The 45701-nt window shown below is 53.7% G+C and carries 56 protein-coding genes, 1 tRNA gene and 1 pseudogene (1 of these 58 only partly in view); 2 read left to right on the plus strand and 56 right to left on the minus strand.

The genetic code is table 11. The features are described 5' to 3' along the window. The 39 genes from HGBM_RS17755 to HGBM_RS17955 all read right to left on the minus strand — a co-directional run. Nucleotides 1-236, minus strand: partial view of a Rieske (2Fe-2S) protein gene (locus HGBM_RS17755; RefSeq protein WP_019122429.1) — the start only. The gene continues 283 nt to the left of window position 1, outside the view; the window shows 236 of its 519 coding nt (coding positions 1-236); it begins with the start codon at nt 234-236; its stop codon lies beyond the left edge, outside the window. A 245-nt stretch (nt 237-481) separates the two neighbouring features. After that, nucleotides 482-901: a DUF2487 family protein gene (locus tag HGBM_RS17760; protein WP_019122430.1), complete on the minus strand. Its 420-nt coding sequence runs from the start codon at nt 899-901 to the stop codon at nt 482-484. Nucleotides 902-965: 64 nt separating this feature from the next. Then, nucleotides 966-1172 (minus strand): IDEAL domain-containing protein, encoded by a 207-nt coding sequence (locus tag HGBM_RS17765; protein ID WP_019122431.1) that lies wholly within the window; start codon nt 1170-1172, stop codon nt 966-968. Between the two features lie 9 nt (nt 1173-1181). Further along, on the minus strand, nt 1182-2294 hold the full coding sequence (locus HGBM_RS17770; protein WP_019122432.1) for a hypothetical protein: 1113 nt from the start codon (nt 2292-2294) through the stop codon (nt 1182-1184). 117 nt (nt 2295-2411) lie between these two features. Continuing rightward, the gene (locus HGBM_RS17775; RefSeq protein ID WP_019122433.1) at nt 2412-3353 is read right to left on the minus strand and encodes a tetratricopeptide repeat protein; all 942 of its coding nucleotides are present in this window, start codon (nt 3351-3353) and stop codon (nt 2412-2414) included. An 82-nt stretch (nt 3354-3435) separates the two neighbouring features. Next, a complete protein-coding gene (locus HGBM_RS17780) occupies nt 3436-4047 on the minus strand; it encodes a zf-HC2 domain-containing protein (RefSeq protein ID WP_019122434.1) in 612 nt (203 codons plus the stop codon). Further along, nucleotides 4044-4637, minus strand: a complete 594-nt coding sequence (locus HGBM_RS17785) for an RNA polymerase sigma factor (protein WP_019122435.1) — start codon at nt 4635-4637, stop codon at nt 4044-4046. Before HGBM_RS17785 ends, HGBM_RS17780 begins: the two co-directional genes overlap by 4 nt. 153 nt (nt 4638-4790) lie before the next feature. After that, a complete protein-coding gene (locus tag HGBM_RS17795) occupies nt 4791-5909 on the minus strand; it encodes an amidohydrolase family protein (RefSeq protein ID WP_019122437.1) in 1119 nt (372 codons plus the stop codon). Between the two features lie 350 nt (nt 5910-6259). After that, nucleotides 6260-7552 (minus strand): 3-phosphoshikimate 1-carboxyvinyltransferase, encoded by a 1293-nt coding sequence (aroA, locus tag HGBM_RS17800; RefSeq protein WP_019122438.1) that lies wholly within the window; start codon nt 7550-7552, stop codon nt 6260-6262. A gap of 38 nt (nt 7553-7590) precedes the next feature. Beyond that, complete coding sequence (locus tag HGBM_RS17805; RefSeq protein ID WP_019122439.1) at nt 7591-8691, minus strand: prephenate dehydrogenase; 1101 nt, start codon at nt 8689-8691, stop codon at nt 7591-7593. A 71-nt stretch (nt 8692-8762) separates the two neighbouring features. Then, entirely contained in the window at nt 8763-9860 is a 1098-nt protein-coding gene (hisC, locus tag HGBM_RS17810) for a histidinol-phosphate transaminase (RefSeq protein ID WP_019122440.1), read from the minus strand. Nucleotides 9861-9890: 30 nt separating this feature from the next. Next, on the minus strand, nt 9891-10709 hold the full coding sequence (trpA, locus tag HGBM_RS17815; RefSeq protein ID WP_019122441.1) for a tryptophan synthase subunit alpha: 819 nt from the start codon (nt 10707-10709) through the stop codon (nt 9891-9893). Next, the gene (gene trpB / locus HGBM_RS17820) at nt 10706-11935 is read right to left on the minus strand and encodes a tryptophan synthase subunit beta (RefSeq protein WP_019122442.1); all 1230 of its coding nucleotides are present in this window, start codon (nt 11933-11935) and stop codon (nt 10706-10708) included. The genes trpA and trpB overlap by 4 nt, the downstream gene beginning before the upstream one ends. Then, entirely contained in the window at nt 11913-12566 is a 654-nt protein-coding gene (locus HGBM_RS17825) for a phosphoribosylanthranilate isomerase (protein WP_019122443.1), read from the minus strand. Before HGBM_RS17825 ends, trpB begins: the two co-directional genes overlap by 23 nt. Then, the gene (trpC, locus tag HGBM_RS17830; RefSeq protein ID WP_019122444.1) at nt 12563-13372 is read right to left on the minus strand and encodes an indole-3-glycerol phosphate synthase TrpC; all 810 of its coding nucleotides are present in this window, start codon (nt 13370-13372) and stop codon (nt 12563-12565) included. The genes HGBM_RS17825 and trpC overlap by 4 nt, the downstream gene beginning before the upstream one ends. Beyond that, nucleotides 13362-14387 carry an anthranilate phosphoribosyltransferase gene (trpD, locus tag HGBM_RS17835; protein WP_019122445.1) on the minus strand — a complete coding sequence of 342 codons (1026 nt, stop codon included), beginning with the start codon at nt 14385-14387 and terminating at the stop codon, nt 13362-13364. The genes trpC and trpD overlap by 11 nt, the downstream gene beginning before the upstream one ends. A gap of 385 nt (nt 14388-14772) precedes the next feature. Next, the gene (gene aroH, locus HGBM_RS17840; protein ID WP_019122446.1) at nt 14773-15144 is read right to left on the minus strand and encodes a chorismate mutase; all 372 of its coding nucleotides are present in this window, start codon (nt 15142-15144) and stop codon (nt 14773-14775) included. Nucleotides 15145-15148: 4 nt separating this feature from the next. Then, the gene (gene aroB, locus HGBM_RS17845) at nt 15149-16249 is read right to left on the minus strand and encodes a 3-dehydroquinate synthase (RefSeq protein ID WP_019122447.1); all 1101 of its coding nucleotides are present in this window, start codon (nt 16247-16249) and stop codon (nt 15149-15151) included. Then, the gene (gene aroC, locus HGBM_RS17850) at nt 16250-17410 is read right to left on the minus strand and encodes a chorismate synthase (RefSeq protein WP_019122448.1); all 1161 of its coding nucleotides are present in this window, start codon (nt 17408-17410) and stop codon (nt 16250-16252) included. 163 nt (nt 17411-17573) lie between these two features. After that, nucleotides 17574-17741 (minus strand): hypothetical protein, encoded by a 168-nt coding sequence (locus HGBM_RS31125; protein ID WP_019122449.1) that lies wholly within the window; start codon nt 17739-17741, stop codon nt 17574-17576. Nucleotides 17742-17813: 72 nt separating this feature from the next. Next, nucleotides 17814-18596: a CheR family methyltransferase gene (locus tag HGBM_RS17860; protein WP_019122450.1), complete on the minus strand. Its 783-nt coding sequence runs from the start codon at nt 18594-18596 to the stop codon at nt 17814-17816. 89 nt (nt 18597-18685) lie between these two features. After that, a complete protein-coding gene (gene ndk / locus HGBM_RS17865; RefSeq protein ID WP_019122451.1) occupies nt 18686-19129 on the minus strand; it encodes a nucleoside-diphosphate kinase in 444 nt (147 codons plus the stop codon). 88 nt (nt 19130-19217) lie between these two features. Beyond that, nucleotides 19218-20183 (minus strand): polyprenyl synthetase family protein, encoded by a 966-nt coding sequence (locus tag HGBM_RS17870; RefSeq protein ID WP_019122452.1) that lies wholly within the window; start codon nt 20181-20183, stop codon nt 19218-19220. Nucleotides 20184-20192: 9 nt separating this feature from the next. Next, nucleotides 20193-21059 carry a menaquinone biosynthetic enzyme MqnA/MqnD family protein gene (locus tag HGBM_RS17875; protein WP_019122453.1) on the minus strand — a complete coding sequence of 289 codons (867 nt, stop codon included), beginning with the start codon at nt 21057-21059 and terminating at the stop codon, nt 20193-20195. After that, on the minus strand, nt 21049-21657 hold the full coding sequence (locus tag HGBM_RS17880) for a UbiX family flavin prenyltransferase (protein WP_019122454.1): 609 nt from the start codon (nt 21655-21657) through the stop codon (nt 21049-21051). Before HGBM_RS17880 ends, HGBM_RS17875 begins: the two co-directional genes overlap by 11 nt. Next, nucleotides 21654-22523: a UbiA-like polyprenyltransferase gene (locus tag HGBM_RS17885; RefSeq protein ID WP_019122455.1), complete on the minus strand. Its 870-nt coding sequence runs from the start codon at nt 22521-22523 to the stop codon at nt 21654-21656. The genes HGBM_RS17880 and HGBM_RS17885 overlap by 4 nt, the downstream gene beginning before the upstream one ends. A 120-nt stretch (nt 22524-22643) precedes the next feature. Next, on the minus strand, nt 22644-23366 hold the full coding sequence (locus tag HGBM_RS17890) for a demethylmenaquinone methyltransferase (protein WP_019122456.1): 723 nt from the start codon (nt 23364-23366) through the stop codon (nt 22644-22646). 5 nt (nt 23367-23371) lie between these two features. Beyond that, nucleotides 23372-24202, minus strand: a complete 831-nt coding sequence (locus tag HGBM_RS17895) for a heptaprenyl diphosphate synthase component 1 (protein ID WP_019122457.1) — start codon at nt 24200-24202, stop codon at nt 23372-23374. 81 nt (nt 24203-24283) lie between these two features. Beyond that, the gene (locus HGBM_RS17900; protein WP_019122458.1) at nt 24284-24802 is read right to left on the minus strand and encodes a hypothetical protein; all 519 of its coding nucleotides are present in this window, start codon (nt 24800-24802) and stop codon (nt 24284-24286) included. 71 nt (nt 24803-24873) lie between these two features. Continuing rightward, nucleotides 24874-25104 (minus strand): trp RNA-binding attenuation protein MtrB, encoded by a 231-nt coding sequence (mtrB, locus tag HGBM_RS17905; protein ID WP_019122459.1) that lies wholly within the window; start codon nt 25102-25104, stop codon nt 24874-24876. 38 nt (nt 25105-25142) lie between these two features. After that, nucleotides 25143-25787 carry a lytic transglycosylase domain-containing protein gene (locus HGBM_RS17910; RefSeq protein ID WP_019122460.1) on the minus strand — a complete coding sequence of 215 codons (645 nt, stop codon included), beginning with the start codon at nt 25785-25787 and terminating at the stop codon, nt 25143-25145. Between the two features lie 135 nt (nt 25788-25922). After that, nucleotides 25923-25999, minus strand: a tRNA-Pro gene (locus HGBM_RS17915). Between the two features lie 100 nt (nt 26000-26099). After that, a complete protein-coding gene (gene folE, locus HGBM_RS17920) occupies nt 26100-26663 on the minus strand; it encodes a GTP cyclohydrolase I FolE (RefSeq protein WP_019122461.1) in 564 nt (187 codons plus the stop codon). Nucleotides 26664-26879: 216 nt separating this feature from the next. Further along, nucleotides 26880-27152, minus strand: coding sequence for an HU family DNA-binding protein (locus tag HGBM_RS17925; protein WP_019122462.1), 273 nt, complete (start codon nt 27150-27152; stop codon nt 26880-26882). A gap of 242 nt (nt 27153-27394) precedes the next feature. Further along, complete coding sequence (spoIVA, locus tag HGBM_RS17935; RefSeq protein ID WP_019122464.1) at nt 27395-28873, minus strand: stage IV sporulation protein A; 1479 nt, start codon at nt 28871-28873, stop codon at nt 27395-27397. Between the two features lie 187 nt (nt 28874-29060). Beyond that, nucleotides 29061-29798: a hypothetical protein gene (locus tag HGBM_RS17940; protein ID WP_019122465.1), complete on the minus strand. Its 738-nt coding sequence runs from the start codon at nt 29796-29798 to the stop codon at nt 29061-29063. Between the two features lie 14 nt (nt 29799-29812). After that, nucleotides 29813-30160 (minus strand): 2Fe-2S iron-sulfur cluster-binding protein, encoded by a 348-nt coding sequence (locus HGBM_RS17945; RefSeq protein WP_019122466.1) that lies wholly within the window; start codon nt 30158-30160, stop codon nt 29813-29815. Between the two features lie 12 nt (nt 30161-30172). Next, nucleotides 30173-30472, minus strand: coding sequence for a 2Fe-2S iron-sulfur cluster-binding protein (locus HGBM_RS17950; RefSeq protein WP_019122467.1), 300 nt, complete (start codon nt 30470-30472; stop codon nt 30173-30175). 17 nt (nt 30473-30489) lie between these two features. Then, entirely contained in the window at nt 30490-30660 is a 171-nt protein-coding gene (locus HGBM_RS17955) for a DUF2768 family protein (RefSeq protein WP_245553014.1), read from the minus strand. A 145-nt stretch (nt 30661-30805) separates the two neighbouring features. On the opposite strand from HGBM_RS17955, the gene HGBM_RS17960 reads away from it, so the two are divergent. Further along, entirely contained in the window at nt 30806-31255 is a 450-nt protein-coding gene (locus HGBM_RS17960; protein ID WP_019122469.1) for a hypothetical protein, read from the plus strand. 140 nt (nt 31256-31395) lie between these two features. On the opposite strand, the gene HGBM_RS17965 is transcribed toward HGBM_RS17960, so the two are convergent. The 17 genes and pseudogenes from HGBM_RS17965 to prsW form a co-directional block, all read right to left on the minus strand. Further along, the gene (locus HGBM_RS17965) at nt 31396-31665 is read right to left on the minus strand and encodes a stage VI sporulation protein F (protein WP_019122470.1); all 270 of its coding nucleotides are present in this window, start codon (nt 31663-31665) and stop codon (nt 31396-31398) included. 66 nt (nt 31666-31731) lie between these two features. Beyond that, nucleotides 31732-32760 carry an NAD(P)H-dependent glycerol-3-phosphate dehydrogenase gene (locus tag HGBM_RS17970; protein WP_019122471.1) on the minus strand — a complete coding sequence of 343 codons (1029 nt, stop codon included), beginning with the start codon at nt 32758-32760 and terminating at the stop codon, nt 31732-31734. A gap of 28 nt (nt 32761-32788) precedes the next feature. Continuing rightward, a complete protein-coding gene (gene plsY / locus HGBM_RS17975) occupies nt 32789-33385 on the minus strand; it encodes a glycerol-3-phosphate 1-O-acyltransferase PlsY (protein WP_019122472.1) in 597 nt (198 codons plus the stop codon). A gap of 13 nt (nt 33386-33398) precedes the next feature. Beyond that, the gene (gene der / locus HGBM_RS17980; protein WP_019122473.1) at nt 33399-34712 is read right to left on the minus strand and encodes a ribosome biogenesis GTPase Der; all 1314 of its coding nucleotides are present in this window, start codon (nt 34710-34712) and stop codon (nt 33399-33401) included. A gap of 51 nt (nt 34713-34763) precedes the next feature. Then, a complete protein-coding gene (locus HGBM_RS17985) occupies nt 34764-34946 on the minus strand; it encodes a capping complex subunit for YIEGIA (protein ID WP_019122474.1) in 183 nt (60 codons plus the stop codon). Nucleotides 34947-34967: 21 nt separating this feature from the next. After that, entirely contained in the window at nt 34968-35885 is a 918-nt protein-coding gene (locus HGBM_RS17990) for a YIEGIA family protein (RefSeq protein WP_019122475.1), read from the minus strand. Nucleotides 35886-35891: 6 nt separating this feature from the next. After that, entirely contained in the window at nt 35892-36548 is a 657-nt protein-coding gene (locus tag HGBM_RS17995) for a YphA family membrane protein (RefSeq protein WP_019122476.1), read from the minus strand. Between the two features lie 81 nt (nt 36549-36629). Further along, complete coding sequence (fni, locus tag HGBM_RS18000) at nt 36630-37703, minus strand: type 2 isopentenyl-diphosphate Delta-isomerase (RefSeq protein WP_019122477.1); 1074 nt, start codon at nt 37701-37703, stop codon at nt 36630-36632. Between the two features lie 90 nt (nt 37704-37793). Continuing rightward, the gene (gene rpsA / locus HGBM_RS18005; RefSeq protein WP_019122478.1) at nt 37794-38972 is read right to left on the minus strand and encodes a 30S ribosomal protein S1; all 1179 of its coding nucleotides are present in this window, start codon (nt 38970-38972) and stop codon (nt 37794-37796) included. 198 nt (nt 38973-39170) lie between these two features. Then, nucleotides 39171-39767 (minus strand): lysophospholipid acyltransferase family protein, encoded by a 597-nt coding sequence (locus tag HGBM_RS18010; protein ID WP_019122479.1) that lies wholly within the window; start codon nt 39765-39767, stop codon nt 39171-39173. Continuing rightward, complete coding sequence (cmk, locus tag HGBM_RS18015; RefSeq protein ID WP_019122480.1) at nt 39764-40435, minus strand: (d)CMP kinase; 672 nt, start codon at nt 40433-40435, stop codon at nt 39764-39766. Before cmk ends, HGBM_RS18010 begins: the two co-directional genes overlap by 4 nt. 230 nt (nt 40436-40665) lie before the next feature. Then, nucleotides 40666-40854, minus strand: coding sequence for a hypothetical protein (locus HGBM_RS18020; RefSeq protein WP_019122481.1), 189 nt, complete (start codon nt 40852-40854; stop codon nt 40666-40668). Nucleotides 40855-40889: 35 nt separating this feature from the next. After that, complete coding sequence (locus HGBM_RS18025; RefSeq protein ID WP_019122482.1) at nt 40890-41570, minus strand: flagellar brake protein; 681 nt, start codon at nt 41568-41570, stop codon at nt 40890-40892. 119 nt (nt 41571-41689) lie between these two features. After that, nucleotides 41690-43066: a germination protein YpeB gene (gene ypeB / locus HGBM_RS18030; RefSeq protein WP_019122483.1), complete on the minus strand. Its 1377-nt coding sequence runs from the start codon at nt 43064-43066 to the stop codon at nt 41690-41692. A 24-nt stretch (nt 43067-43090) separates the two neighbouring features. Next, nucleotides 43091-43447 (minus strand): annotated as a pseudogene (locus HGBM_RS27860) (cell wall hydrolase); the annotation flags it as partial. Nucleotides 43448-43733: 286 nt separating this feature from the next. Beyond that, nucleotides 43734-43895 (minus strand): hypothetical protein, encoded by a 162-nt coding sequence (locus tag HGBM_RS31130; protein WP_173391399.1) that lies wholly within the window; start codon nt 43893-43895, stop codon nt 43734-43736. A gap of 20 nt (nt 43896-43915) precedes the next feature. Next, the gene (gene prsW / locus HGBM_RS18040) at nt 43916-44590 is read right to left on the minus strand and encodes a glutamic-type intramembrane protease PrsW (RefSeq protein ID WP_019122485.1); all 675 of its coding nucleotides are present in this window, start codon (nt 44588-44590) and stop codon (nt 43916-43918) included. 86 nt (nt 44591-44676) lie between these two features. Between prsW and HGBM_RS18045 the strand changes: the two genes are divergently transcribed. Beyond that, nucleotides 44677-45648 (plus strand): asparaginase, encoded by a 972-nt coding sequence (locus HGBM_RS18045; protein WP_019122486.1) that lies wholly within the window; start codon nt 44677-44679, stop codon nt 45646-45648. The last annotated feature ends 53 nt before the right edge of the window (nt 45649-45701 follow it).

Genomic DNA, 45701 nt, shown 5'->3' on the forward strand with positions numbered 1-45701 from the left:
TCCGTTTCGTACCAGCCGTCCTTTGTATGCACCTTGAATGAAACGCTTTTTGGCTCAGGACCAAACTCATCTACGCTTCCTACCGCTACTTTATCTCCTCCACCAGCCGCTTTCAGCATCGGGTCAATCGCAAACCGGATCATAGGTGTGATCATACCAGCAGCAAGGAAACCGCCAGTGCCCATCAGAGCATAGTTTAAAAACGTACGTCTGGAAATTTCCTGTTTTTCGCTCATCCTTTTCCCTCCTTATCCTGTAGAATTACGCAACGAATGTTCCTACATACATATACATAGACTAGGTCAAACCCAATAATAGCTAACCACTTTTTAGATGTCAAGAATGTCCATTGGCAAGTCAAGGGCTTAAAGGGAAGCGAAAATGAGATTGTTGAGATTTTGTCAAAAATACACGTTTCCAGCATGTCTGTAGTATAACCAACAAAAGGGGCCTCTATCGCTTTTTTGGCGGAGAGGCTGTTCTATTTGCCCTGCCACGAATTCACAATCTCTTGATGCAGCACGTCAACGGTGATGTCAAATCGCAGTTCCGACTCAAGTTCGTCCGTGCCGATTTGAAACGTTCTCGCTTTCTGTCCCGCGGAATCGGCAGCAAGCTCCAGCTCATGACCCGCAAAGCGGAGCAAAAAGACGTAAGGAAATTCCGGCGGCAAAGCTGTACAGGCCTTCTCCCGGCCGATTTGATACGACAGCGGAAACAGCAGTACCCTGCCCCGCAGCCGCTGTTCCACGGCGATCGCCAAACGCGACAGGTACGACATGCGCTTGACGTGTTCAGGCAGTGAAACATTGCCTCCGTACAAATAAACAGGGAGCAGTGCAGTGTCCACATAAGGCTGCAACTCCTCCCAATTATGTAATTCTTCTGTTGACCACTGCATGTAGAACCGGCTCCTTCCCAGGGAATCTGTCGTTTAGCTTACCACGATTACCCCGGTCTGACAATCAGCCGATTCCCGCTTGTTCGTACGCCATAATCTCTTTCAGTTCGTTCGTCAGGCACAGAAACCGCTCTTTGTTTTTCAGTTCCAGCGCTTCGTCGATCTCGCGATAGAGCGTCCGCTTCCGAAACAGCCGGACTTGCTCGTCGATCACCATCTCCGACAACAGTTCGGCAACCATGTTTTGCTGCAGGTAGTTAGGCCTGTCCATTTCCATCCCTCATTTCAACAAAATCGTCGTTTCCGTAAAACCGTTATACTCTTTGAGCCAGGTCTGACACGCGTAAGTGGTGCTGTAATACCACTCGCCCCCCTCCGCCTGTCCCGCCTTCAACAATCCCAAATGAACCATCATCTTGAGCAGCCGGTTGGACAATATGCTGGCCGGGTCATCATAATAAAAAGGTTTCAGCCACTTGAGCAAAGACTGTTCGATTTCCGCGTGAGCGACCCACTCCGATCCGGCCATCAGGGGAATCAGTTGAACCAGCATGGGCAAGTTGGGGATGGCCCGCTTGTAGAGGCGAATCCAGAAGCGGATCAGCTCGTGATAAGTCTTGTCGGTGTACGGCTGTGCCAACATCTCCTGTCCCCGGTCGGTCAATTCCACCTGCATTTTTCCTTCTTCAATCCAGCGCTGGTAAAAGCAAAAGTCGTACAACAGGGAGAAGCGGTCAGGGTAAAGATCAAAGTGAAGTCCGTAGCCAAACCGCCACTTTTCCCCCGCCACCGGCTTTTCCTCCACGCTGAGAAATCGCAGCAGCTGCGTCTGATAACGCTTGTACATCCCCCCGTCTGACGTCAGCGGGACCGGTTCCTGGGCGAGGAAGCGCAGGAACTGATAGATATCGTCGCACAGAGCCGTTCCTTCATCGCGATAAACAGCCGGGGCCTCTTGCAGCCGCCTCAACTCCTGCTGTTCCAGCCAGGCTGAGAGATAGGGCTCACGGATGTCCCGGGGCACCTGGAACTGTCCGACGGTCTTTCCCTTGGCGGGAAACAGCCAGCCGCGCGTCAGCGCCAGGGCGACGTACTTCCGGGCCTTCTCTTCCGTCTTTTCCTCTGAACAGTCGAGGGCAATGCCGGCTTTCGCGAGCAAATCTTCCAGGGTGAACAAGCTCCGCTTGTCTAAAAACAGCAGCAGCAGAAAATGTTTTTCCACTTCCGTGAGCCGCTCCAGCTCCGTCCGGATCGTTTGCCTGTGGCGCAAATTGACCAGCAAAGTGGTGATCAGGTCATTCTTGGAGTTCAGGTTGCACTCGCATCTGTAGTACCCGGCGATTTGGTGAAGCTGCTTGATGTCGGTAAAGACGAGGATCTCTGCCAGATTCATCGCAAAATCCCTTTCTATCTTCGATACGTTACTCTCATTTTTGCCAAGATGAGGAAAACTAAAACAGACGGGGAGCTGCTTTGTGCAACTCCCCGTCCATTTTTACCTGATCAGCCGCTATTCTTCATCCTCGCCGTACCATTGCTCCAACAGCTTTTGATACTCTTTTGCCTGCTCCTGACGCCCTGTCTGCTGGAGCAGCGCGGTCAACCGGCGGACCTGGGACGTATCGAATCCCGACAGCTCCACATAGCGTTCCAACGCTTCAATCGCCCCGTCCGTCTTGCCCAGCGCCTGCAGAATATCGGCCAGCAGCGGATAGGCCGTCATATACTCCTCGTCAACAGCGAGCAGTGCCTCGACATACTCTTTTGCTTCCGTCAGCAGCCCGAGGTGAAAGGCCATCATCCCGCAGCCGAAGAGCGCTTCCGCCGCCGGCTCAATCGCCGCCGCATTCTGATAGGCCCCGTAGGCTTGTTCAAACTGCCCGTTTTGCGCATACAGCCGGGCAGTGACCAGCAAGTGTGACAAGTTGTGACGGTCAAGCCCGCCGAGCAGCTCCTTTGCCTCCTCAAACCTGGCGAGGCGGATGTACATGTCCCCCAGCGCTGCCTTCAGTTCCTGATTCTCTGGCTCCTGCTGCTGCGCCAAAGCCAGGTATTTGACCGCCACTTCATCCAGCCCCTGCAAGGAGAACAAATCGGCCAGCAGGACGTTCAACCGGCTCCCCTCATACCCTTCGTCTTTTACCTTGTACAAAAGCGTCTCCGCCTGTTCGTAGTCGCTCTCGTCAAGAGCCACTTCGGCCAAGAGGAGTTCGCACTCCTGCCTGGTTTCTACGTCCAGATCCGGATGCCGCCTCATGATCTCGTGCAGCAGTCCCGATGACTCGTTTAAGTGGCCCAACTGATACCAGACATCCGCCAGGTAGAGCATCACTTCCGGCAGCGCCCAGCCGTGCTCCTGCACTTTCCTCAGTGCAGCCAATCCCAATTCCACTTCCCCTTCTGTCACCTTTTTGACCGCTTCATCTATCACGTAAAACCACTGTTTTGTCATGTGCTCGCACCTCTTCTCCATTTGGTCCGCTCGTTTTGGGCAAAGCAGAAAAAAGACCGTCCCAAGACGGTCTTGCCTTTTCCTAAGCTCTCGTCATCCAGCTCAATCCGATAACGGTTATAAGTATACCAAAGATGCCTAGAATCAGTCCATAGTTTGGCCCCACACCCGTTTCAAAATCCGCGTTGTAGACAAACTTGTCGGTGGCGGCCACTTCTTGCTTGCTCGTAGTCTCCGCGCCTGAAGAGAACTTCACCAGGCCCTGTGTCGTCTCGTTGGCAGCTGCAATCACCTCAGGCTTGGACGGCACGAGCGAACCTGCCGCGATCGGTTTGTCCGAGGTGTTGTTATAGAGGGAAAACACGGATAACGTCAGCAAAAGTATGGCCACGCTGGCACCGATCCGCCGCATCCTCGCCGTCAGCGTAAACACTTTCCGGCCAATGGGAATGGCCCACTTTTCTTCGGACATGATCCGGGCCATGACGGCGTCGACGATCGACCTCGACGGCTTTACGTTGGCGTACTGCTGCTTGTCGGCCTGAATCCACCTTCCGCTTTCCGCCCAAACGCGGAATTCAGACCGGCAGGAGTCGCATTCGGCCAGGTGTTGATCGATTCGGCGCCGCGTCACCTCCGGCAGCAAATGATCCGTGTATTCCGTTAGCTTTTCACGGGCTTCTTGACATTTCATCGTTTATTCATCCCTTCGGCTTCTTCCAAATACGGTTCCATCATGTAGGACTCCAATTGGCTTTTAATACTTTGACGAGCTCGAAACAACAAGGATTTTACGGAACTGACGGTCAGGTCGAGTATCGTGGCAATCTCGCTGTAGTCCATCTGCTCGTACTCGCGCAAAATAAGTGCAGACCGCTGTTTTTCCGGGAGATTGTTGATTGCTCGACGCACCAGTAATTCCCGCTCCGTCCGCAAAAGCTGCTGTTCTGGCAGGCGCTCAAAAGAGGCAATCGGAACCTGCATGGTATCTTCCAGGTATACTTCTGCATTTCGGCTTTTACGCAGTTCACTCAATACAGTATTGCGGGCAATCGTGTAAAGCCATGTTGAAAATGTCGCCTCTTCGTCCCGGAAGGAATGGATACTCCGATACGCTTTATAGAAAGTCTCCTGACAAATGTCTTCGGACATATGTTCCAAGTTGGCTTGCCTTAGCATATGTAAAACGAATGCTAGTATTTTCTTTTCATAGCGTCGGATTAATTCTGCATAAAGTTCGAGGTTGCCTTCTTTAATTTCACGAATTAACTGGGAGTCGGTCATTAACAGGTTTACCCCCCTTAGCGATTCCGAAACCCCAGCGCCATTTCTATCATCTTAGACCGCTGAGGTTGCCAAAAGTTGCGCAGTAGTACAATCCCTTTTTTTCTCTTTTTTTCGACGAAATCCTCCATGAAAAAACCCCCAGAATCGGGGTCAAATGGAAAATTTATATAAGGACAATTTCTGCAAGTAGTTTCCTGTTCCAACCGCATCAGTGTATTTTCCGAGTTGGTACAACCATTTTCCTTTTGACATGACATATGTTGGAAAACAGTGTTCATCAAATTTTAGAATAGTTCCAGTTGAAAAATTTGTCAACCACTTATCTTTTTCGATCAGAATAAGATCCGCGTCAGCCCCGGCTGCAAGGCACCCTTTTTGCGGATAGCAGCCAAAGGCCTTGGCGATATTTGTCGACGACATTCGGACGAGCAAGCTTAAGAGCTCCGCCGGAGAACGCGCTCCTTTTCCAGTTGGGAAGCTCCAATCGTCCGCCGGACATATCGCCGGAAGGAATGAGTACCAGTCCTGAAGCAGACGGTCCAGCTCTCTCATCTCCTGCACGTTGGAGAGCTGTGCGATTCGATAGAACACATCCTGAAATTCATCCTGAAGCGGCTCGGCTCCCTTGATGCACGTCCTTACTTTCCCATATAAACAGGCAACTGTCCAGAGGCGTATGAGCTCGCTGCGCTCCCGAACGGACAGCGCCGCTTCTTCCGGTATGTGCAGGTGAACCGCAAGTCGGCTCTGGCTGATCGACGGATAGAGCGAATCCCAATTGATCTCGGCAGCTTCACGCACCGAGCGGAGCGTCACCTCATACAGAAAAAAGCCCCTGCTTCGCAGGCGACGCAGCGTGTCTGCTGTAAAAGCATCCGCCGTAAGCTGCAGGCGCACGGAATAATCGATCGGACTGTTGTAGTGGCGAGCAAGCTGGTACACGACCTGTGCTTCATCCATCCACGACTCAACGCGGATTGTATCGATAAAGCAGGTGGTTCCCCGCCTGATGAGAGAGGCGAGCTGCCGCCGGTATTCCTCCAGGGGCAAAAAGCGGCCGGCTCCCATTCTGGGAAGCGAGATGAACCCGGGCAGTACGTAGTAACCGGTCGCATCGAAGACCTCCGTCTTGCCATGGTCCGTCCGTTTTTTGAGCCTGTCCTTGGCGACGCGGCGAATCTGTCCTTGCTCGATCCAGATATCCGCTTCTTTCGTTCCAAATCCGGTAACAAGTGTTCCACCTCGAATGATCAGGGGTTTGGTACCCATGCTTGTCCCTCCCTTCTTCAGTAAAAACTTATGAAGACGGTGGGACAAAAAGACACGCAGAACGAAAAAAAAGCGTTTTCTCTCACGTCTGTGCTGTACTGCTTCCAGAATGAAAAAGACCGCCGAAACGCTTGAAAGCGCATTCAATCGGCGGTAGCACAACCGTGCTTTTGTAATATTTGGATAGGAGTGGAGAGAAACCATACTGTAATTTAAATTATATCCATCTTTCTACGCTTGTCAAACAATTTTTTCATTTTTGCCCGTATTTTTCTGCGGGCCAGTCTCAAAAACAAAAGAGTGAAAAACGGGCTGTTCCGCTTCTCACTCTTTTTGGTTTTTCACGACGACTACGAATGGGCAGGTTTGCTGATCGAAGCCAACAACTCGGCAAAGCCCGGAAAGGAGACGTTAATCGCTTCCGCATTGGCAACCGTCGTCTCTCCCTCGGCTGCCAACCCGGCAATGGCCATCGCCATGCCGATGCGGTGGTCTCCCATGCTGTCGATGGCCGCACCCGTCAATTTCGTGTTTCCTTCGATCACCATGCCGTCCTCTGTGGGCGTCACCTTCGCCCCAAACTTCGTCAACTGGCTTACAACCGTAGCGATGCGGTCCGTCTCTTTTACCTTCAGCTCGGCCGCGTCACGGATGATCGTCTGTCCGCTCGCCTGCGTCGCCATCACAGCGATGACGGGAATTTCGTCAATCAACCTGGGGATCAGATCTCCCTCGATCACGGTGCCGCTCAGCTGGGAGTGATACACATGCAAATCAGCCACCGGCTCTTCGTTCAAGACGCGTTCGCCTACGATCTCGATCCGGCCGCCCATCGCCTTCACCACATCGATGATCCCGGTGCGCGTCGGATTGATCCCTACCTGTTCGATCACCAGTGAACTGCCGGGAACCATCATCACAGCCGCAATCAGGAAAGCAGCGGAAGAAATGTCACCAGGTACGGTAATGGCCCGGCCCTTCAGGGTCTGCCCGCCGCTCACGGAAACCCGCGTGCCTTCTGTCTTGACCTCGACCCCAAAAGCCCGCAGCATCCGCTCTGTATGGTCCCTTGAGGTGTGGGGTTCTTCTACGGTGGTCGTTCCCTTTGCCTGCAGTCCCGCCAGCAGAATGGCCGACTTGATCTGGGCGCTAGCCACTGGAGACTGGTAGTGAATCCCCGTCAATTCTTGGCCGCGGATCGATAAAGGCGTGAACTCGCCATTCTTGCGGCCGTCGATTTTCGCCCCCATTTCGCGGAGCGGACCGACGACCCGGCGCATTGGACGCTTGGCGATCGATTCGTCTCCCTCGATCACCGTGTGGAAGGGCTGAGTGGACAAAATCCCCGTGAGTAAGCGAATCGTCGTACCGGAGTTGCCGACGTCCAGTTTTCGCTCCGGTTCTTCCAACCCCCACCAGCCTTTTCCGTGAACAGTCACCTGATCGCCGGATTGCACGATGTCAATTCCCATCCGCCGGAAGCAGTCAATGGTGCTTAAACAGTCGGCGCCCGCCAAAAAACCGCTGATCTGTGTCGTTCCCTCAGCGAGTGCGCCAAACATGACCGCCCGGTGGGAGATGGACTTGTCCCCCGGCACCCTGACGGTTCCTTCTATCTTGTCTGCCTTCTGTACACGCAGCACGCTCCCACTCCTCTTCTCTGTGTTAAAAAAGGCCTGCTTCATCCTCTGCGATACACATTGTAGTCAAAGAAGTGAAGCAGTTCTTCCCCTTTTTCCATTTCCGCCTCGCTGCGGAAGGTGATTTTCAGCACCCCGAAGATATCTTCGCGCGTCTCCAAGATCTCGATGTTGGTAATGCTGATCTGTTTTGCCCCGAGCAGAGTGGTAATCCTGCCGATCTCTCCGGGGTGGTCGGGGATGTCCAGATAAAGATCGTAGAGCGGCGGCAGGGCACCTTTCTTGCGCTCCGGCAGTTGGTCCCGGAAATCGCGCGCGCTGCGGAAAAAGTTTTCGATCTCTTCCGCTTCTCCGGCCTCCACCAACCTCATGATGCGATCCAATTCCGCCCGCCAGTCCGCAGCGATTTTGAGCAGATGATCGCGATTGTTCAGCAATATGTCCCGCCACATCCGCGGATTGCTGGATGCGATCCGCGTTATGTCGCGGAATCCCCCGGCAGCCAGGCGGTAGTACCAGTCGTTGCCCTCATTGTACCGGGAGACCTGGTTTACCAGCGCGGAAGCTATGATATGGGGGAAGTGACTGACCGCTCCAACCACTTGATCGTGTTCGGCGGGGTCCATTACGACCACCTTCGCCCGGGTGTAAGACAGGATATGCGCCAGCCGCTCTACCTCATGGGCCGGGACATCGGCACCTGGGGTCAAAACGTAAAACGCATTTTCAAACAAGCGCTCGGATGCTGCCTCGACCCCTGATTTGTGCGAGCCGGCCATTGGATGGCCGCCGATAAAAGTGATCTGTTTGTCGGTCAGGGCTTGTGCATAGCGGACCACCTTGCTCTTCGTACTGCCGACGTCCGTTACGATCGCCCCTGCTTTCAGCTCTAATTCGACCAGCCTGTCAATCAGCCTGTATATCTGTTCAACAGGTGCCGCTATGATGATGACATCCGCGTCTCGCACCGCCGTCTGCAAATCCGTCGTTCCGGCATGGATGACGCCGCCCGTCAGTGCTTTGTCCAGGTAATCCTGGCGAACGTCAAAGCCGATCAGACGGAAATCGGGATTTTCTTTCAGCGCCAGAGCCACCGACCCGCCGATCAAGCCAACGCCAAGAACGGCGATTGTAGTTTTCATCTCCACGTTCCTCTTTCCAGAATTGGTAGTGTAATCCGTTCAGAAATCATAGCTGTCATCTGCAGGCAGGATTATTGCGGCATCGCTTCCGTGACGACTTCTTCCAAAGCGGCCAACAGCTTTTCGTTCTGCTCCGCCGTTCCGACGGTGATCCGCTGGTATCCCGGGAAGCCGAGCGCGCTGCCTGAGCGCACGATAATTCCTTTTCGCAGCAGCTTGTTGAACACTTCCGTGGAATCCTGCTTCAGGTCGACCAGGATAAAGTTGGTCTGCGAAGGGTAATACTTCAGACCCCACTGGTCAAACTTATCGGTGAGCTGCCCCAGCCCCTGGCGGTTTTTCTCCCGGCAGTTTGCGACGAACTCCTGATCGGCCAGAGCAGCGCGCGCCGCAGCTTGAGACAGGCTGCCTGTGTTGAACGGCTCGCGGACGTGGTTCAGGTCGGAAATGATCTTTTCCGCAGCGACGCCGTACCCGACCCGGAGCGAAGCCAAACCGTATATCTTGGAGAACGTCCGCAGAATGATCAGGTTGGGGTGCGCCGCGAGCATGGGAATCGTCTGCGGGTACTCCGGCGCGACGACGTACTCGTAATAGGCTTCGTCCATGACGACCAGCACATCGCTCGGCACCTTTTTCAGAAACGCTGTCAGTTCCGCCTCCGTCACAATCGTCCCGGTGGGGTTGTTGGGATTGCAGACCCAGACGACACGGGTTTTATCGTTAATGGCCGCAGCCATGGCCTCCAGATCGTGCACGCCGTCTTTGAGCGGCACTTCGATCAGTTCGGTACCCTCGATGATCGCATTGGAACGATATTGGGAAAAAGTCGGGGTCGCCATCACCGTATTGGTATCTTCCCCCAGATAGGCGCGGGCGATCATCAGAATGATCTCATCCGACCCGTTGCCAAAGATCAGTTGATCCGGTTTTACGCCCAAAAAATCGGCAACTTCCCAGCGGAGCTCCATGCTTCCCCCGTCCGGGTACACGGCCAGGTCGTCCAGTCCCGCCGCAATTGCCGCTTTCGCTTTTGGCGAACAGCCGTACGGATTTTCGTTTGACGCCAATTTAATCACTTCCGTCAGGCCCAACTCCCGCTTGACCTCATCGATCGGTTTGCCCGGTTGGTAGACGGGTGCATCCAGTATTCGCTCTTTCGGTCTCATGACCTTATCACTCCAAACAGGTTTTTCCTGTTATTTTAACGCACTTGATAATGTTTGTACAAATGTTTTTACTTTCGCAATTCCTTCCTCCACCGTTTCCGGCTTTTCCAGAAGCGGCAGATTCCGTTCGATTTCCTTGACAATCGCGCTGCCGACGATGACACCTTCAGCGTGCCGGGCCACTTCTCGCACCTGATCCGGCGTCGAAATGCCAAACCCTACGCCAAGCGGAACGCTGGTGCAAGACCTCACCCGCTTGAGGAACGGGACCAGGTTGGAATTCAGCCCGCTGCGCGTCCCCGTAACGCCGAGTGAAGAGACACAATAGAGAAAACCGCTCGCCTGTTCGCCGATCATGGCGATCCGCTGATCAGACGTCGGCGCGACCAGGGAGATCAGGTGAAGTCCGTTTTGATTCGCCGCCGCCAGCGCTTCCTGATTTTCCTCATACGGCAAGTCAGGGATGATGATGCCATCCCCGCCGCACTCAGCCAAGCGCTCAAACAAGCGACCGACGCCGTACTGCAGCACCGGGTTGTAATAGGTGAACAGGACAAGCGGAATCGTAACCCCTGAATCCCGCAGCTCTTTTATCACCTCAAGCACGTGCTGGATCGTCGTCCCCGCCTGCAAGGCGCGCTGGGAAGCCCGTTGAATGACCGGACCGTCGGCAAGCGGATCTGAATAGGGAACGCCGAGCTCGATCAAGTCCGCCCCGCCTTCGATAAGCGCGTGGATGAGCCGGACACTGGTACCAAGAGACGGATCGCCCGTCGTAATAAACGGGATAAACCGCTTTTTCTCCCGCTCGGCAAACAGTTCGTCAATGCGATTCTTCACACCACTCATGCTCCGGTCCCCCCTTGCCCGCCGGCGTCCAGTCTCGTTTGCAGCGTCGCGACATCTTTGTCCCCGCGGCCGGACAGACAGATCACGATGACCTGCTCTTTCGGCAGCGTCGGAGCCAGTTTGACGACTTCGGCCACAGCGTGGGCACTCTCCAAAGCGGGGATGATCCCCTCCGTCCGGCAGAGCAGCTGCAGGGCCTCGAGCGCTTCCGAATCGGTCACGGATGCGTAGTGAACGCGCCCCGTGTCCTTCAAGTAGGCATGCTCCGGTCCTACGCCGGGGTAGTCGAGTCCGGCGGAGATGGAGTGCGCTTCCTGCACCTGCCCGTACTCATCCTGCAGCAGATAGGTCAAGGCACCGTGGATGACGCCCGGCCTGCCCAGTGTCAGGGTGGCGGCGTGTTTGTCAGTAGACAGCCCGTGACCGGCCGCTTCTACGCCGCGAAGCCTGACATCGTCGTGGATGAACGGATAAAACATGCCCATCGCGTTGCTGCCGCCGCCGACACATGCGACCACCTCATCCGGCAGCCGGCCGATTTGCTCCAGGATCTGTTCGCGCGTCTCTTCGCCGATGATCTTCTGGAATTCCCGCACCATGTAGGGATAAGGGTGCGGTCCGACGACAGAACCGATGATGTAAAACGTCTCGTCCACATTTGTCACCCAGTAGCGAATCGCTTCATTGGTCGCGTCTTTCAGCGTTCGGGTGCCCGTTGTCGCCGGAATGACTTCCGCGCCGAGAAGCCGCATCCGAAAGACGTTCAACTCTTGCCGCTTGATGTCTTCTTCGCCCATAAAAACCTTGCACTCAAGCCCGAGCTGTGCCGCTACTGTCGCGCTGGCGACGCCGTGCTGGCCCGCGCCGGTCTCGGCGATCACCTTCTTCTTCCCCATCCGCTTTGCCAAGAGACCTTGTCCGAGCGCGTTGTTCAGCTTATGGGCACCGGTGTGGTTCAAATCTTCCCGCTTGAGGTATATCTGCGCCCCGCCCAGCGCCTCTGTCAGCCTCCGCGCGTGGTAGAGCGGTGTCGGTCTGCCGGCGTAGCGCTGCAGCAGGTGGTGCAGCTCCGATACGAACTGCGGGTCGCTCACTGCTTCCGCAAACGCGCTCTCCAGTTCCGTCAGTGCCGACATCAGCGTCTCCGGCACGTACTTGCCGCCAAACCGGCCGTAGCGCCCTGCCGAATCGGGCACTGATGTCTCAGTTCCTGCTCTGCCTGTCATACTCCCTCACCCTTTCTAACAGTTGCGTTATCTTGCCGTGGTCTTTTTGTCCGTCCGTTTCCACACCGCTGGAAATGTCAATCGCTTCCGGCCGGTAACCTTCCAGCAGCTCTCCCAGGTTGTCCAGGTGAATGCCGCCCGCCACAAAAAACGGCGTGTCTCCCGCCAGCTTCCGCAGCCGGGGAATCTCCGTCCAGGCAAACCGTTTTCCCGTTCCGCCGGCCAGCTTCTGATCGTGCGTGTCAAACAGAAACGCATCCACCTGCGGACGGTACGACTCAAGCTCGTCGGAAAGCTCTTTTCCTTCCCCGATGCTGATCGCCTTCCAGACCTGAAGGGAAAACCGCTTGCGCACGTTCGCACAGAAATCAGGCGACTCCTGGCCGTGCAGTTGAATGACCTGAAGCGGGGCTACACTTAGCACCCGCTCCAGTTCTGTCAGCGTCGGATTGACAAACACCCCGACAGCGGCGGGATGTTCAGGGACTTGCCGAAGCATTTCACCTGCCGCCTCTGCGGTAACTTGTCGCCGGCTTTTGGCAAAGACAAAGCCGACGTAGTCTGCGCGGCTTCGGGCAAGCAGTTCCAGTGTTTCAACACGGGTGATCCCGCAGATCTTCACTCTTGTCATTGCCGACTCTCCTGACTTGTACCCGTTTTGCTGCCAACCAAATCGATCACGGCCCCTGTCACATCCGCCTGCCGCATGAAATGCTCTCCCACCAGGACGGCCCGCGCTCCCGCCCGATGAACGAAGTCAATGTCAGCAGGAGTGGAGATCCCGCTCTCGCTCACGACCGGGATCCCGGCCGGTACAGCCGAGATGAGCTCTTCTGTGACCTTCAGGGTGGTGTCAAAGGTTCGCAAGTTGCGGTTGTTGATGCCAAGCAGCGCCGGTTTGATGACGCCGAGCACTTGCTCCAATTCGGCGCGATCGTGGACTTCCACCAAAGCATCCATCCCGAAGGACTCGGCCACCTGGGCGTAGTCGCGCAATTGGTGCGGATCCAGGATCGCCGCGATGAGCAGAATGCAATCGGCGCCATACGCCCTGGCCTCGACGATTTGCAATTCGTCAATGATGAAATCTTTGCGCAGGATTGGCACGTCAACGACAGACCGCACCCGCTGCAAGTACTCAAGACTGCCTTGGAAATACTGCTCGTCTGTCAGGACGGACATCGCTTCCACTCCTGCGGCAGCATAGCAGCCGGCGAGCTTCTCCGGATCGAAATCGGGGCGAATCAGCCCTTTGGACGGCGAGGCTTTTTTAATTTCGGCGATCACACTGACGGGGCGCGGGCTCTCGATCAACGCACGGGAAAACCCGCGGGGGGCCGCCATTTGTTTCGCTTGTTGGTATAATCCGAATGTATCTGTATTTGCCTTTAATCTGGCGACTTCTTCCCGCTTGCTTTCCACGATTTTATGAAGCATCCATCAAACCTCCCGCTATCTCCCTGATCTGTCTCAATTTTTTCATGACCTCTCCACTGTCAATCAACTCGGCTGCGCGAATGACACCGTGGCCAATCGACGCGGCCTGATCAGCCAGATATAGAATCGCGCCGGCATTGAGCAGGACGATATCACGCGCCGCGCCGCGTTTTCCGGAGAATACGTCTTCGATGATTGCGGCATTGTAGGCAGCGTCTCCGCCGCGAATCTCATCAATCGTGCGCCGCTCCAGACCTAACTCTTCCGGATTTACCTCGTAGCTGCGAATTTCTCCATCTTTCAGTTCCGTAACCCAGCTTTTCCCTGTAATGGTTAATTCGTCCAATCCGTCCTCACCCGCAACGATGAGCGCCCGCTCCACGTTCAGTTCGCGAAGCGCCTCGGCCACGACGGACAGCAAGCTGGCATCGTAGATGCCCATCAGCTGGCGTTTTGCCCCCGCGGGGTTGGTGAGCGGCCCCAGCAGGTTGAACACGGTACGCACGGCCAGTTCTTTTCGCGGGGCTGCCGCGTGTTTCATCGCCTGATGGTACAGCGGCGCAAACAAAAAGCAAAGGTTGGTCTCGACCAAGCAGGATACCGCGGTCTCCGGAGACATCATAATCGGGATGCCCAGAGCTTCCAGCACGTCAGCGCTGCCGCTCTTGCTGGAGACGGCGCGGTTGCCGTGTTTGGCAATCCTCGCTCCGCCGCTCGCAGCGACAATCGCCGCCGCTGTCGAGATGTTAAACGTATTGCTGCCGTCGCCGCCTGTTCCGCAAGCGTCGATCAATCCCTCGCCGGGAAGCGGCAGCCGCAGTGCCCGCTCCCGCATCGCCTGGGCAAATCCGATAACCTCCTCGACCTGCTCCCCTTTCATCCGCAAAGCTGCCAGAAAGGCGCCGATCTGTGCGGCGGTCGCTTTTCCGTCCATGATCATACCCATCGCCTCACGGGCGGTCTCACGATCCAGATGTTCCTTTTTGATCAATTTCTCCAGCGTTACTGGCAGCATGGGGATACCTCCTCTACGGCTAAGAATGGATTTCTCGAGTACCTGTCAATGAGCCTTTCCATGATGGGCAGCGATCGCAAACGAGCGGGGGGAAGGGAGTGACGCAATACTGACAGTTTCGCCCTTGGATCTAAAGGAAAATACAACATAGAAATGACACCTCTCCTGTAATGGAGAAGAGGAAGGAAGGAAAATAGCAAAAAAATCCAGGAAGAGTCCTGGATTTTAGATGTACAAATAGACACCTGTCTCAGCTCTTCTCTTCTCATCGACTCTCTTCTCTTCTTGCTTACTCTCTGCTCTGCTGTAACGAACGTGATTCTGCAATACAGTCTACATAACTCTACTTAACTAGTTTCAACTCTATAGCAGAATGCCGCGAATGTCAACCGCGATTTGTCAAATCAGGACGGAGCCTGACCGCTTCCCGCAGAAAGACGTGCTTGATCTCGCGCTGTCCCTTGTCTGTATTGACATGCATCATCACGCGGATACAGCGAGGGAGGCTGCCGACGACCGGTATCTCCCGTGCGCACATCAGCGGGACGTACTCCCATCCGGGTATCTGTCGCGCAGCCTGGGCCGGGAAGACGGCGTCCAGATCCTGTGTCGTCGTTAAAATGACGCTGGCCACATCGTCGGCCTCCACCTGGTTTAACCGAATCATTTCCCTCAACAGTTCCAAAGTGGCGGAAACCATATCTTCCGCGCTGTTTTTTTCAACGGTGATTGCTCCCCTTATCCCCCGTACCTTCATCACTTTACTCCTCCATCGCCGCTTTCATTACCTGCAATACCAGATCCGGATCAACATTCCTTACGATTTCGACTTTTCCGATGGCTTGCGGCAGCACCAGCACAAGCTGTCCGCCGACGCCTTTCTTGTCCCGCCCCATTGCGGTTAACACTTCTTCCGGATCGATCCCGGCAGGCCATTTTGTCGGCAGACCGTACAGCTCAAGCACCCGTTTCGTCTGATCGGCTACACCTTGCCCGGCCATGCCCATCCGCTCCGCCAGGCGGGCAGCCAGAACCATCCCGATCGAAATCGCCTCTCCGTGGTTTAAACCGCTGTATGCCGACAGCGATTCGAAGGCGTGCCCAAAGGTGTGTCCCAGGTTTAAGCAGGCGCGCATGCCCTGCTCCGTTTCATCTGCGGCGACCACACTCGCTTTGATCGCGCAGCCACGTTCGATTGCCTGGGCCAGCAGGTCGGGCGCCAGCCGATTTAACGGCTCCGCATTCCGCTCCAGCCATTCGACGAACGCTTCATCTGCGATCAGGCCGTGCTTGATGATCTCGGCAAAACCCGCAGCGATCTCGCGCCTGGGCAGAGTGGAGAGTGTTCCCGTATCGTAGACGACCATGAGCGGCTGATGAAACGCGCCGATCATGTTTTTCCCCAGCGGGTGGTTGACAGCCACTTTGCCGCCGACTGAGCTGTCGTGAGCGAGCAGTGTCGTCGGCACCTGCACAAACGGGATGCCGCGCATAAAGGTAGCCGCGACAAATCCCGCCAGATCGCCGATTACGCCGCCGCCCAGGGCGATGACGACCGATTTGCGGTCCAGTCCCGCTTCGATGGCGGTGGTCATCACCTGTTCGTAGACGGCAAGGCGCTTCGCCTGCTCCCCCGCTTCTACTACCGCCTGGACGGCCTTGTAGCCGCCCGCCGCCAGTTGATCGCAGAGCGGCTGCACATAATGCTTGGCGACATTCGTATCCGTGACGACGAGCAGCTTGCTTGAGCTGCTGACCCCCCTTTCGGCGAGCAGTGCGGAAATCTGCTGCAGCAAGCCTTCGCCAATCAGGATCGGATAGCTTCGCTCCCCTAATTCAACAGTAAGTTTCCGTGGTTCCATTTAGAATCGCTCCGTATACTCACGGTATTTTCGCACGTTTTCCAGCATGTCATCCAGCGAGTCGCTGTCGAACTTTTCACATAATGCACGGGCAATCTCCCAAGCGACGACGGCCTCGGCCACGACGCTGGCTGCGGGCACCGCACAGCTGTCTGAGCGCTCGATGCTGGCGCTGAACGGCTCTTTATTGTCGATATCCACACTCATCAACGGCTTGTACAGCGTGGGAATCGGCTTCATGACGCCCCGGACGACAACCGGCATCCCTGTCGTCATGCCGCCCTCCAGCCCCCCGGCGCGATTGGTCCGCCGCCGATAGCCGGTCTCAGCCTGCCAGGTGATCTCATCGTGGACCTGCGATCCCGGCAATTCCGCAGCCTTGAATCCGATCCCGATCTCTACGCCCTTGAACGCCTGGATGCTCATCACTGCCTGGGCCAACCGGCCGTCCAGTTTGCGGTCCCACTGTACGTGGCTGCCAAGGCCGATCGGCACGCCTTCGACGATGACCTCCACGACTCCGCCGATCGAGTCACCCTCTTCCTTGGCTTTGTCAATGGCGGCGATCATCTTGGCTTCCGCCTCTTTGTCAACGCAGCGAACCGGTGACGCTTCCGTGATCGCGATCAATTCATCCAGCGGCAGGTCGACTCGCTCTGCCTTCACTCCGCCAATCTCCAGTACCTGGCCGGCCACCTTGATTCCGAACTGTTCCAGCAGCTGGCGGGCAACTGCCCCGACGGCGACGCGGATGGTCGTCTCCCTGGCACTTGACCTTTCCAAAATGTTGCGCATATCACGCTGGTGGTATTTAATCGCCCCGTTTAAATCGGCGTGTCCAGGCCGGGGACGGGAAACTCTACGGCGATCTTCCCCCTCCTCCACAGGTGTCGGACTCATGATCGTCTGCCAGTGGGTCCAGTCCCTGTTCTCCACGACGAGCGTGATCGGGGCCCCTGTCGTCAGTCCATGGCGAACGCCGGACAGCACTTGTACCTGGTCTTTTTCGATCTGCATTCTGCGGCCGCGGCCGTGTCCTTTTTGTCTGCGTGCCAACTGCTCATTGATCTTTTCAATCGAGATGGGCAGGTTGCTTGGAATCCCTTCGATGATCGCGGTCAGCTGCGGACCATGCGACTCTCCTGCTGTTAGATATCTCATCTCTTTCTCCTCCTACCCTTTAGCACTTTTAAGCGATATAATATCATACCCTTACAGGGAAGGAAACCCATCCTCCCAAAAATTAAAGCTTCTCCATCACGGAGAAGCCGGCGAGAAACACATCGATCGGGTCTTCCCGAAGATGTGCGGTCGGTTGAAACAATTAACCATTATCTACAACAAGCATGCGGTCTTTAGACAGCGGGCGGTAAGGGTGGCTGCCAGCGATCAGATCGTCCAGCTGTGTCTCTTCCGTCCCCAGGATTTGGCCGCATTCCTGTAAAGTAATCAGTCCCCGACGGTAGGCTTCAATGACTTTGCGTTTATCCATGAACATCCTCCCAGAAACTTATTATTCCTATTTTGAAAAAATTCCCGGGAAAGTATACTTGTTTTTCCTGTTCTATTTCAATTTTCGGTAGAAAAACGTGTCTTCTGACTCGAATTGGTACTGCTGGGGTTGAAAAATTTGTTCGGTGCTGCCGACGAAGAGCGTCCCTCCCGGCCGCAGCGCCTTGCTGAACTTGTGGTACAGCTCGTGCTTCGCTTCATCGGTAAAGTAAATCATGACGTTGCGGCAAATGATCAAGTCAAACCCGCTGTCAAACGGATCCGCCAAGAGGTTGTGTTTTTTGAAGGTGACCGCATTCACAATCTCTGGAGAAATCTGATAAGTTATCCCGTCTTTGCGAAAGTACGACTGGACCAATTCCTTGGGGCACTCCTGCAGGGACCGTTCCAGGTAGATCCCCCGCTTCGCCTTGGCGATCGCCCCTTCGTCGATATCCGTGGCCATGATGCTGAAGTCCCTGAAGCTGTGCCGCTCGCGGAGCATCAGCATAGCCAGTGTATACGGCTCCTCTCCGGTGGAGCAGGCGGCGCTCCAGCACCTTAGCTTGCTTGACTCGCGGTACAGGCGCGGCAAAATTTTATTGGCCAGCACTTCCCAGCGGGCATAATTGCGAAAAAACTCCGATACGTTGATCGTCATGCGGTCGAGAAATTCTGCAAACAGATCGGAATCCTGGCTGAGAGCCTGAAAGTAATCGGCGAAGCTGGAAAAACCGCGCTTCACTCTCAGGCTGGTCAGGCGCCGTTTCATCTGGGCTTCCTTATATAACGCCAAATCGATGCCCGTCTTTTTTTTAATGTTGGCAATGAATTGAATAAAATCGAGATCATCCATCTGATGAGCCTCCTTACAGGTGCTGGGTCAGCTGTTTCCAGGCAAAAGAAAAAGGCCCTCCTGGAGCCTTTTTCCCGTTTTGGATGTCTTTAAACCCAGCGTTGGATCGTTTTTTCGAACGAAACGACTTCGGATTCAGAGAACCACAGACCGATCTCACGGGCAGCGCTCTCGGGCGAATCGGATCCATGGATGATGTTCATGCCTACGCTTACGGCAAAATCGCCGCGAATGGTGCCTGGAGCCGCATCCGCAGGATTGGTTTTTCCCATCATGTTGCGGGCCGTGCTGATTACGTTGTTGCCCTGCCAGACCATTGCAAATACCGGACCGGAAGTGATGAAGTCCACGAGTTCGCCAAAGAACGGGCGTTCCTTGTGCTCCGCGTAATGCTTCTCTGCCAGTTCGCGGCTGACCTGCATCAGTTTTGCTCCAACCAGTGTAAAGCCTTTTGCCTCAAATCGGGAGACGATCTCTCCGATCAAATTGCGCTGTACACCATCCGGTTTTACCATAATAAATGTTTTCTCCATGTGCTGCCTCCATCAAAGCTATGTATTTAAGTGATCACACCAACGAAAATTTTATCAAAGATTGCCCAGACAAGCAACCTGCCGGCGGTTAAAACTTGCGCTCGCCAATAAAGCCTGCGATCTCGATGAGCGACTTTTTCGTCGAGTTGTCAGGCAGGTCCCCGATGACAGCGCGGGCCCGGTTCAGGTAACGCTCCCCCAGCCGGCGGGCGTATTCGATGCCTTCGCCGCGTCTGATCAGTTCGATGGATTCGTCGATGTGCTCAAGTAGCCTCTCCTGCCTGATCCACGCCTGCAGCTGCCGCTGATTCGCTCCGCAGTAGGCTTCGTACAGCGCGGGCAAGGTGATATTGCCCTGGCGCAAATCGCTTCCCGCGGGTTTCCCCAATTGCTTCTCCGTACCGGTAAAATCGAGGATGTCATCGGTTATCTGGAAAGCCATGCCGACGTTGTACCCGTACAGGTACATCTGTCTCACCAGCTTCTCGCTGGCCTCGCAGGCAATCGCTCCGAGCTGGCAGCTGATGGCGATCAACAGGGCCGTCTTTCGCTTAATTCGCCGCAAGTAGTGGCGAAGGCCTTGATTCCAGTTGCCCAAAGCCCGCACCTGCTCGATCTCGCCTTTGGTCATCTCCAAAATCGCCTTTGACAGGATCTGGTGTATTTTCGGATTGGGCAGCTCTGCCGTAATCGCCAGCGCCCTGGCAAAAATATAGTCCCCCGTGTACATCGCGATGCGGTTGTCCCACTTCGCTTTTACGGTATCGCGGCCGCGCCGTTTGTCGGCATCGTCGATGACGTCGTCGTGAACGAGCGAGGCCATGTGGATCAACTCCAGGGGTACGGCCACTTTCTTCAAAACCTCCAGATCGTAGTTCCCCCATTTGCCGCCAAGCAAAACAAAGACGGGCCGTATCCGTTTGCCACCTGCCTTCAAGAGATGCGTGGACGTCTGATACAAGTCCCGCAGCCCGGTGTCAATCGCCCGCTCCAATTCTTTCTCGATGTACTGCACATCGCCCTTTAACTGTAAATAAATATCGACGAGGTTCATCCGTTCCACCTAATTCATTAACGTATTAGTAGCTGCTATCGATCCCAAATCCCATACCTTCACCTTTACCGCAGTCGGCAGAAGATCCATTTCGGCCGCCTGGGCAAAATAGTATTCCAGCCCCTCCTGATGTTTCGGTGAAAAATCGTACTGCAATCCGCTGAAATACTCGTACCAATCCGCCGCCTCGCCGCCAATCTGCTCTTTGACATGGGCGACCAGCGGCGTCAAGTCGCGAAGACTTTTTTCCTTGCTGTCCAAGAAGGCGGCGTAAATCTCTTTCAGCAGTGCTTCCTGCTGTAGGATAGCCTGCTTGCGCACCGTCCACAAGGCAAACGTCATCGAATAGCCGGTATGCTGATGCCAAAGGTCGGCCAGGTCATATACATGGTACTCTTTGTTGGCGCGATAGGCAAGCAGGGCGTCGTCCCCGATTAACAGAGCGGCGTCCGCCTGTTCCATCATCAGTGACAGCTTTGGCTCCATCGTATTATAGGTGACGTGGAACCCCATAAACTTTTCCAGGATGATCTTGAGCAAGTTGACCGAGGTCGCTGACGTGTTTGTCAACGCGATACGAGCCCCGTCAAGCTGCTCAATCGGCTGCCTGGAAAACAGGTAGATCGAACGCACCTTGCGATAGGCGCTCACGGACAGATGCGGCAGCACCAGGTACTGCTGCTCGTGCTGCGCGTAGCTGAAGGCAGAAATCGGGCCGACGTCGATTCTTCCCGCCGCCATCGCCTGGTTCAATTGAGCCGGCACTTGCTGTACAAATTCTACCTGATCTTCAAAACGGCGCTGGTCAAAGTAAAAGTAGACAGGGAGTGTATTCGTGTAGCGAATTTGTCCAATCGTAAGTGTCTTAGTCTTCATGTTGACTCCCCCAGCGTTGAAATAGTGTATGCGGGATATCAAACGCATCCAGCGCTTTCCCGACAACAAAATTGATCAGATCGTCCATCGTCTGCGGCTTGTGGTAATAACCCGGCATCGCCGGCAATATTCTCGCGCCGATCCGGGCAAGCCGCAGCATGTTCTCCAGGTGGATCGCATTCAGCGGTGTCTCCCGGGGGACGATAACCAGTTTTCGCCCTTCCTTCAGCGCTACGTCTGCCGCCCGTTCCATCAGGTTGCCGGAAGCCCCGTTGGCAATTCCTGACAGCGTCCCCATCGAACACGGGATGATGATCATTCCGTCGCCGCGATGGGAGCCGCTTGCCGCCGGACAAGAAAAATCGCGCAAAGTCCAATAGTGCAGGCGGCCGGGAAAATTCTGCTGCAGTTTTTCCGCAAGCAACGTTTCCCGGTCATCTGCTGCCCACTCCAACTCGTCGCGAAAGACCTGCCAGCCAGCTTCCGTAATCATCAAGTGAACCGTGTGTCCCGCCTTGAGCAGTTCCTGCACAAAGCGCACTCCGTAAATCGCTCCGCTTGCCCCTGTAATCCCTACTGCCAGCTGTTTTTTATTCATGACATCACCAAATCTATCATCGTAAATGCGAACATGACAACGCTGAGAATGCCGTTCATGTTAAAGAAAGCGACATTCAGCTTCGACAAGTCCGTCGGTTTGACCAGGCTGTGTTCATAGATCAGGATCACAGCCGAGACAATCACTCCGATGAGGAACCAAATGGACAAATCCGAGATGAAGTAAAGCGTAAAAAAGCCGATCACGGTCAGCGTATGGCAGAGCCTCGCAATGATCAAGCCATTGGCGACACCGAAGCGGCTCGGGATCGAAAAAAGGCCTTCGCGGACGTCAAAGTCCGCGTCCTGGCAGGCGTAAATGATGTCAAATCCGGCTGTCCACAGCATCACCGAGAAAAACAGCAGCATCGCTGTTGCGTCGATCTGTCCGGTGGTAGCGACCCATCCGCCCAGCGGTCCGAGGCCAATCGCCGCGCCAAGCACGAAGTGGCACAACCAGGTAAAGCGCTTCGTATACGAATAAACAATCAGCACCAACACGGCAAGCGGCAGCAGTTTTACCGCCAGCATGTTCAGTTGGGAGGCTGCCAAAAACAGCAGGGCAAATGAGACGATGATAAAAATAAGTACTTCCGATACGGAAATCAGCCCTGCGGGAATCGCTCTCGTCGCCGTTCGCGGGTTTTTCGCGTCGATGAATCGATCGATCAGGCGGTTGAGCGACATTGCGGCGCTCCTCGCCCCGACCATCGCCACCGTGACCCAGAGAATTTCGCTCCAGGTCGGCCAGGCATGCTCCACGACAATGCTTCCCAGAACGGCCCCCATAAAGGCAAAGGGCAGGGCAAAGATACTATGTTCGAATTTAATCATTTCCAATATGATCTTCACTTTTTGCAGTACCATCTTAAGCACTTCCGATCTACGCACTGTTTACTATTGGTGAAAGAGTCTTGAAGTTCTGCACGAAAACATGAATGCTGCATCCTGCAGCAGGCAACAGGCCCTTGGCTGAATGGGAGGCGATCACGAGCGTTTGATTCCGATGTGGAGCGCTGCCACGCCCCCCATAAACAGCTTGACCTGCACCGGATCAAGCCCCGCCTTCTTAAACATCAAAGCGAGTTCCTTGCTGTCGGGAAAGTGGGTCAGCGACTGCGGCAGCCATGCGTATTCCTCATACTTGTTTACGATCAATTTGGCGATCACCGGCAAGATCTTGTAAAAGTAAAAGTAAAAGAGCTGACGGTACGGCAGAAATGGGGGTTTGGACACTTCCAACGATACCACCTTTCCACCCGGCTTGACCACTCTCGCCATCTCGCCCAGGACTGTTTGAATATCAGGAACATTGCGCAAAGCAAAACCGATCGTCGCCACATCGAAGCTGTTGTCTTCGTACGGCAGACTCATCGCGTCTGCATTGACGAGCGTAACCACATCTCCGACTCCAGCATTGGCAATCTTGTATTCGCCAACCTCGAGCATTTTTTTGCTGAAGTCAAGGCCGACGACCCTTCCCTCCCGCCCGACGGCGCGAGCCAAGCTGATCGTCCAGTCACATGTCCCGCAGGCGATGTCAATTGCGGCTTGTCCAGGCTTTACCTGCAGCTTTTGCATGGTGTAATTCCGCCAGGCGACGTGGCTTCCGAAGCTGATCACATTGTTCATGCGGTCGTATTCATCGGCGATACTTTCAAACACATTGTGAACGTACCTGGCCTTTTGTTCCATCTGTTCTTTGTTCACGCTCCCTACATCTCCTCAACTACGCGTTTTAAGCGATTCAATCGGTGCGAGTAGCGAGAAGTTACCCAGCTGAGAAGCGGCTGTTTCTCATTCGGGTAAAGACTGCAAACCAATTGTTCACATACGCCGATTAGTTCGTTCGTCCGCGCCTCGACAAAATCCAGCAGATTTGCCAGGGTCAAACCCGGCTTTTGCAGCAATCTTGACAATCCGGAAGGGATTTGCTTCTGCCATTGCAGCTGTTCCCACTCGCCGATAATCCGCTCGACAGCAGAAGTCTCCTCAAAGAGGGAAACCCAAAAACGGCGCTCTTCTTCTATCGGCGTAAAGTGTTTGACCACCCCTACATACAGCGCCGTATCAATCGTTTGGCGCAGGGAGAGATACGCTTCCCAGGAGAGCTTGTTGTCCTTCTCGGATACGTGAAGCTGCATCTTCGCTTCATTAATCTGCTGAATCGCATGAGAAAAAATCCGAATCGGTTCGATTTCTCCCGCTTCGGCCAACAGATAGTAATACTGGCTGCTGCAGTAATCGCCTGCAAGTACGGTGAGCTGCCTCGTTCGCTCGTCCAATATGGTGCTTTCATACGTGAGCTTTACCAGTTCATGGGTATCCAGCCCCACCTGCATCAGCCCAGCACTAATGGTCAGCCGCTTTGCCCGCTCTTTTTCCAAGCCGTTTTCAAGCAAACAAAAGTATAGCAATGCCAACCGATTTTCCGCCATGGCGGGCATATCGACGTATTGCCGAACAAATGGCTGCGAAATCATGTGATGAATCCGTTCGGCGATCTCCCGGATCTCATCGGAAAAAGGTGTTACATCTCGATTCATCAGGCTTCCTCCAATGAGAAAAGCTTCACAAAAAAAGCTTTTCTTATAAGCAATCATCCTTGAGTATATCATAATTTTGGTCTAGGGACTAAGTTTCTCTGCAAACCCCGGTTCTTCTCGAACGGGAAAGTTCTTTTGGACAAACGAGGTTATGTCGTCGATCCGTTCGGGAGCGGGGTAGGCGCGGGATTGATTCGACCGCTCTGCGGAGATAGCCAGAAGCACTCTGGACCTGCCGGAGATACCCTCTTCCAACAGCCGAAAAAACAGATTGTCGACATTTCGCGTCAGGGAGAAGGAATGGTATGCCAGTGTGTAAAAATCCTGGTACAGTGACGCCTCTTCAATCGATTGGGCAGGGGTAACGTAAAAATCGACGTAAAGCGAATGATTCTCCCACTTTACACGCTTAATATTATAATGAGTTGGAGTCAATGTAAACAAATCGACCAGATTTTGTTCGGTTACGACGATTGGCGTCACCTCACGCATCGTCGGCAGCACCAAACCGTATTTTTCCCTTGTCAAGGCAGGAACAAACGAGAGCATCAGGGCAAGAAAAGCGGAAACCATAACTGCAGCCACCAGCTTGCGGGGCATAGACATCCCTCCTCCCCACCATTGTACAAAAGAAAAAAGCAGGCTATGCCTGCAATCGAACCTTTTCAGTCCTATTCTTCCGTATCAATCGTGCCGTGCCGGGTGAGGATGAGAGCCTTACCGCGCACCTTGATCGCAGAAGTATGTTCGGTAAACTGGGCGAGCATCACCTCGCCTTTGTCCAGCTTCTCCGTATGATGAAACCGCGTATCCATCCCTCGGGTCAAGCCGATGACGTGAACTCCGTTTTCTTTCGCCTTGATGACAAAGAAATCCTGCGAAATTCCGTTGCGATAATCCACTGAAATCCTCCTTATCCTGGGCCTGCATTCAGATGAACTTACGGCTGTTCCCCGGGTTGCCCGGCCTGTATCGCCAGCCGATCCATAATCTCCGCCACGTACTTCCGGGTCTCGGCAGGCAGTTCTCCCGCCTTGCGGTCAAAGTCGCTATCCGTGGCGATCCCCATGCGATCGACCCGGCCTGGTCCGGCATTGTAGGCAGCCAGCGCAACTTTTACATTGCCGTCATATCTTTGCAGCAGATCGCGCAAATAACGTACACCGCCCGAGAGGTTCTGCTGCGGGTCGAATGCATCGCGAACCTGAAGAGACCTGGCCGTGGCATCCATCAACTGCATCAAGCCCTTTGCACCGGCGCGGGAGACGGCTGAGGGATTAAAATTGGATTCGGCCCGAACCACTTCCCGAACCAGCCCGCTGTCTACCCCGAACCGCGAGGCCGTTCGTTCGATCATCGCCAAAATATCCTGATGATTGGCGGGATAGGTACTCTTCCCCTCATACCTTCCGTCCAGTTCGGCGAGCACCTGTTCCGCTGAAATAATCCGGCCGCCAGCCGCCAGCTGAGCGTCGAGCAGGTCAGCAAACGATTGATCGAGCGGGAGTGCAGAGGTGTTATTCAAGAATGCGTTTCCTTGTATGTATTTGTTTTGTGCCGCGACAAAGCGCAAATCAATGTTCATGTTTACACCAACCTGTCCTAAGACATTCCACATTCCATTATAAACCAGCACGCGGCCCAAGCCAAGTCCTGTTCTCCACGTGCTTTGCTTATAAAAAAGAACCCCAGATCGGGGTTCCCTTCGTTATCATATAGATGGTCGGAATGCAGGGATTTGAACCCTGGACCTCACCCACCCCAAGGGTGCGCGCTACCGGGCTGCGCCACATCCCGACTGAAGACAATTAATACTATACATGATTAGCAGGGCTATTGTCAATAGTATTTTTCAAGAAAACCCGTTCCACACCGAGACGGACACGGGCTTTCCTTCTTACCCCTTGAGCAAACTAAATACTTCCGCCCTCGCCGCATGATCCTGCGCAAAAATCCCGCGGACTGCGGATGTTACCGTAACGGAACCCGGCTTCTTCACACCGCGCATGGTCATGCACATGTGCTCTGCTTCCACAACAACTACGACGCCGTGGGGCTCCAGCTTTTTCATGATCGCATCAGCTACCGTAGAAGTAATCCGCTCTTGCAGCTGCGGGCGTCTTGCCACTGCTTCCAAGGCACGTGCCAGTTTGCTGAGCCCAACGACGCGTCCGCCTCGCGGGATGTAGGCAACATGCGCCTTCCCAAAAAAAGGTACCAGATGATGTTCGCACATCGAGTAAAACGGAATATCTTTGACCAGGACCATCTCTTCGTGCTGTTCGCTAAAGACAGTCTCAAAGTACTGCTCTTCGTCAACATGCATGCCTTCAAACACTTCAGCGTACATCTTGGCGACGCGTTTCGGTGTATCTAACAGTCCTTCACGATCCGGATTTTCTCCCACTGCTTCGAGGATCATCCGTACCGCTTGTTGGATTTTTTCAAGATCAACATTCATGTTTTAACCTCCTCAGCCCTGCAAACAAGAACAAGCCAATCTTACCACCCCGGGAAGGAAAATGCAAAGCTTGTTGTGCTCGGCAGGGGGCTTGAGCAAGCAAAAAAATCCACATGTGACATGTGGATTTTTCTTTTGCAACTTCATGAAAACAAAGCCTGCTTCTTATTCAGAGCATTCTTATGTAGGGTACTTTCTAAATGAAGAAGCGAAAATTTACTTGATTAAATCCTTCAGCTGCTTGCCAGGTTTGAAGGCAGGGATCTTGCTGGAAGCGATTTCGATTTCTTCGCCAGTTTGCGGGTTGCGACCTTTGCGGGCAGCACGCTCGCGCACTTCAAAGTTACCGAAGCCGATCAGTTGAACCTTGTCCCCAGCTTTCAAAGCCTCAGCAATGGCATCGAGAACTGCTTCCACTGCTTTCGTAGCATCTTTTTTCGTGAGTTCGGTGGTTTCAGCCACTTTCGTGATCAATTCTGTTTTATTCATGTCTTCACCTCCCCTCAAAGAAATTATCGTCATTTATAGTACATGTCTTTACCACAAAATCTAAAAAATATACGCTTGTTGGCGGTTTTTGCCGATCTGACAAGCTTATAGTAATACACCGTTTTATGAAATTCAAGCCTTTTCCTATTGAAACCGCGGAGAAAACGCAAAAAAGGCCTCCTTTCCTGCGGAAGCCTATCTCGCACCAGCCCTTACCCGGGCCTTTGGAACTACCTTTCGCCTTAGAGGATAATCGCGATCAATCCGCCCGATCCCTCGTTAATAATCCGCCCCAGCGTCTCTTGCAGCTTGTAGCGGGCGTTGTCCGGCATCATCAGGATTTTGGCCTGGATGCCCTCTCTTACGATCGAATGCAGAGACCGCCCGAAGATGTCGGAATTCCAGATGGACAACGGATCTTTGTCAAAGTCCTGCATCAGATAGCGGACCAGCTCCTCACTCTGCTTTTCCGTACCGATAATCGGGGCAAACTCCGACTCTACATCGACGCGGATCATGTGGATGGATGGAGCCGTCGCCTTCAGCCGCACGCCAAAACGGGGGCCCTGGCGGATCATCTCCGGTTCGTCCAGAGACATCTCATGCAGTGACGGTGCGGCGATGCCGTACCCGGTCGTACGCACCATGTGGAGCGCCTCTGCTACCTGATCATACTCGCGTTTGGCATGGGAAAACTCCTGCATGATTTTCAGCAAGTGGTCTTTGCCCTTGATCTCCACTCCGACGATCTCCATCAAGATGCGGTCGTACAAATCGTCGGGCGCATGCAGGTCGATCTCGGCAATCCCCTGTCCCATATCCATCCCGGCGAGTGCAGCCCGCTCCACAAAATCGTAATCGCTGAAATACCCCACGACCCGGTCCACGTCACGCAGGCGGCGAATATCCTTGACTGTCTCCCGTACGGCCTCCTCGTAATTCTGCCTGAGCCAATGGCCGCTCTCCAGAACCATGACCCAGCTCGGCAGATTGACATTCACTTCGTGTACAGGAAATTCGAACAATACCTCACGCAGGATCAGCAAAACCTCCTGCTCAGACATATGGTCAGCCGACAAGGCGATGACCGGAACGTCGTACTTTTCCTGTAGCTCGGCTCGAAGCGCTTGCGCCTCTTCGGAACGGGGCCGTGTTGAGTTTACCAGTATGACAAACGGCTTGCCTACTTCCTTCAACTCACTTACAACTCGTTCTTCCGCTTCCAGGTAGCCTTCGCGGGGAATCTCCGCGATGCTTCCGTCCGTCGTCACCACGATGCCGATCGTGGAATGATCCTGAATGACTTTTCGTGTGCCTACCTCTGCCGCTTCTTCAAATGGCACCGGTTCGTCGTACCAGGGGGTATTCACCATGCGCGGCCCGTGTTCATCTTCAAAGCCCTTGGCGCCTTCCACGGTATAGCCAACGCAGTCAACCAGCCGTACATTGATGCTGAGGCCATCAGTCACATTGATTTGAACCGCTTGATTGGGGACGAATTTCGGTTCGGTCGTCATAATCGTGCGGCCGGACGCGCTTTGCGGCAGTTCATCCGTAGCCCGGATACGGTCCGTTTCTTGCGGGATGTTGGGTATGACTACTTGTTCCATGAACCGCTTGATAAAAGTTGATTTGCCCGTACGGACAGGACCGACGACCCCGAGATAGATATCGCCGCCCGTACGTTCAGCAATGTCTTTAAAAATATCGACTCGTTCCACCTTCGATGACCTCCTTGTGTTTGTCTATTTCTACTCTATGACGGTTTTTCCGAATTATCCCTCAACCTTCATCATTGAAGAGAGAATCTCGTACTAGAATCTAGGACAGTATCAATATATGTAAAAACAAGCAAAGTAGAACAAAAAAATGATCCTTCCCGCTAGAGGAAGGATCACAAACTGGCCACTATGATAATTTGAGCAGGTGCGGCTCCCCGTTTTCCATCGTATAGGGGAAAGATTTCACCGGAACGAACATCGACTCCCGGGCGAATACATAGCGGGGATCGGTGTTTTTAGGGACCTCCAGCTTATCGTTGTTGCGCAGGACCGCAGCGATATCCGGAGCGTAGTCAATGCCCACCTCGCCCTTTTCATTCATGATCAGGGTAAGCAGTTGGCTGGTCACTGTACTTTTTATCTCCGGCTCTTTCATGGCGATGACACTGTATTTGATCGTGTAATAGCCGTTCCCCGCATCGCCGTTCACAGGCAGCTTGCCGTCGTGTCTTTGCATATAGCGGTTGACCGCTTGCTGGACATCTGCCACCTTGCTCACGACATCGAGGTTAATCAGCCTCACGGTAGGCTTCGTCTCCGCATCGATAATGACGTACTTGTAGATGCCGCCCCTCTCAAAGGAATTGGCGGGCGCATCCGGCAGATACTTTGGTATCAGTTTGGAAAAATCAATCTCGTATTTCTCGAAAATCGGAGTATCGAGCGGATTGGTTGTGATCGGCAGGACCGACGTGTCCTGGTGAAATTGGTCCACCGCTTTTTGTGTCGCTTCCAAATAAAAAGAACTTGGCACTTGATTTTCCACTCTGCGTTCGGCCGGATAGAGGCAGCCGGACAGCATCGCTCCCATCAGGATGATAGAGCCGATCCGGGCCAGCCATGTCTGATGAAAAGTGAACTGCATGCTTCGTGTTCCTCCTACTGTTCATCCTCAAGCTCGTATTTTTGCCTCTCCAGCGCAGCGGCTACCACCGATTTCAGCTTGCTGGCAGGTATGCTTACCACGCAATCCCCCCTGCCCGCCCTGGCCTGGCACGAGAGCCTCACACCGCTGGCGAGATCGGCTTCCGTCAGCTTGCGAAGCTCCAATGGGCTGTGCGGCAAAAGTTCACCCTGCTCGACAATCACCTTGCACATCTGACAAGAGGCGTGCCCGCCGCAGCGCTGAGGAATGTACACCCTGGCCGCCCTGGCTGCCTGAAGCAGCGTTTGCCCCGCTCGGACGTTAATCTGTTTGCCTGACGGGCGAAAAGTGATTTTCCCCATGGCCCTCGCTCCTTATCGGTAAGGACTGTGCAGGAGGTGAACCCTGCCCGTTTTCTTCAGTCGTATCTGGCAGCCTAAGCGGTAGCCGTCTTGCCGCTCGGCTTTGCGCAAGCGCAGCTTTTCTTCTGGCGTGATCTCGTTTAAGCAATCAGCCCCGTCGATTACCTTCGTACGACACTGCGCGCAGATGCCCCGCTCACATGCATGTCCCCATGGAATTGCGTGTTTTTTCGCCAATTTTACAATCGTCTCATCCAGCTCGGCTGGCACGACATAGGCCTCTCCACGAGCCGTCAACGTCAGTTCCGACACAGCTTTATCTCCCTTCCCTAGAATATGACGAGCAAAATCATCAGCAGTGTGATGAGCAGCAACAGGTATGCCACTGATTTTAACAAAAAGCGTATCGCTCCGCTTTGCAGCTTGCGCGAATAGACAACCATAATGTTGCAGACAAACATCAGCACCATTGCCGCGATCGCTATCCACATCTTTGTCATCGGGTCGATTCCCATAACCAAAACAGCTTCCTTTGCACAATTTTTCCGTGATTCGTTTATTATAACATATTCTGCTTATACGAACCTACACCCGGGCTTTCGCATACACTATTCTGATGATTCACCTGTAAGGGGGGGAAGGACGATGAACATGCGAAAATGGCGCAATCCCTATGCGCCGATGACCAAGAAAAGAATTCAACCGCAGGAAGGGCAAGCCGGCCGCTTGCCAATTCCACAAGAGCCCCTGTCCTCCGAAGAAGTTCGCAGTTCCGTAAACCGCATGCGGCTCAATATCAAGGGAATCAGCAGCACGATCCGTCAGGTGGAAAATACGATGGACACCCTGTACGGCGCGATGGAGATGCTCGAAACACTGAGCAAAACTTCATCGAAGCAGGCGCAGACCAACAAGGCCGCTGAGCCAAAACGCCACAGGAGGGAGCAAGCCGAAGAAGAGGACGACTCCAATCCGCTCGGTGCACTCGGCAACATCGATATCGGGCAGCTGCTTACTCTGCTTCAATCTCCTTTGGTGCAAAACTTCCTGAAACATCAAGCTGCCGGGGCTGACAAACGAAAAAAAGAGGGGTGAACTTTTTGCCCCTCTTTTTTTCTTGCCTTACCTGTAGGTCAGCCATGTCCCTGTAGAGCCATGATTGTTCCTAGTCTTACATTATGTCGTTTTGAAACGAGGGGAACAGGCATAATCGCCCATTTCTCATCCCGCGCGGTTTATTTCAAAAGTTTGCCCAGGGATTGAAGATCGTTCATGTCGATTTGCTTTTCCCGAAACATCTGCAAAATCTTTTCTTCTTTTTCCGTGCTGACGGGGGTACCGCTTAAGGCGGACAGTGTCTGGATCAATTGACGCAGCTTTGACTCATCTTCAAAATCGCTTCGCGAAAGCGAACCGGCAATCGCCCGCAGTCCGTTTTCGTCAATGTTGGAAAGACCAGATCCTTGCAGTTTTTCAAACAACCGGCGCGAAAAATTTTTGCCCATGTAAGCTCCTCCTTCACCCCTATAGGTTTCTCCCTATAGTATGTAGGCGACCCGAGAATGGTGAGGTCACATTGGGTAATTCATGATGTCCTCCAATTCAAACGTGCGGCCGCGCCCCATTAGTTCGTCTACCCCTTGTCTGGCCTCCATTCCCTCAAACAGAACGCTGTGCAGCACATGGGTGATCGGCATCGTCACCTGTTCTTGCAAGGAGAGCGAATACGCCGCCTTCGTGGTGCGTATCCCCTCGACGACCATCCCCATCTGCTCCAGGACCTTTTGCAGCGGCTGCCCCTGCCCCAGCAGATAGCCAGCGCGCCAGTTGCGGCTGTGCTTGCTGGTGCAGGTCACGACGAGATCCCCCACCCCGGCCAGTCCGGCGAACGTGAGCGGGTTCGCTCCCAGCTTGATCCCCAGCCGGGCGATCTCAGCCAGGCCGCGAGTCAGCAGTGCAGCTTTCGCATTATCGCCAAATCCCAGGCCATCGGAGAGACCGGCTCCCAGCGCGATGATGTTTTTCAAGGCACCGGCGACTTCCGCTCCGACCAGATCGGGATTGGTGTAAACGCGAAAATACCCGTTCATCAACACATCCTGAGCCTGCATGGCGCGCTCTGCCGACTCGGAAGCCACCACGACCGTCGTCGGAGAACGGCGGACTACCTCCTCGGCATGGCTCGGTCCTGTCAGCACCACCAGGTTGTCGCCGATTTCACTCGGCACCTCTTCCCGGATCACTTCGGACATGCGCTTTCGCGTCTCGATCTCCAGGCCCTTCGCAGCGTGGATCAGCAGCATGTCCGCAGTCAGCTGCGGTGCCATCTGGCGTATCACGCTGCGCATGGCGTGCGAGGGCACGACCAGCAGAATCACCTGCTTGCCGGCTGCAGCTGCCTCCAGATCAGTCTCGGCACATATCGTGTCCGGCAGGACGACATCAGGCAGGTATTTTTGGTTGGTACGGCAGGCTGAAATCTCCTTGGCAATCCGTTCGTCACGCACCCAAAGCGTTACGCGATGGCCGTTCTCGGCACAGACAGATGCGAGAGCGGTTCCCCAGCTTCCCGCTCCAATCACTGCTATTTCTTTGGACAAATCACTCGCCTCCGCATTCGTTTGGTATTCATTGCGACTTGTCACCCAGTTTTCGCTCTGTTCCCTGGATCAAGCGGACAATATTGCGGTAATGACGCACATAGGCGAGCACGGTAATGATCAAACTGATCCAGACGAAAGAACTGTCCGCTCCGAAGAAAAGCAGGCAAAGCGGCAGCAATGTTGCCAGAACGAGCGAGCCGAGCGATACATACCGCGTCAAAAGAATCACGAACACAGCGACCAGACCGGTCACCAAAAAAGAACTAGGAGACAGCCCGAGCGCTACGCCTACTGTGGTAGCAATGCCCTTTCCGCCTCGAAAACCGTAATAGACCGGCCAATTGTGTCCGATAATCGCGAATATTCCCGCGAGCGCGTAAGCGATCGGATCTCCGCCTGTAAGCAGGTGGGCGATTCCCATTGCCGCCAATCCCTTCAGGGCATCCAGAATCAACACCAGAATGCCGGGACCCCTCCCCAGTACCCGCAGCGTATTGGTCGCACCGGCGTTGCCGCTGCCGTGCTGCCGGATGTCGATCCCGGCGATGCTTTTGGCGATGATGGTGCTGAAGCTGACTGCCCCGATCAGATAGCTGATAATCATGGCGAGAACAAAGCTCATTGTTACCCTCTCCCTATGCCTTTTTACGCGTTAGAATCCGTATCGGAGTCCCTTCGAATACGAATGCCTCACGAATTTTATTCTCTAGATAGCGCTCATAGGAAAAATGCATCAATTCAGGGTCGTTGACAAACACGATAAACGTTGGCGGTTTGACGGCCGCTTGGGTCACGTAGTTGATTTTCAAGCGTTTTCCCCTGTCCGTCGGCGGCGGCGCCATAATCGTTGCATCCGTCACCAAGTCGTTGATCACAGCGGTCGGAATGCGCATGGCATGCGCCTCTGCCACCTGGTTCACTTTGGGAAGGATGGTGCCGACCCGCTGTTTTGTCTTGGCCGAAACATACAGAATCGGCGCGTAGGAGAGGAACTTGAACTCTTCGCGAATCAGTTCGGTAAAACGCTGCATCGTTTTATCGTCTTTTTCCACCACATCCCATTTATTGACGACAATGATCACGGCCCTTCCCGCTTCATGGGCGTATCCGGCAATCTTCTTGTCATGCTCGATGATCCCTTCTTCCCCGTTGATCACGACCAGCACCACATCAGAGTCTTCAATCGCCTTCAGGGCCCGCATGACGCTGTACTTCTCCGTGCTTTCATACACCTTCCCGCGTTTACGCATCCCTGCGGTGTCGACCAGCACGTACCGCTGACCGTCTTGTTCAAACGGGGTGTCAATCGCATCCCGGGTGGTACCCGCGATCTCGCTGACAATGACGCGTTCTTCTCCGAGGATCGCGTTCGTCAATGACGATTTCCCCACGTTGGGACGACCGATAATCGAGACGCGGATCACGTCCTCCGACTCTTCTTCCTCCGGCGCCTGCGGAAAATGCTTGACGATTTCCTCCAGCAGATCGCCGAGGCCGAGCCCGTGGCTCCCGGAGACAGGGAACGGATCGCCCACACCCAACTGGTAAAAGTCGTAAATCTCGTTTCGCATGTCCGGATTGTCCACTTTATTGACTGCCAAGACAATCGGTTTCTTTGTCTTGTTGAGCATACGCGCTACTTCCATGTCCGCATCCGTAACGCCGGTACGGCTGTCTACGACAAACAGGATCACATCCGCTTCATCGATGGCCAGTTCCGCCTGATGACGCATCTGGGTAAGGATCACATCCGTATCGCCTACTTCGATCCCTCCCGTATCAATGACGTGAAACTGATGGTTTAACCATTCACCCTTCCCGTACAAACGATCACGGGTTACACCCGGCGTGTCTTCTACTATGGCGATTCTTTGGCCGACAAGCCGGTTAAAGATCGTGGACTTGCCGACATTCGGTCTTCCTACGATCGCGACAACAGGCAATCCCATGTTACTGCTCACTCATTTCTCTAGAAATTCACCTGCTAATCATAACACATTCTAATGATGTCGAACAATGATCAGGATATCCGGAGTGACTTGATGGACCATGCCGTCCAGTACCTTCTCCAGCGTGAAGGCAGTACGCTGCATTTCTTCGTGGTTCGGCATGATAAATATGGGGGCGCCTCCGGCAACTCGCTCCTTTTGCGTTGTGATCACAGCCATGATCTTCGGATCCATTCCGCTCCTCCTTGTCTGAGTTTATTGGTCGTTGGAGGGAGCCGTTTGATTGATCGGAGCTTCTTTGGGGATGCGGCTTGCGTACTCCAACAGCGGCACGTGGACAATGACCTGCTCCGCTTTTGATACATCGCGCGTCAGCGGCAATAAAAACAAGCCAATCCGTCCGGTTCGAAGATCGCGCTTGGCCATCGGTACCAGCGAAGGCTCTCCCTCGTCCCGGTAGACGCCCAGCATCGTTGCGGTGTCGTGCAGAATCGCTTGGCGCTGGCCCAGATTGGCGATCGTCACCTTGGCGTTTTGATTTTTCGGGACGAGGATAAATCCCATTCCATGCTTTCTGATCTGTTCCTGAGCATCCTCAGAACCGACGTTCATGATGTAAATATCTCCGACGCTAAGATTGTATTCGTCCATCTTTACCTCGGCCGGCACGATGTCGACGATATGCCCCAACGTCTTGCCGGATTTGTATTTCAATCCAATCCCCATCGTGACAATGCCAGCGATAAGTCCGCCCCACCAGGCAAAGAGCACGGTCGCAAACGTGGTTACAAACGCGACAAATATCACCAAGTAATTGCGTCCCTCAAACGCCATCGCGATTCCTTCAATGTAAGAACCTCCGCGCGGAACCAGCTCGTGCTTGTCTACTTCCGTCAAGGTATCGCGCTCCATTTTACGCACATCGCGAAACTGCTGTGCCGCTACAGTCAAGAAGGTAATCGCCGTGTAGTTTTCCTTGAGCAAGGCGGGAACGGCAACAGCCCCCAGGGAAGAGGCGATGATTCCAAGCGAAAGGTGGATGATCTTGCCATGCGGAGACGTCGGGTACTGCCGGTAATCGGTTCGCAGCAGCAGCACCCGGGTCAACACGCCGAATCCAAAACCGATGAACAGAGGGATAAAGTATTCGTTCGCAAGCAGTTGTTTTAACAAAAGGAATCACCTGTGTGAGTGTGTTTTTGTTCGTAATTTGAACGTGCGGACAAAGCGGCGGTACGACCGGACAACGCTTTTTTGCAATGTGGAGTAAAGCGACATCAGGGCCGTCCAGAGGCAGATGGTGCACCAGAGGAGATCCTGCGTTTTCGCCCCCCCGATCTGGCTCTCCGCTCCTTTGTCGAGAAAGTTGAGCGTGTAGAAAGCATCCGCCAAAGGAAGCGCGACCAATATGATAAACCATTGAACCTGCCAGTTGCGTGTCAAGAAGACAAGCACGGTAATCAGCAGCACGGGCAGCAGAAGCTTTTCGTCCCACACCAGGAGCACCGGATCGCGGAAGGCAAACAGACGGGCAAAGTAGAGGGCGCAAGCGAACAGGAATGCAGCCAGGATAAGAAACGTTTTGCCCTGTTTGGGCAAATGCAGCCAGGACCAGCATGACAAGAGCAGCGGAATGATCGCCCCGCCTACGTTTACATCAACGGGGAAGAAGTACAGCCGCCAACTGGTAAAAGCGCAAATCAGCGTCACAGTCAAAATGAACAGCGCCGACCTGCGGCTCAAGTGAAGCCGATGCAGCTGCCTGTCCAGACTCCCCATCCAGACGACACAGATCAGAGACCACTGTAAGACAATGGATAACACACCATCATTCATGGCTTACTCCTTTTCTCGCATTCACATCTCTTCACAAGTATACCCTGATGAGTGGCTTTCATAACGACGTCCGCTTGCGGCTCATTCACCCGTACACACGTCCATGTCTCTTGCCGCGTACCGCTGGCAGTCAATTCCCCGCTGCCGGGCCCAAGATCGCGTTTCGCCGCCGATTGTCACAGGAACAGCGCGAAGCGCCAGCACATCTGCGGCACCAAGTGCTGTCATCGCAATCCTCAGCTGGTGGTGAAGCTCGTCTACTTCCGCCAGGCATCCCTCCAGTGGCAGCGTCTGCACCATCCGCAAAAACCGGCCTGCCAATCCAGCCGCCCCAGCGCCCAGCGCCAAAGCCTTGGCGATATGCAGACCGTGCCGGATGCCGCCGGAAGCGATGAAGGCAACGCCATCCGTTTTGCTGCAGTCGGCTTCCATGAGGCTTTGTACAGTCGTCAACCCCCAATCCTCGAACATGGAAAGCGGACGGTCGCGCCGGCAATTTTCCACCCGAGCGAAATTGGTCCCGCCCTTCCCGCCTACATCGATCAGTCTTACACCGGCATCAGCCAATTGGCGGATCGTTTTCCGCGTCATCCCGAAACCTACTTCCTTGACAATGAGCGGTACAGACAAAGAACGTGCCAGTCGTTCGATATTGAGCAGATAGCCGGTAAAATCGCGGTCTCCTTCAGGCATAAGAAGTTCTTGCATGACGTTCAGGTGAATTTGCAGAGCGTCGGCGGCGATCATTTCAACTGCCCGCTTTGCCTGTTCAACGGTTGCTTCTGCCCCCAGGTTGGCAAAGATGAGTCCTGCGGAGTTTACTTCCCGGGCGATCTTGAAGGTCCACTCCAAATCCGGCTCGCGAACCGCCGCCATCTGGGACCCCACCGCCATCGCCAGCTTCAGTTCGCGTGCAATTTCAGCCAATTTGCGATTGATTTCCGCGGTTTCCTTCGAACCGCCTGTCATCGCATTGACGATAATGGGCGACGACAGTTCCCAGTCGCCCAAGCGTACTTGAAGCGAAATGTTTCCATAAGATATATTAGGTAAACTATTCGGCGCAAACTGCAGGTCGTCAAACCCGGGTGTTTCCGCTTGACCTGCAGCCAATGCGTATTGAATATGTTCCCATTTTCGTTTTGAGCGGTTCATCCCGTTTTCCTCCTTACCCCAAGTCTGCCCCGAAATCAACACAAACAAAAAGAGATGCACTCCATGTGCATCCCCTTTTGACGTACCCGCTTATTTTAACTTGTCTTTCAGGTCTCCGAACAAGTCGCCCAAGGTTACATTTAAACCTTGATTGTTTTCTTGCTGGAATGCCTGATGCTCACGTCTGCTGGCGCGTTCTGCTTTTTCCGCTTTCTCCTCTTCCAGGGCGCGGATGCTCAAGCTGACGCGTTGTTCGGTTGGGTTTACATCGAGGATTTTTACCTGTACCTCTTGCCCTTCCTTCAGTACTTCACCAGGAGTCGCTACGTGGCGGTTGGCGATTTGCGAAATATGCACCAAGCCTTCGATGCCAGGAGCAATTTCGACGAATGCGCCAAAGCTGACCAGACGCTTTACAACCCCTGTCACGACGTCGCCGGACTTGAACTGCTCGGCAGCCTTTTCCCATGGTCCTGGAAGGGTTTCTTTGATGCTCAAGCTGATTCGCTCGTTCTCTTTGTCAACCTTTAATACTTTTACTTGTACCTTGTCGCCCTCTTTGACCACGTCAGACGGTTTTTCTACACGATTCCAAGCCAGCTCGGAGACGTGCACCAAGCCGTCGATGCCGCCGATGTCCACAAACACTCCGAAGTCGGTCAAGCGCTGCACTGTCCCGTCCAACACCTGGCCCGGCTGGAGGCTCTCAAGCAGACTGCTCTTCTGCTTCTTCAGTTCATCTTCCAGAACGGCTTTATGGGAGAGGATCACCTTGTTCTTCTCGCGATCCATTTCCACTACCTTCAGCGTTAAGGTGCGGCCCTTGTAATCGGAAAAGTCTTCTACGAAGTGGCGTTCAACCATGGAAGCGGGAATAAAACCGCGCAGGCCGACATCGACAACCAGTCCGCCTTTCACGACTTCTTTTACCTCTGCTTCAAGCACTTCCCCGGATTCCATTTTCCGGCTTAGCTCTTCCCATGCTTTTTCTGCGGCAACCGCTTTTTTGGAGACGACCAGTTCTTCCTTGTCGTCATTAATTTTGGTTACCTTCACTTCAAATTCATCTCCGACCGAGACTGCATCCGATACCTGATCCACATGAAGACTGGAGAGCTCGCTGATCGGAATTAGTCCGTCGTATTTGTAACCCACATCTACCAAAGCTTGTTTTTCTTCCACTTTCGTTACCTTCGCTTGGACTACGTCACCTACAGAGAGTGTTTTTACCTCTGTCAGGCTCGCGCTGTTGTTTGTCTCATCCACCATTGACTAAACCTCCTTGATTACCATCCGTCACACAAGAAACACCTATATGAAGCGGGATAGTATTGCAAAATATATGAACCTCTCGCCAAGGGCGGGGGGCCAGACAATTGGAAGTGGAGATACACAGATATAGTATTCTTCCATCCCCTGCTTTCGATACTATCTTTAGGGGATATTCGTCAAGTCAGGAAAAAAGCGCTATTCATGATGCCGCTCGATTAATTCCTTGATGTTTTGCATGATGTATTCTGTCGTATCCCTCAAGATTTCGGCAGTTGGCTTGGACTCCCTGAAACGGGACAAATCCAACGGCTGCCCGTACACGATTTTGATCGGGCGAAACAGCCGGTAAGGCCCTATGATAGCCACCGGAATAACCGCTGCTTGTGACTTTAAGGCGAACATCGCCGCACCGTTCATGGCCGCTCCCAGATCGCCTGTCTTGCTGCGATGTCCCTCCGGAAAAATGCCAAACACTTTCCCTTCTTCCAACAATTTCAAAGTGGCGCGGATTGCAGCCCGATCAGCTTGCCCCCGTTTAACCGGAAATGCTCCAAACTTCTTGATCAGAAACGAGAGAACCGGTATATGAAACAGTTCCTCCTTGGCCATAAAATGAAGCTGGCGTTCCATCCCGGATCCAACCAGAGGGGGATCCCAGTTGCTGATGTGATTGGGGCAGAGAATTACCGGACCTTCTTTAGGAATATGTTCGGATCCAATTACTTGCCATCGGAAAAACACGGCAAATATCTTGCGGAATAAAAAGCGAAAAAATTTATAATAGTTGTTCACCGGCGGTGTTCACCTGCTCGCAAGCAAATTTTGAGAATCTCATCAATAACTTCCTCAATGGACTTCCCGGTGGTATCCACCAAGTGTGCGTCCTTTGCCCTGCGCAGGGGAGCTACGCTTCGCTCTGAATCGCGCCGGTCGCGCTCTTCCAGCTCGGCCAGCAGGGTTTCGTATTCGGCATCGTAGCCTTTTGCGTGCAGTTCATCGACGCGGCGTTTCGCCCTCTCTTCAAGCGATGCCGTCAAAAAAATCTTCACATCGGCATCCGGCAGCACGTGCGTGCCGATATCCCGTCCATCCATCACAACGCTGCCCTGCCGGGCCAACTCGCGCTGCAGGTGAAGCATCTGCTCGCGAACCTTGCCCAAGCTGGCTACGATTGACGAGCCATTGCTGACCTCAGGAGTGCGAATCTCCGCTGTGATGTCTTGCCCGTTCCAGAAGACCTCCTGCCCCGCATCAGTGCGGCGCAGTTCGATCGTTCCCTGACTGAGCAACTTGCTGACTGCTTCTTCATCATCAGCCGCCAATCCAGACCGGATGACGGCCCATGCGAGTGCTCGGTACATGGCTCCAGTGTCAATATATATGTATCCGAGGCGGGCAGCGACAATCCGGGCCACTGTGCTCTTGCCAGCTCCGGCTGGTCCGTCTATTGCGATTTTCATGTAGAGAATCACCCGCTATATTTGGTAGTTAATGAAAAGCTGCGATTGAAGCTGCTCGCAGAAGCAGTGGAGTCCTTCTTTAGCAGACTTCATGCAGGATAAGGAAGCCGACTCAGTCTGGCAGCGTCATATCGCTCCTGACAGAAAACAACAAAAGCAGGACATGCCTGCTCCTGCACATTTACTCTGCTATCGTATATGGTACCATAAAACGGCCCTGTACGCAAACTTCACGGTTGAAAGGGATGCCCTTCCCACAGCAAAGTTTCGACAAAAAAATGCTTGACCGGCTGATATGTACAGGCTACTTGTCCTAGCACAAGCAGGGTAAACAAGCAGAGGATCAGACTCGCAAGACAGCGTTCAAACCGTTCGGCAAGGCGGCAAAAACGGAGGTTGTACTCTTCCGGGCTGTTCATCCTGATGCGTCCCCCCATTAACGATCCTACTTTTACTATGAGTCGGAGATGCCCCTTTTATTCAGTTCAAGCTGCCGCTCGTAGCAGATGCGAATCACCTTTTGGCGGTCCCCTTCGCTTATGTCGAGAAATTTGACGGATACCAACTGGCAGAAATCCGTTTTCTTTTCAATCCGCGTAATTTCGCAAGTTGAGTAAGCGTGAGCCACTGTGCCCTTGCGGCTTGGAAGATTCATCCAGATGCTGACCAACTGCTTTTCCTTCAGCGGGTACTTCTCTTCGCAGGAAAAGGCCAATCCGCCTCCGCTTAAGTTAATCGTCCTCGCGAGAAAGTGGCAGACAGGATCCGTCTCCTGAGACTTCACAGATATTTCCACCTCGGCAGGCACTCGCACATAGGACCGCCGCTGTGTTCTGACAATGTCCCTCAATTCAGGCAGCTTTATGAGCAGCAAAGGAATGTTTTCTTCTCGAAAACCCATTACCTCGGTTCGAAAGTCGTGGCGCAAACCGTCGTCACCCATATACCAAACATTCCACATGGAGCCCGTCTTCGCCCGCTCTATGCATTTTGTCCTCTCGTCAATCGGCAATTCGATCGCAGCCGCGTCCCCTGTAAAGTCGGCAATGCGCGATTTTAACACTTTCTTTGTCTCATCATCTGCAGATGTGTCAGGACTCAGCCAGATCATCTGTCCTATTTGCGGCAGTTTCATCTCCCGGTTCTTCCCCTTTCCTAACTCTCCCCCTTCATTATACACAGTTTTTCCACTTCACGGCAAACAGGGAAAGCTGGACGAGTAGCGTCAACTTTCCCTCGATGCGGATCCGCTCGTTATTTATTGTCGCCAAATCCCGGTTCGTTGTCGAGGCGAACAATCTCTTCCTCTTCCCCGTTTTGGGCGTTGACAAATATTTGATAAGGGACTCCGGCGTGCTCCCCTCTAAACTCGTAGCAGAGCACCTCTTTGCCGTCGTTCTTCCCTTCGATTACCGCCAGACCTTGATCCGTGACCTTGAGCCGCGGACTGACCGATTTTCGCGCTTGTTCAAGGCTGATTCGCTTCTGCTGCAGCTTGCGGCCATCCTTGTGATTGAACAGGTATTGAGTAGCATGAAAACCGTTAACCTCGCCGTTGTCCAGGGCTACTTTTACCGTGACGGCATCGGGATAGATCCGCACACCGTTTTCCACGGGTACGAACGTAAACACTCCCAGGCCGTGGTAACTGTCGCTTTCTGCCGGCACCATATTTTTATAGCCGCGCTCTTTCAGAAACTTGGCAGCGCTGTTTTGGGCCTCTTGCAAGGAGAGTTTTTCCTGCTTGACATCCCGTTCGTTCAGCATCCAGAGCACCTTACCGCCCTTTTTGGAAACGTCCAGGTGAATCGGATTTTTGCGCTTTCCGTCCTTGATCGTAATGCTGTAGGCAGAGTATCCTTGACCCTTCCCGTGATCGTTGGCATTGATTTGCACGTGCGTGCGGGAATCGTGCAAGCCGACAAAATCCCTGGCAATTCGTTCGGCTTCCGTCTGGTTAATCGGTTTTCCGTCCAGTCCCTTTACCCGCATTTTTTTCTTCTGATCCAGGCTGTGAATGCTGGCACCCCAGTCAATCTCCGGGTACTCCTGCACATTCTTGTCAATCGTCTTAAATCCGTCGATGATCGAGTTGTCCGTCTTTTTATCGTCGGAAGCCAGCGCGACCTCCACGTCCATCCAGCGAAGCTTCTGATCAAGCACTTTGGCCTGCATGTCGCGCAGCTGCTTGCGAATGTGCTTGGAATGGTCGTACAGGGTGCTCAGTGTCTTGTGTTCCTGGTCGGTAAGAGGTTTTTTGCCCAGGTCGCGAACTGCCACGCTGTGCGAGAAGTCAGCTACTTTGGACAAGAATTCTTCTGTATTGTGAAATGGCATGAGAGTGAGCGGCAGCTGCCCTACGTCGGACTGGGCACTGTAGGCGAGACGCCAAACGTTGGTCAAAGCGGGCGTCGCCTGCCGCTGTGAGTTGACGACCAGCGACTTGCCAAGTTCATCGCTCAACTTGTCAATATGGTGGTTAAGATCGTGGAAGGCCCGTTGATACTGGTTTTCTGTTTTGACCAAAATCGAGTTTTTTTCGTTGTGCTCCTGATACCCCCAAACACCTGCTCCTACGAGGGCTACCGCAGCAACGGGAAATAGTACACGGCTGATTGCTCCATAGACCATCGTTTTCCTGCCTCCTTTCTAAAATTAACGGCAAAAGATGTGCTTACCGATGCGCTTTACCTGAGGACGGCTCCATATCCATTTGGAGGTCGCTGTATCCGGATTAAAGTAATAGGTACAACCATCCGACGGATCCCAGCCATTTATGGCATCCTGCACGGCTTTTTTCGCCCGGTCATTGGGGGTTAACCAAATTTGTCCGTCAGACACGGCGGTAAAGGCACCCGGTTGAAACACCACACCTGTCGGGGTATTGGGGAAGTTAGGGCTCTTTACCCGGTTCAGAATGACGGCAGCTACCGCCACCTGTCCTTCGTATGGCTCTCCCCTTGACTCACCGTAGACGGCATTCGCCATGATTTTCAGGTCATTGGCGGAGTACTTGGCGGTGTGCGAGACCTTGGCATTGGCTTTTTTCGCTTCTGGCGCAGCCACTTCCAGCCCCTTTGCTGCGATTGTGCCCTCCCCTGCAAACAACCAGGGATGAGGGATGGTAAAGATTCCGCCGATAACCCCCAGAACCGTCGACATCGCAATGCCCCACAGTGCCGCTCGTGCTTTCCACACAGCAAATTCCTCCTTAGAAGGATGTTGATTCTGGGAATAGTGTTAGTGGTAAAATGGTCTTCTATACAAAAAAAGAAAGAACCGGCTTTGCCAGTTCTTTCTAGCTCTCTTCCGTCACCATGAAGTGCCGGTCATTGTTGCACAAGCATTGTTTGAAGCCCGTTTCTACCTTCCCTTCAGGATTGCGACGGCCCCGCAGCGTAAAACGTTCACCACATACATTACAGCGAATAGTCACTTTTGCTCGTTCATTTTTAGGCACGATGGTCTCCTCCTCACCCTCTATTTTGTACCCCTCGGCCTCGTTTTAGAACCGAATTCGTGAGCGAGCCGGACTTTTTTTAACCCCTGCCACCAGAGGACGATCATAAACGGAGTAACCAGAAGCACCCACTGCCCTGCTGTCAAAAAAATCAAATTGTAGACGCTGTGCAAAGCGATGGGAACAAACAGGGAAACGGCGATTCTCCGCTGTTTTTTTCGCAAATTATGGGAAAATTTTCCAATTCCGAGGTAATAACCCATTAACACACCGAAGAGGGCATGGCTGGATACGGGCAGCAGCGCGCGCCAAAATGCGATTTCCAGCCCGTTTGTAAGCAGATAGAAGAAGTTTTCCAGTGTGGCAAAGCCGAGCGATACCGCGACGGCGTATACGATGCCGTCATACGGTTCATCAAATTCGACATGCTTGTAGGCTGTATGGTAGACCACCAGCCATTTGAAGAATTCCTCAATCGAGGCAGAGGCGACAATGGCCTGAAACAAGGGATGGTCAAGCTGCCATTCCGACTGGATGATATATTGAAGCGTCATGATCGGAAAAACTAGCAGTACGCCAAAAATGAACGAGCGGACTACCATCGAGATCGGCTCGGGCTGCAGATTATCCCGCAGGTAAAAGTAACTGAGAAGGGCAATTCCTGGTGCCAGTGCGGCCCCAACTATGGCAATCATGGAGAGACTGCTCCTTTACATAGGCTACCAATCATCGTACCATGAATAATAATGAATGAAAACCCGCAACAGGAGAGGGCTTTGTGATGAAAAAAATACTTGTGATCAACACCGGCGGAACCATTGCCATGTCAACAGACGCCCAGTCTGAAAGCGTCAAACCGCTGGACGATCATGCGGTCGAAAAAATTTTACCGTTTTTGTCAAGCTATGCCGACATCAGGATGCTCAACCCTTTTAACCTTCCCAGTCCGCATATTACCCCGCCGATCATGAATCAGCTGAGGCTTTTGATCGAGCAGGAAATGGCAGCAGGCAGCTACTCCGGCGTGGTCGTTACCCACGGTACGGATACATTGGAGGAGACAGCCTATTTTCTCGATTTGACGCTATCCTTTGAACTCCCGGTAGTCGTAACGGGAGCGATGCGCAGCAGCAACGAGCTGGGGGCGGACGGACCGCTTAACCTCATCTCATCCGTTCGGGTCGCCGCCGATCCAGCCAGCCGCAACAAGGGCGTTCTGGTCGTCTTCAACGACGAGATTCACGCGGCCCGCCATGTCACCAAAACCCATACAAGCAATGTCGCCACGTTTCAATCGCCGCAGTATGGCCCGATTGGAACGGTTACGAAAAAAGCAGTCAGCTATCACCACTCCCCGCTTGACCGCGAATACTACAAGATCGGCCACGCAAACGCCAACGTCCCGTTGGTCAAAGCGGTAGCCGGGATGGATCCTAGGTGGCTCTCTTTCCTGCTGGAGGAGCCGATCGACGGGCTGGTAATCGAGGCGCTGGGGCTGGGAAACGTGCCGCCGGCCATCGTCCCCGTTTTGCAGCAAATCCTCGCCAAAGGAGTGCCGATCGTCCTCGTCTCCCGCTGTTTCAACGGGCAGGTGCAGGATGTGTACGACTATGCCGGCGGCGGACGGCAGCTAAAGGAGATGGGTGTGATCTTCTCCAACGGCTTAAACGGCCAAAAAGCTCGCCTCAAGCTGATGATTGCCCTGCAGCACACATGTGACCCCGCCGAATTGCAGGGAATATTCGACCATTAAGATGACAGGCGCATGAGAAACACCCCTCCGGCAGTTTGAAGCTCGCTTCTCTT

Source organism: Brevibacillus massiliensis, assembly GCF_000311785.1.
GTDB classification, from domain to species: domain Bacteria; phylum Bacillota; class Bacilli; order Brevibacillales; family Brevibacillaceae; genus Brevibacillus_C; species Brevibacillus_C massiliensis.

Bases quoted from the DNA above. Each gene is read 5' to 3' on its own strand.
- HGBM_RS17760 (WP_019122430.1), bottom strand. From the start codon at position 901: ATGCAGTGGTCAACAGAAGAATTACATAATTGGGAGGAGTTGCAGCCT.
- HGBM_RS17765 (WP_019122431.1), bottom strand. From the start codon at position 1,172: ATGGACAGGCCTAACTACCTGCAGCAAAACATGGTTGCCGAACTGTTG.
- HGBM_RS17770 (WP_019122432.1), bottom strand. From the start codon at position 2,294: ATGAATCTGGCAGAGATCCTCGTCTTTACCGACATCAAGCAGCTTCAC.
- HGBM_RS17775 (WP_019122433.1), bottom strand. From the start codon at position 3,353: ATGACAAAACAGTGGTTTTACGTGATAGATGAAGCGGTCAAAAAGGTG.
- HGBM_RS17780 (WP_019122434.1), bottom strand. From the start codon at position 4,047: ATGAAATGTCAAGAAGCCCGTGAAAAGCTAACGGAATACACGGATCAT.
- HGBM_RS17785 (WP_019122435.1), bottom strand. From the start codon at position 4,637: ATGACCGACTCCCAGTTAATTCGTGAAATTAAAGAAGGCAACCTCGAA.
- HGBM_RS17795 (WP_019122437.1), bottom strand. From the start codon at position 5,909: ATGGGTACCAAACCCCTGATCATTCGAGGTGGAACACTTGTTACCGGA.
- HGBM_RS17805 (WP_019122439.1), bottom strand. From the start codon at position 8,691: ATGAAAACTACAATCGCCGTTCTTGGCGTTGGCTTGATCGGCGGGTCG.
- hisC (WP_019122440.1), bottom strand. From the start codon at position 9,860: ATGAGACCGAAAGAGCGAATACTGGATGCACCCGTCTACCAACCGGGC.
- trpA (WP_019122441.1), bottom strand. From the start codon at position 10,709: ATGAGTGGTGTGAAGAATCGCATTGACGAACTGTTTGCCGAGCGGGAG.
- trpB (WP_019122442.1), bottom strand. From the start codon at position 11,935: ATGACAGGCAGAGCAGGAACTGAGACATCAGTGCCCGATTCGGCAGGG.
- HGBM_RS17825 (WP_019122443.1), bottom strand. From the start codon at position 12,566: ATGACAAGAGTGAAGATCTGCGGGATCACCCGTGTTGAAACACTGGAA.
- trpC (WP_019122444.1), bottom strand. From the start codon at position 13,372: ATGCTTCATAAAATCGTGGAAAGCAAGCGGGAAGAAGTCGCCAGATTA.
- trpD (WP_019122445.1), bottom strand. From the start codon at position 14,387: ATGCTGCCAGTAACGCTGGAGAAATTGATCAAAAAGGAACATCTGGAT.
- aroH (WP_019122446.1), bottom strand. From the start codon at position 15,144: ATGAAGGTACGGGGGATAAGGGGAGCAATCACCGTTGAAAAAAACAGC.
- aroB (WP_019122447.1), bottom strand. From the start codon at position 16,249: ATGGAACCACGGAAACTTACTGTTGAATTAGGGGAGCGAAGCTATCCG.
- aroC (WP_019122448.1), bottom strand. From the start codon at position 17,410: ATGAGATATCTAACAGCAGGAGAGTCGCATGGTCCGCAGCTGACCGCG.
- HGBM_RS31125 (WP_019122449.1), bottom strand. From the start codon at position 17,741: ATGGATAAACGCAAAGTCATTGAAGCCTACCGTCGGGGACTGATTACT.
- HGBM_RS17860 (WP_019122450.1), bottom strand. From the start codon at position 18,596: ATGGATGATCTCGATTTTATTCAATTCATTGCCAACATTAAAAAAAAG.
- ndk (WP_019122451.1), bottom strand. From the start codon at position 19,129: ATGGAGAAAACATTTATTATGGTAAAACCGGATGGTGTACAGCGCAAT.
- HGBM_RS17870 (WP_019122452.1), bottom strand. From the start codon at position 20,183: ATGAACCTCGTCGATATTTATTTACAGTTAAAGGGCGATGTGCAGTAC.
- HGBM_RS17875 (WP_019122453.1), bottom strand. From the start codon at position 21,059: ATGAAGACTAAGACACTTACGATTGGACAAATTCGCTACACGAATACA.
- HGBM_RS17880 (WP_019122454.1), bottom strand. From the start codon at position 21,657: ATGAATAAAAAACAGCTGGCAGTAGGGATTACAGGGGCAAGCGGAGCG.
- HGBM_RS17885 (WP_019122455.1), bottom strand. From the start codon at position 22,523: ATGGTACTGCAAAAAGTGAAGATCATATTGGAAATGATTAAATTCGAA.
- HGBM_RS17895 (WP_019122457.1), bottom strand. From the start codon at position 24,202: ATGAATCGAGATGTAACACCTTTTTCCGATGAGATCCGGGAGATCGCC.
- HGBM_RS17900 (WP_019122458.1), bottom strand. From the start codon at position 24,802: ATGCCCCGCAAGCTGGTGGCTGCAGTTATGGTTTCCGCTTTTCTTGCC.
- HGBM_RS17910 (WP_019122460.1), bottom strand. From the start codon at position 25,787: ATGAACATTGATTTGCGCTTTGTCGCGGCACAAAACAAATACATACAA.
- folE (WP_019122461.1), bottom strand. From the start codon at position 26,663: ATGAATGTTGATCTTGAAAAAATCCAACAAGCGGTACGGATGATCCTC.
- HGBM_RS17925 (WP_019122462.1), bottom strand. From the start codon at position 27,152: ATGAATAAAACAGAATTGATCACGAAAGTGGCTGAAACCACCGAACTC.
- HGBM_RS17940 (WP_019122465.1), bottom strand. From the start codon at position 29,798: ATGCAGTTCACTTTTCATCAGACATGGCTGGCCCGGATCGGCTCTATC.
- HGBM_RS17945 (WP_019122466.1), bottom strand. From the start codon at position 30,160: ATGGGGAAAATCACTTTTCGCCCGTCAGGCAAACAGATTAACGTCCGA.
- HGBM_RS17955 (WP_245553014.1), bottom strand. From the start codon at position 30,660: ATGACAAAGATGTGGATAGCGATCGCGGCAATGGTGCTGATGTTTGTC.
- HGBM_RS17960 (WP_019122469.1), top strand. From the start codon at position 30,806: ATGAACATGCGAAAATGGCGCAATCCCTATGCGCCGATGACCAAGAAA.
- HGBM_RS17965 (WP_019122470.1), bottom strand. From the start codon at position 31,665: ATGGGCAAAAATTTTTCGCGCCGGTTGTTTGAAAAACTGCAAGGATCT.
- plsY (WP_019122472.1), bottom strand. From the start codon at position 33,385: ATGAGCTTTGTTCTCGCCATGATTATCAGCTATCTGATCGGGGCAGTC.
- der (WP_019122473.1), bottom strand. From the start codon at position 34,712: ATGGGATTGCCTGTTGTCGCGATCGTAGGAAGACCGAATGTCGGCAAG.
- HGBM_RS17985 (WP_019122474.1), bottom strand. From the start codon at position 34,946: ATGGATCCGAAGATCATGGCTGTGATCACAACGCAAAAGGAGCGAGTT.
- HGBM_RS17995 (WP_019122476.1), bottom strand. From the start codon at position 36,548: ATGAATGATGGTGTGTTATCCATTGTCTTACAGTGGTCTCTGATCTGT.
- fni (WP_019122477.1), bottom strand. From the start codon at position 37,703: ATGAACCGCTCAAAACGAAAATGGGAACATATTCAATACGCATTGGCT.
- rpsA (WP_019122478.1), bottom strand. From the start codon at position 38,972: ATGGTGGATGAGACAAACAACAGCGCGAGCCTGACAGAGGTAAAAACA.
- cmk (WP_019122480.1), bottom strand. From the start codon at position 40,435: ATGAAAATCGCAATAGACGGACCAGCCGGAGCTGGCAAGAGCACAGTG.
- HGBM_RS18020 (WP_019122481.1), bottom strand. From the start codon at position 40,854: ATGAACAGCCCGGAAGAGTACAACCTCCGTTTTTGCCGCCTTGCCGAA.
- HGBM_RS18025 (WP_019122482.1), bottom strand. From the start codon at position 41,570: ATGAAACTGCCGCAAATAGGACAGATGATCTGGCTGAGTCCTGACACA.
- ypeB (WP_019122483.1), bottom strand. From the start codon at position 43,066: ATGGTCTATGGAGCAATCAGCCGTGTACTATTTCCCGTTGCTGCGGTA.
- prsW (WP_019122485.1), bottom strand. From the start codon at position 44,590: ATGATTGCCATAGTTGGGGCCGCACTGGCACCAGGAATTGCCCTTCTC.
- HGBM_RS18045 (WP_019122486.1), top strand. From the start codon at position 44,677: ATGAAAAAAATACTTGTGATCAACACCGGCGGAACCATTGCCATGTCA.